The sequence below is a fragment of the Leucobacter chromiiresistens genome, from assembly GCF_900102345.1.
Taxonomy (GTDB): Bacteria; Actinomycetota; Actinomycetes; order Actinomycetales; family Microbacteriaceae; genus Leucobacter; species Leucobacter chromiiresistens.
The window spans coordinates 1-53,024 of the sequence record NZ_FNKB01000002.1; the positions used below are offsets into that span (position 1 = coordinate 1).

The following is a 53,024-nucleotide window of genomic DNA, read 5'->3' on the forward strand; positions in this document are numbered from 1 at the left end:
GGGGAAGCTCCATAGAAGAACGGTTGCGAAGCCCGGCAAACGCACCTGGCCGACCGGCTCGATTCGGCGGCGAAGGCATTGACCGCGGCTGCAGTGACGGTCACCGTCATAATGTTGCTGCTGCGTCTTGAAGACGTTCTCGTGAATTGAGGGTGCGCGGCACCACCGCCCGTGAGCCGCGCACCCCGGAAGGAATGAGAAAGGGCCGGTCGCTATCGCGCTCCGGCCACTTGCTCAACACTCAAGGTAGGGGGTGACACTAGGGGGCGGTCAAGCCTCCGTGCCACCCGGCGTGTCGCGCATGATTCTGCGGAGCTTCGCCTGGTGTGCAGGCCACGCTTTGAGGTTCTTGCGATACCAGGCGAACAACGTAGTTTCGTGCACGATCCGTCGGCCCTCTGCGTCGAGCTGCATCGGCATCCGTGTCGTCGCCAGCGCTGCAGGGCACGCTTAGAACGGCCGACCTGCTCGGCAGCCTCCCGGTAGGTCAGCCATTCGCTCATGCCTCGAGGTAGTCCTTCCAGGGCCAGGAGTCCCGGCATCCGTCACACCTCATGGTGGGTTCGTCCGCCGATTCTTCGTACGTGGGGTGAATCAGGCGCTCTCCGCAGGTTGGGCACGGTCTGCGCCGGTAGGCGCGGAACTTCGGCTCGGCTCGCGGGTAGCGTCCGCGTACTTCGCGGATGAGGTCGATGAGCGACTCGGGGGCGTCGTTCAAGGTCGCATCATGGGCGATCTGGTGTGTGCACGCGATGAGCCACCGGATGATCTCGGTCGACATCGCGAACGCATCGGACGGGGTGCAGAGCGGCAGCCCTTGCGGTTCGTCGCGTCCCGACCACATGCGGGCGCGGAGCGGGCGTGGGGAGGCGCCGCCGATCTTCTCCGCGACCTCGCGCCCGAAGATGATCAGGGTTGCGTAGAGCAGGTCGGCGTCGTCGGCGGGGTCGACGCGGTATGGAAGCCTGGCCTTCTCGCTCGTGCCCGACACGACGACGGCGCTCGTGTCCTGCGCTGCGAGGGTGTTCTCCGCGAGCTCGCGCATGTGCATGAGCTGGAACGGCACCTGCTCGAGGTGCCACTTGAACGAACCCGACCATGAGCTCTCAGTCTGCATGCGATTTCTCCTCGTATCCGGTGGCGCGGCGAGCGCGCTGCTCGCGACGGCGGGTTCGTTCTTCGCGGCGACGAGCGCGGCGGATCCAGGCGTCGCCGGCGGCCTTCGCCCACGCGGCGGTCGGACGCCAGAGGTCGACGATGCTGCGCGGGTTGTATCGCTCGATCGTGCCGTCCACGACGCGGGCCTCGTAGCCGAACGGGATGTCGCCGAACGGGGTCTGCGCCTCTGCCGCGTGCACGATCACGGCGAGCTCGCGGCTCATCGCCCCTCACCTCGCAGCCACTCGGCGACGAGTTCGGCTATCTGCCGACCGAGGGTGTTGCCGAACGTCGACCACGTCCACTCGCGGGAGTCGATCATGTCGGCCAACTCGGCGAGCTTCGCTTCGTCTACCTCGACCGGAGCGGCGAGAGCGTCAGCGGCTTCGCGCATCGTGTCGGCGCACTCATGCGAGTACCAATCGACCACCTCCGCGCCGTGCCGAAGTCGCGCGGTCAGCTTCTCGCGGTCGCCTGTTACCGTTGCCGCATGATCCTCGGACTCGGCCTCGCAGGCGGGGCATTTCGGTTCAGTCACACCGTCCCGCGCCGTAGCACCGCACTCGGCCTCGCGCTCCTCGGCATCGTGGTGCTCGCCCGCTGGATCGGCGGGACGCCGACGCTGACCCGCCGTGGCAGCTTCCATAGCGGCAGTGCTTGATCGCGCATGCGGTCCGGTACTCGTCGTCGCGCGTGCCCGTCGGCGACCCGCCGAGCTCGCCGTTCGTAGGCCAGTCTTCGCCCGGCTCGAGGCACGCGAGAGCACGTGCAGCCGCCTCAATCTGTTCCTCGGGTACGCCACCCTGCACGGGGGCCTTCTGGTTCGTCATGGTGTCGCCTCTCGGTAGTCTGTGCGCATGGAAAATGCGCAGCTCTTGTTCTTCATCTACATCGCCGCCGGGATCGTCGGCTTCGTGCTGTTCTGGCTGCTGCTGTGGGCTGTCATTCGCGCCGGTGTTCTTTCTGCTCTTCGTGCTCACTCGGATGAGCAGCGGGAGCAGGCCGACTTCGATAGCTGCCGACCTCCGCTCCTTCGGGAGGTCGAGTGATGTTGGGGGAGCCCCATGCGGGCGAGGGCGTCGAGGTCGGTCTCGGTGAGAGGCGCGTAGGTGGTCATCGTGCTGCTCTGACTTCGTCGAGTGCTGCGCCGAGGTCGGTGACGGTGGTGACGTGGCGCTTGAGGGGGTTGATGAAGATGCGGAGGCGGCGCTGACGGTGTGGGTGCCTTCGCCGATGGTGGTGCCGTGGGTGTCGGTGATGTGTACGACGGTGCTGGCGCGGGTGATGCGGTAGCCGCTGGTGGTGACGGTTTCGTCGACGAGTTTCGGGCTGATCTTCGCCATGTCGGGTGCCTTTCTCAGAAGGGGGTGGTGTCGGTGGTGTCGGTGGTTTCGGTGGTGGCGGGTTCGAGGGGTGGGGTGTGCCGGGGAGTGGTCGGCCGCATTCGTGGGCGGGGAGGATTGCGTTGGGTGGGCCGTGGTGGTGTCGGCGGTGCCATTCGGGGTCTCGGCGGGTGAGTGTGGGCGGCCTGCTCGTCGGTGGAGGTTGTAGGTGGGGCGGCCCGATGATGATGCAGGCGGCTTCGATGTCGGCGGGGGATTTTCGACGGGGTCGGCTCGTCGGGTGCCGTGGGTGGGCATGAGGTCGGAGAAGTCCCATTGGGTGGCGAGCACGGGGGCGTGGCATCGGGGGCATTCGGCGGGGAAGGCGTGGTGTTTCATGGCCGGCCTCGAGGGCCGTCAGGGACCGATTTCGCGCTTACTGGCATCGGCTGCGTATAGGTAGGGGCAGAACCCTCTGTTGCCCTGTTACCTATCAATGAGCTGGCGTACTTCGAAATATCGGTCCCTATCGGTCCCTGAGTCGCGTTCTGTCCCGTGATTTCAGCGAAGTTGGCAGGGCCAGTTGCTGATTTTGGTCGGTCCCTTTCGGTCCCTTTCTGTCCCTCGTTGGCCGCGGGCAGGGACCGATCGCAGGGCGCGTTACTCCGGTTGCTCATCGGTCGGCCCAGTGTGTGCCGAACAGGCCGCCCTGCGACTGGTCGTCGGATTCGGCTTCGTGCTCGGCGAGCATGAGTCCGGTGTAGTAGCGGCGACCGTTCGACTTCGCGACGTCGATGTCGAACTTCTGCCGCAGCTGTCGCCCGAACGACTGGCCGGAGAGCTCGCGCTCGTTCTCGTCGCGACACCACTGGTCGTAGACGCGGCGCAGTTCGGAGGTCTGGATGCGGGCGTGTTCGCCGCCGCCGAGGATGCAGCGGTCTTCGATGAAGCGGGCGAGGTGGTCCTCCTCTTGCTGGTAGGTGGCGGTGGCGGCGCGCACGCTGTCGGGTTCGCGGACGCCGTTGGCGACGTAGTCGACGCATCCTTGGATGAGCCAGGCGAGGATGCCGGGGCCTTCTTCGTCGACGAGTCGCTGCTGCAGGTTCTCGATGCGTTCAGATTCGGGGATGATGCGGGTGAAGGGGATGAGGCGTAGGCGGCGCCAGAAGCTGTTGCCGCCGGACTCGACCTTGGGCTGGTTGTTGCCCATGAGCCAGAGCGTGTGCGAGGGGTTGAAGGTGAAGAAGTCCTGCCGCATGAAGCGGGCGGTGATCTTGTCGCCGCCGGTGAGGGCTTTCACTTTGGCTTCGTCGAATCGGGTGCCCTCGTTGATCTCGGCGGCGACGACGAAGCGGCGGCCCTGCAGGGATGCGAGTTCGGTTTCGTGGCGGTCGCGGCCGGCGAGGAGGAACCCGTGGGGTGCTTCGGTGGCGTAGTCGCCGAGGAGGGTGGTGAGCGTTTCGAGGTAGACGGTCTTGCCGTTGCCGCCTGCGCCGTGGAGGAAGGGGAGGATGTGCTCGACGACGGTGCCGGCGAGCGAGAGGCCGGCGAGGCGCTGCACGTACGTGATCATGGGTTCGTCGTCGCCGAAGGTGGTGTGCAGGAACCGGGTCCAGAGCGGGGTGGGTCGTTCGGGGTCGGGTGCGACGCTGGTCTGCTTCGAGTGGTAGAGGTGTGGGGTGGCGGGGGTGACGGCGCCGGTGGTGAGGTCGACGACGCCGCCGGGGGTGTTGAGCTGCCAGGGGTGCGTGTCGAACTCGGCGGCGGCGGTGCGCATGGTGGGGAGTGCGCGGGCGAGGCGGACGACGTTGGGTGAGGGCGCGAGTGCTGAGTGAGCGGACGCGGTGCTTGCGGATCTGGTCGTTATCGGTGGGGAGTCGGTCGGCAATGTCGAGTGCTGCCTGCAGGGCGGGGGCGTCGTCGGGCGCCCATTCCCAGCGGGTGCCGGTCCACTCGGCCCAGCGGCCGGCGTCGGGGATGAAGCGCAGCTGCGAGGTGTAGTCGGCGGCGAGGAGGCGGGCGTTGCCGGCGTCGGTGAGGTCGGCGGAGTCGGAGCCGACGAGCGGTGAGGGTGCGGGCGCGGTGACGGTGTTGCTGTGGTCGATGACGGCGAGCTCGCCGGCGCGCGGTACGGCGGTGAGGTGGCGGGCGGGTGCGAGCGGGCGGGGTGCGCGGTGTCCGTGCCCGTCGGCGGCGAGCTGCTTCGCGGCGGCGGCGTGGTCTCCTCCGTGCTCGAGGAGGGCGTACGCGCCGAACTTCGTGTACGGGGTTTCGGGTTCGAACGCGGTGCTCGACGTGAACACGTAGAGGCGGTCGCGGTCGTCGGCGCGGCCGGTGCTCGCGCTGATGCCGTCCTTCTTGCCGGGCCGGCACCAGTAGCGGAGGTTGCCGCGCTGGTGGATGAGGGTCCACCCGTGGGGGGTGAGGATGTCGGCCCAGTCGGTCTTCTGCTCGAAGTCGTCGCCGGGGGTGATGTCGCCGTCGTGCTGCTGGTAGGTGGACCAGATCGCGGCGACGGGCCCGTTGGGCTGGGTGGGGGTGGTGTCGACGGTTTCGTCGATGGTGCGGATGAGGGCGTGCAGCTGCTCGCGTTCGTCGCTGGTGATGGTGGGGACGGTGGCGGGGCCGCCGGCGAGCCGCATCCAGGCTTTCCCGGAGGGGTGCGCAGTGCCGCCGGTGGGTGCGGCGACGACGAACCCGCCTTCGCCGCGGGTTTCGGCGAGGGTGATGCGGTCGGGGCCGGCGGCGAGCTTCGTGTTGCCGGGCACGTCGGCGTTGGCGAGGCGGTAGAACCAGTGCACGCCGCCGGAGGGTGAGAGTTCGAACCAGCCGGTGGTGATGCGGTCCCAGAGCTCGGTGAGGCCGGTGGCGTCGGCGAGTGCTTTCAGTTCGGGGACGCGGTGCGCGGCGCGGCCTTCGAGCTCAAGCATTTCGAGGGCGCCGGAGATGCGTCCGGTGATGAGGCCGACACCGACGGTGGTGCCTTCGCGCATGAACCAGGCGTCGAGCTGGTCGATGTCGGCGCGCTGCTGCGTGTACTGCTTCCATGCGATGGCAGGTCGTTTCGTGCCGTCGGTGGCGACGGGAACGACCGAGATGCCAGCCTGGAACAGCTCTGCGACGGTGGCGGCGTAGGTCAAGGGGTTACTCCTGGTGTGCGAGGGTGGCGCGCGACGCTGCGATGGTGATGTCGACGCGGGGGTATGCGTGGAGGCTGGATGCGGTGATGCGGGTGCCGCCTCCCTGGGCGGGCATGGTGCGGGTGATCTTCCAGCTGCCGTCCTGGTTCTTGATGTGGACGATGTCGCCGGCGCGGATGAGGCGGCGGGGTGCGAGGTCGCGCATGGTGTTCCCTGTCTGGGGTGGGGCGTGGGCGCCGCCGGTGTGGTCGGCGCCCACGCGGTTCGGGTGGGGTTAGAAGGTGCCGGCGGCGATGTGCTGGACCTGCTCGGCGGTGAGGCCGAGCGCGGTCTGGATCAGCGCGCTCTCGCTGCCGATCGCGAGCAGCTGCTTCGCCTTGTCGTACTGCTCCTGGGTGACGCCGACGGGCAGCGACGGGGCGAACGCGGCGGGCGCCGGCGCGGCCTGCGGTGCGGGCGCAGGTGCTCCCTGCGGTGCGGGGGCGGCCTGCGGTGCCGCGGGTGCGGCTGCGGGCTGGGCGAGGCCGGTCGCGGGCGGCGAGTACTGCGCTTGGTACAGCTTCTTCGGGTTCGCGGGGTTCTGGCTCGCGGGGTCGTTGCCGGTGTACTGCACAGTGAGGGTGCCGCCGACCTGCACGTCCTGCGCGCCGGCGGCGCTGATCGCTGCGAAGATCGCCTTCTTCATCGCGGTCGACGACACATACAGGGTGCGGTCGCCGTCGTCGTTGCCGTCCTCGCGGGGCGCGTTCGTTTCGGTGAGCGGCACGACGACCTGCATCTTCGGGTCGCCGTTGGGCCAGTAGTCGGGTTCCTGCGACCCGAACTTCGTGGCCTGCTTCTCGAAGGGCAGCTGCGCGATCTTCCCCGTGATGCGGGCGCCGATCTCGTTGAACTTGACGCCCTTACCGGTGCTGGTTGCAAACAGTGACATGGTGTTTCCTCGTTTCGTTGTTGCGTTATTGGAAGAGGTTGAGGCGCTGCGGTTGCGGCGTCTGCGGTATCTGCCCGAGGCCGGGCAGAGGTTGGAGGGTGGCGGCCGGCGGCGCGGGCGCCGGGGTCGCCGGTCGGGAGATCACGGGCCCGGTGCCGGCTTCGAACACGCTGCGCCGCTCGGGCTGCGGGCGTTCGCGTGAGCACCACGGGCACCACTCGTCCGCGCACAGCTCCTTCGTGCGCAGCGCGGCCTCGAGGCCGACGATCTGCAGCAGCCCGTACAGCGCGTTGAGCCGATTGAGGGCGTCGAGCGCGAGGTGCGGGTTGTACGGCTCCTGCCACCAGTACGACTTCCCGAGCTCGCCGTCGCGGGGAAGGAACGAGATCGCGACGTGCTTCGCGTCTCCCCATCCGCCGGTCTCGGTGAAGCCCTTCCCGTAGAGGTGGGCCTGCACGCGGTACTGCTGCGATGGGCCGTGGAGGCGGTACTTCGTGAGCTGCTTCGGGCCGATGATCTTGTGGTCGATCACCGTGCCCGTGGGGACGTGGAACAGGTCGCTGTGCCCGGTGATCGGTGTCGCATCGGGGCCGGCGCCGAGCATCCCGACGGTGATCTCCCACTCGGTCACCCAGTCCGTCTTCGCGACGTCGCCGGATGGGTTCGTTGCGTCGAACCAGCGTTCGAGCTGGTCGTGCACGGCGGTCCCGACTGCGGGCTTCCACGCGGGCGGGCGCGGGGGTTCTTCGACGCCGGCGATCTTGTACAGGATGCGGCGGTCGCATTCGATGCCGATCTCGCTGGGCCCGATGCGCTTCTGCAGGGAGCGGGGGTGGGCGGCGATCGCGTTCTCGATCACCCCCTTGTAGAGGGCTTCGACGGGATGCTCGGTCATGGCGGCGGCTACTTGATCGTGACCGACGGGGCGGAGTACGTCTTGAACTCCTCGAGCGCGGTCGGCGCGAACTCCTTCTTCACCTGCGCGGTGTCGAGGCGCGTCGACGTCGTGTACAGCTGCGGGAACTGCTCGGCCGGGTAGGCGGCTTCGAGCTGCTTCGCGTCGAGCGTGCCGCGGCGCGCGATGACGACCTTCGCGTGCTGCGTCTCGTGGGTGCCGTCGCCGAGCTTCTCGATGATCTGCAGGTTGATGGTCTGCTTCTCCTCGGTGGCGCGGGCGATGAGGTCGTCGAGTTCGACGCGGCGGAGTACGAGGTTGTCGACGGTCTGCTCGGTGTGCGGGGAGGTGGTGGTGGTCATGGTGCTCATTCCTTCTCGTTGTGGGTGTCCTGGCCGAGGATGCGGCGCAGGGTGGGGAGCGTCATGGTGACGTTCCACGCTTCGGGGGCGGTTTCGTCGATGCCGGTGAGGCCGGCGGGGGAGACGACGATGCCGAGGTCGGCGTCGTTGTCGCCGCGCTCGAGTTCGGCGAGCTCGAGGCGCGCGTTGTCGTGCCCGTCGGACAGTGCGGGGGTGTCGAACACGGTCGCCGTGATGGTGTCGCCGAGCGGGCTGCGCAGCCCGGTCACGGTGGTGCTCTCCGGCGCGCCTGCAGGGTCGACGCCGAGGAGGTTCCGCACCCACGCCGCGGGGCTGCCGAGCGCGACGCTCACGACGTCCTCCCGGCCGCCGCGACCGGCTCGTCGACGATCTCCGCGTCAACGACGTCACCTTCGATCGCGAGCGACGGCGACGCGGGCACGTCGACGAATTCGTCAGCCGGGTCGGACAGGTCGAGCGTGTCCGGGCGGCGGCCGACGCGCTGCTCGAGCGCTCCCTGCAGCAGGTCGAGCGCCGCATTCTCGTCTTCGCCGGTGACGGGCTCGATGCGGACGACCTTCACCGCGGGGGTGCGCTCGCCGGCCTCGTCCGTTACGCGGAGCGATTCGAGCACGACGATCGCGGTGGTGCGCCCGCCGGAGTAGTAGCGGTCCGCGAGGGTGGACTCGATCGAGGCGAGCCCGTTCTTGTCGTCCTTCGGCAGGGCGGACAGGAGTTTGACGGTCATCGGGTGGTTCCTTCCTGGTCGGTGGTCGGCCACCGGACGGCGGCCGTGGCCTGCACCCGCTGCGGGGTGGAGGAGTCGATGGGGGCGCCGAGGTGTCGGGCGCCGATGCATGCCAGCGCGAACGCGTCGGCGATGTTGTCGTTGGAGAGGTGCAGGTGCGGGTGCTCGGCGGCGAGCGCGGCCACGACCTCGTTCTTGTCGGGGCCCTTCCGGGTGCTCTTCACGGGGAGGTGGCCGGCGGCGTACTTTGCCCGGGTGCGGGGATACGCCTGGGTGACGATGTGCCCGCGGGAGTGCAGCAGTCCCGCCGTCCGCCACCAGAGCCCTGCGCGCTCGTGCGACTTCCCGTTCTGCGAGCCGAGCGAGGGCGCTTCGATCACGATTACGCTGCGCTCGGCGGGCACGTAAGCGGCGATCCCAGCGAGCGCGACCTGCAACCGGTCGAGCGTCTGGTCGAGACGAGCCTTCGCAGTGCCCTTCGTCTCGACGAGGCCGAGGGCGACCTGCCCGGTGTGCAGGCTGATCACCGCGACACCGGAGCCGGTGAGCGAGAGATCGAGGCCGACCGCGTACCGCGGCGCACTACCGGCGCTCATTGCACGATCCCGACTGCTCGAGCGACGCGGCGGACCGCGGCGGCGAGTCGGCGGAGGAGGCGTAGTCCGCTAGCGCGATGACGAGCATGAAGATCACGAAGAGCAAGATCGCGACGCCCTGCACGACCGGGCCGATCACGAACCACGCCGCCGTGAATGGCAGCAGCGCTGACGTGCATGCGAGCAGGCACAGGATGCGCCACGCGACGGTGAGCGGGCCGCTGATCTTGCGCATTCACTTCACACCCGCCTCGGCCCGGCGCGGATCAGCCAGGTCCGCGTAGATGCGTCGCGCTTCGTCTGCGGAGATGGGTGCGTGGGCGAGCATGCCGGCGGTTTCGGCGTTGATGCGCACCGCGTCTGCGCGCTCGTCGCGCGCTTCGGCGAGCATGTTGGCCGCCTCGGCGCGGTGTTCGAGCGCCTTCTCGTACCGGTGAGTAGCGAGCCGCAGGAGCAGCGCGGCGATGAGAAACGCTGCGACGCCGGCGATGACGTTGATGTCCATGAGAGGGGAGTTCCTTCGTTTTCGGGTACGACAAATCGGCCCTCCACCAGGTCGGCGGAGGCGAGAACGGGAGCGGTGCGTTAGTGGCGAGGAGTGGACGCGGTCTCGCGTACCCACTCGTCGACTTCGCCCTGCTCGTAGATGACCGTCTTATTCGACGGCTTGAAGTAGCGGGGGGAGAGGTTGGCCTTGCGGCGTTCGGCGAGGATCGTGGTCGTCATGCCGGGAATGCGCTCACAGACTTGCTCGGGGGACAGCCACACCGGAGAGGGCGATGCTGCCGACTTCCGTATCGGCGTGACTGCGGCGCTCATGCTGCGGGTGCTTCCTGCGCTGCCTTGTTGCTACCGACTGCTTCAACTGGCACGACGTCGAACGCTTCGCTGAGGCCCAGTCCGAACGCTTCGTGAACCCCGGCCATGAAGCCAGCCGAGGGGGTGCTGCCCTTGTCGACTCGACGCAGGGTGACCCGATCAACACCGATCATTCGTGCTTGCACTTCCTCGCTCGGTATGGAGCGAATTTCGCGGATGCGCTTCAGAAGATCTTTTTTGATCTTGATCGTCATCGTCATTGCTGTTCCTCTCTGTTGCGTGAACGCTACGTGGTGAGATAACTATGCACGCAGGACGCAACGAATGCAACACGAAATGAACGCAAATTGCATCATTGTAATTTGGAACGGCGTAATTACGCGGCAGTTCAGCTTGCGCATGATGCAAAGATGCATCATTATGAACGTGTGAATGAGAACGCGTCTGACTACCTGAAGCGAATTACCGGAGAAAAGAGCGTGCGTGCGATCGCCCTGCGCATCGGGGTCGCGCCGACCACGATCGGACGACAGATCGAATCTGAACTGCGCCCTGAACTCCTCGTCCGCATCTGTCGTGAGTACGGCATCCCGGTGCTTCCAGAACTTGTCGCGATCGGCTTCATCACAGAATCGGAGGCGAAGTTCATGACGGGCGCCAATGCGCTCGTGACCGCCACCGATGAACAGTTGGCGAAAGAGATCTTGCGTCGGGTGCAGGACAGCTCTGCGACCTCGACCCTCACCGAGCCGATGGATGTTGATTCGCTCAGCGATCCGCTCCCGGGAAACGCCTCGAATGTCGGTGGTCAAAGTGAAGATGACATTCCCCACCTCGGGAAGGTCGAACTGGACGGATACGCGCTCGCTGCGCATGATGAGGCCGGCGTCGACGAAGAACAAGAACGATCACAGGAAACCCCGTAAGGAGAAGTCATGCAGGATCTGCTCGATGAGGCACAACGGCTCGGCGTCGGAGTTGCGTTCGCGTCGCTCCCCGCTCACCGCCGCGGCGCGTACCTCGACGACCAGCGACTGATTCTCCTGAACGACCGACTCGACCTCGTGCAGCAGCGGGAGTCGTGTGCCCACGAGCTCGGCCACTGCAAGTACGGCGATCGATGCAGCAGCCCCGAAGCGGAGGCGCGCGCCTGGATCTACGCTGCGAAGCTGCTCGTCAATCTCGAGGCGTACCGGAACGCAGAGCTCGAGGATCCCCACCCGCTGGCAATCGCTCAGAAGCTACGCACGACGCGACGGATCGTGCTGCTCTACCAGGAGCACCACCTGCAGCGCGATGCGCTCGCTGCTCCACGCAACATCTTCGGCGAACTCGAGGACGAAGACTACTTCGAGGACTCCCTGCGCCACAGCCTCAAGACCGAGCGACGCATGACATGCGGGCTCGCAGCAGTTTGAATTCGAAAATGAGCCTGAATGACGCATGGATGCGACATTCATCAGAAAGGACGTACAGTTGTCCCATGACCACGACCCCGAGCCACGCAGCAGTGACGGGCTTGAAGCGGGCCGTCAAGACGAGCTTCGCCCCGACTCCGCGGCGCCTGCGGGCCCTCAGCGAAGCGTCGAGGCGGAAGCCATACACGGCACTGGCGTGGCAGAGAACCGGCCGCTACATGAGCACGGCCGCGACGATAGCCAACAAGAAGATCGCTTAGTCGCACTCGTTCAGCAGACTGTTCAGCAGGAGATCACGCAGGTCTTTCTCGAGGCGCAGCCGCAACTCCATTCGCCCGAAGCCCTTGAAGGCTACAAGCGAGTGGATCCATCCATGCCTGGCCGAATTCTCGCAATGGCGGAGCGCGAGCAGAAGGCGCAGATCGATGCCGATCTACTCCCGATCCGCGCCGAAGCATACTCATATCGTTTCGCGGTTACCGTGGTTACTCTGTTGCCGACGTTGCTTGTGGTCCTCGGAATGCTTCTGCTGATCAATGGGAAAGATGCAGCTGGGTATATCGCTGCGGTAACAGGTGTCATCGGGGGCGGTGCACAGGTGATTAGCCAAGTCCGTCCGAGTAGGCAGGGGCGATCGAAAGACGCTGGCGAGTTCACAGCGCGGCACAAGAAGCCCCGGCAGAAATAGCCTCATGGCCACGATCACACCGTACGAAACAGCCTCGGGGCGCAGATACCGAGTGCGCTACCGGAAGCCCGACCGCACCCAGACGGACAAGCGCGGGTTCAAGACGAAGCGCGAGGCCGAGCTCTTCGCTGCAACGGTCGCCGTTTTGAAAGCGACCGGCGACTACGTTGACCCCTCGCTCGGGCGAACGACAGTCGCGGCGATCGGCGACGCGTGGATCGCAGCGCAGCTGCACCTCAAGCCAGCGTCGCGCGTCGCGATGGAAGGGTCTTGGCGCACACATGTGAAGCCGAAGTGGGGGACGCGTCAGATCGCATCGATCACGTTCTCCGAGGTACAGGCATGGGTGGCGGAGCTCTCGACCGGGATTCCCGGCGCGCGTGAAGGGGAGTGGGAGCGGAAGCCGAAATCAGCATCGACCGTCAACCGTGCACACGGGGTGCTCTCATCGATCCTCGACGTCGCCGCGCGCGATCGACTGATCTCGTCGAATGCAGCACGGGGTGTGAAACTGCCCAGGAAAGTGCGTCGCAGCCACGCTTACCTCACGCACGCGCAGGTCGCCCACCTCGCGCGCGAGAGCCGCGCCCACTCGACCCTCGTCAATGCGCTCGCCTACACGGGGCTGCGATGGGGTGAAATCACCGGCCTTCGCGTGATCGACTGTGACTTCATGCGCGGGCGCGTCCGTGTGACTCAGAACGCCGTCACAGTGTCCGGGCAGCTCGTGGTCGGCACTCCGAAGACTCACCGCGCCCGGTCCGTGCCGATCCCGTCATTCCTTCGCGAGGAGTTCGCCGAGCTCGCGGTCGGGAAGGAACTCGACTCACCGCTGTTCGGGACGGGCGCCGCTCACCTTCCAGTGTCGGCTTCGAAGCGTGGATGGTTCGCCGAGGCCGTGAAGCGCTGCCAGGCCGCAGACCCGACTTTCCCGAGGGTCACACCGCACGATCTCCGCCACACTGCGGCGTCGCTGGCAATCGCGAGCGGAGCGAATGTGAAGGCCGTGCAGCGCATGCTCGGGCACGCGTCAGCGGCGATGACCCTCGATGTCTACGCGGACCTATTCGATGACGATCTCGACCTCGTCGCATCGGCACTCGATCAGGCCCGCCGTGCCCACATTTTGCCCACACTCGAGCAACCCGGACCCCCTTCGACACCCCCTCACACTCCCTCAAAAGTGGCGTGATCATGCGGAAGTTGAGTGGCTGATTCGGTCTTTCTCGAATCGATTCCTATCCGGGGCACCATCGCTGAGACGCAGTCGCAGAGTCAGCGCGTTGCGCGCACAGCACTCACTCTTCGGCGTTCGGGTCTTCAGCGCCGGCGCTGCGCCGCGCGGAGTGGGCGACGACGCCGCCCAGGATCCCGAATGTGAGGCCGAGGGAGATCCACAGGCCGACATTGCCGGTCAGCGTGCCGATGATCACGCCGGCGATCAATCCGAACGGTATGCCGTACGCGATGAAGTTGGCGAGCTTCTCATCGTTCTTCGACGATTCGCGGTCGTCATCCTCGTGCTCCGTCATGCGTCGAGCGTATCCCGCAGGGCGGGCCGATTCCACCGCGAGGTTCCCGTGAGCACTCGGAGCGGCTCTGCGGGCTCGCGGTCCGCGCCTCGGTCCGCGCCGCCGTCCGCGCCGCCTTCACCGCCGTCGCACGCTCCCACCCGCGCGAAAGCGAGGGTCTGCGCCGAACGTGAGGGAATCGGAGCGTCAGAAACCCTCGCTCTCACGTGAACCCCTCGCTCTCGCGCGAGGGGGCAGCGCGAAGCCCGGTGCGCAGCCCAGCGCGAAGCTTCGCGCGAGGGGCAGCGCGAAGCCGCGCGCGAAGCTCAGCCCCCCCTCAGAGGCGGGCGTGGAACGGCGCAGCCCCTCCGCGCCGGGGGCGCGAAGGGGCTGCGAATGGGTGCGAGCGGGTCAGGCGGCGACCTGGGCCCGCTTCGCGGAGCGCACCCGGAACCACAGCGCGAGCTCCTTCGCCGCGCGGCCGGTCGTGAGGGCGTCGGGGGACTCCGCGATGTCGGCGAACGAGTCGCGGAAGCCGGGGAGCGCCGCCGACGTCTGGTTCTTCATGGGGTGGTAGCCCATCGTCCACTCGTCGAACTGCCGCTCGAGCGTCAACTCGTCGATGAGGATGCGCACGTTGGTGTGGCGGCCGTCGCGGCGGATGGTCTCCATGAGGGCGTCCACCGACTCCGGGGGGCCTTCGAGGAACTGGATGAACTGGCCGTTCTTGTACAGCAGGATGCCGGTGATGTCGACCGACTCGTTGTGCTGTCGCGCCTGCACCAGGAGCTGATCGAGATCGTCCTGGTAGAAGCGGGTGACCGCCTCGCTCGAGTACACGAGGGAGCGCAGGGTGCCTTCGGGGAGGGGGATGCTTCCCGTGGCGAGATGTGACTCAGGCAATGCTGGCTGCCCCTTCCTCTGATGGCTGCAGGGTTTCGAGTGCGTGCATCGCCTCGGCGAGCGAGGTGAACTCGCCGACCGGTCGCGAGTACATGTCGCAGACGACGTTTCTCGTCTCATGTTCGACGTCGACGTACCCGAGGAATTCTCCGCCTCGACTTCCGACGTAGAAGCCGTGTTCTACTTCCGCCCAAACGATATCGGTGTTCGGGGGACTGATCGTGCTCATGTCTGAGCCTTCCTGCGACGTGTTCGACGGCTCCAAGCTGAGGCCGCGCGCAGCGCCCGAAGCGCCGCAGTCGCCCGACAAGTGTATCGGTCGGCGGCGACAGTGCCCCGATTGCTGCCGAATTGTCAGGCCGCGCCCGGATTCGCCGTCGCATGCGCGATGAGCACTTCGGCCGCGTCGCGCGCGTGCCGCGCAGCCGCTGGATCGTCGCCGATCGCGGCGGTGCTCTGCGCCCCCTCGGCGAGGATCGAGAGCTGCGCGGCGAGCGGTTCGGTGCCCCCCGCGTCGCGCACCAGCTGCGACATGTAGCGCTGGAACGACGCCTTGTGATCCTGCACGATCTCGGCGACGTGGGCGTGCGTGCCGCCGAGCTCGCCGAACGCGTTGATGAAGGCGCAGCCGCGGAACGCGGGATCGCGGAACCAGCCGTCGAGGTAGTCGAACACGGCGAGCATCCGGTCGCGAGTGCTCGGCCCCGCCGCGGCGACCCGCTGCGAGAGGCCCTCCTCCCACTCGCGGTGCCGGCGCGCGAGCACCTCGGCGATCACGGCGTCTTTGGAGGGGAAGAGCGCGTAGAGGCGGCGGAGGGAGACGCCCGCGCTCGAGCGCACCTCGTCCATGCCCACGGCGGAGAAGCCCTTGCGGTAGTAGAGCTCTTCCGCTGCGCTCCCGATGCGCTCCCGTGCCTCGACGTCATCCATGCGCACAGTCTACTTGACAGAGAACGTACGTTCTCGTACAGTGAACCACGAGTGAGAACGATCGTTCTCGCCGGGAGAGGAGCACATCATGGGGTACATCACCGTCGGCACCGAGAACAGCGCGCCCGTCGAGCTCTACTACGAGGATCAGGGGAGCGGGCAGCCCGTCGTCCTCATCCACGGCTATCCGCTGAACGGCCACAGCTGGGAGCGTCAGACTCGCGAGCTCCTCGCCTCCGGGTACCGCGTCATCACCTACGATCGCCGAGGCTTCGGCAACTCGTCGAAGGTGCACGAGGGCTACGACTACGACACCTTCGCGGCCGACCTCAACACCGTGCTCGAGACCCTCGACGTGCGCGACGTCGTGCTCGTCGGCTTCTCGATGGGCACCGGCGAACTCGCGCGCTACGTCGGAACCTACGGGCACGAGCGCGTCGCGAAGCTCGCCTTCCTCGCATCGCTCGAGCCGTTCCTCGTGCAGACCGACGACAACGAGGAGGGCGTGCCGCAGAGCGTCTTCGACGGGATCTCCGAATCGGCGCGTGCGGATCGCTACGCCTGGTACACGCAGTTCTTCTCCGACTTCTACAACCTCGACGACACGCTCGGCTCCCGCATCAGCCAGGAGGCCGTGACCGCGAGCTGGAACGTGGCGACCTCGAGTGCCCCGGTCGCGGCGTACGCCGTCGTGCCCACGTGGATCGAGGACTTCCGCGGAGACGTCGACGCGGTGCGCGAGAGCGGCAAGCCGACCCTCATCCTGCACGGCACCGCCGACAACATCCTCCCCATCGACGCCACCGCGCGCCGCTTCTCGAAGCTCGTGCCAAACGCCGACTACGTCGAGGTCGAGGGAGCGCCCCACGGCCTGCTGTGGACCCACGCCGACGAGGTGAACGAGGCGCTCGCCGCCTTCCTCGCGAAGTAGGCGCGGGCCGCGGCCCCGAATAATCGAGCCGCGGCCCCGAACGGGCCGCACCGCGCCCCAGCGGGGCGGACGGGGTCACTCCCCGCTGAACGGCGGAGAGATCAGCAGATCCGCCCGCTCCGCGAGGAACGACGCGAGGGTCGGCGCACCAGTGAGCGGTGCGCCGGCCCTCCAGCGCACCCGCACCTCTCCGGCGTCGAACCCGACCGGCCCGGAGCCGGAGAGCGCGGATCGCGTCTCGGCCGATGCTTCGTCGAGCGGGATCGGGCGCGCGTCGTAGTTCACGGCCTCGCCGATGGCGTACCCGCCGCGCAGGGCCGCGGCTGCGATCTCCCGACGCTCCTCGCGCGAAGCCGACTGGTAGCCGGGGCGCCCCCGCTCGGCCGCGCGCGTCGCGTGCCCCAGTTCGTGCAGCTCGCCCGAGGCGCTGAGCAGCAGCGAGCCGACGCGCCACACCTCGCCGATGGGCTGCATGACGGCCGGCCGCATCACCAGGAAGCGGCGGCGGGGGGCGACGTACTCGGCGAGGAACTCGCGCGCCACCCCGGCGGCGTCGAGGCGCGCGGCGGTCTCCCGGCACGCGTCGCGCGCCCGGCTCACCGCCGCTGCGAAGCCGGGCGACGCGGCGGCGTCGGGGGCCGGCGACGGATGCGGAGCGGGGGCGGGAGCATCGGGCGTCTCGGGCACCCGCACAGTGTAACTCCGGCGCCAGGCACGCACTAAGCTCGATCTGATGAGCTCCGTGCACGTCGCCAACCGATTCAGCCGTGGAGCGATCGTGCGCGCGATGCTGCTGGTGCTCGTCGGCGCGACCGGCGTGCAGCTCTCGGCCGTCTTCGCGGTCGGCCTCTTCGAGCCGCTCGGCGTGCTCGGCACGAGTTCGCTGCGGCTCGCCATCGCCGCGCTCCTCCTGGTCGCGCTCTTCCGGCCGAAGCTGCGCGGACGGTCGCGCGCCGAATGGCTCGGCATCGTGCTCTACGGCGTCGCCATGGCCGCCATGAACGCGATGCTCTACCTCGCCGTCGACCGGCTGCCGCTCGGGATCGCCACCACGCTCGACTTCCTCGGGCCGTGCGCGGTGGCGCTGTTCGCGTCGCGCCGGGCGCGGGAGGGGCTGCTCGCGGTCGTGGCGCTGCTGGGGGTGGCCCTCATCGCGGGGTTCGGCGGGCCGCTCGATGCGCTCGGCGTCGTCTTCGGGCTGCTCGCGGGCGCCTCGTTCGGCCTGTACACCCTGCTGGCCGCCCGGGTGGGGCACGCGAGCGGCGGGCTGCAGGGCGTCGCGCTGTCGGTGGTCGTCGCCGCGATCCTCACCCTGCCGTTCTCGGTGCCCGCCGTTCCGCTCATCGCCCCTCCGCACCTGCTGCCGCTGATCGCGTCGGCGCTTCTCGGCACCGCTCTGGCGTTCACGGTCGATACGCTTGCGGGCCGGCTCACCTCGGCCCGCGTGCTCGGCGTGTTCTTCGCGTTCGACCCCGTCGTCGGAACGATCGTCGGAGCGGTGCTCCTGAGCCAGGTGCTCTCGCCAGTGGCGCTCGCCGGCGTCGTGCTCGTGGTGCTCGCCGGTGCGGGCATCGTCTGGTCCGCGGGCGGCGGCGGAAGCGGCGGCGGGGCTGACGGCGGCGCGGGCGCGGAGCCGGCGGGGCCGCCCGGATCCGCGCCCTGAGTCGCGCACGCTGATCGGCGTACACTGGTCTGATGAGTGAGAACGCGGGTCGGCAGTCGCTCGAGATCGAGCGGAAGTACGAGGTCGCGGCGGATCTGCCGCTGCCGCCCGACTCCGCCTTCGCCGAGGCGGGGCTCACCGCGGCGTCGCCGATCACCTACGAGCTCTCGGCGGTCTACTTCGACACGAGCGATGCGGATCTCGCGCGTCGGGGCCTCGCGCTGCGGGTGCGGCACGGCGGGTCGGATGCGGGGTGGCATCTGAAGGAGCGCGGCGAGGCGGAGGTGCAGGAGCTCTTCTGGCCGCTGGACGACGCGATGCCCGATGGGGTGCGGGCGGAGTTGCGAGCCCGGATCGGCGGAGCCGCCGACGCGGTCGCGCCGATCGCCGAGCTCAGCACCGAGCGCACCGTCGTCGTGCTCGCGGATGCCGCGGGCGCGGAGCTCGTCGAGCTGGCGGATGATCGAGTGGAGGCGTTCGACCGCGTCACCGGTGTGGCTCGCGCCTGGCGCGAGTGGGAGGCCGAGCTGCTGCCCGGCGCGCCGCGTGCGGCGCTCGACCTCGTGGAGCCGGTGCTGCGGGCCGCGGGGGCCGCGCCGTCGCTGAGCGCGGCGAAGATCGCGCGTGCGACGGGTCGGCTCGTCGACGCGGCGAGGCGCGCGGGCGCGGATGCGGGGCGGATCGCGGCGCTCGAGGCGCTCGACGCCTCGGATCGCGCCGCCGCCGATGCGGCGGCGGCCGAGGGCACCGCTGAGAGCGCCGCCGCGGAGCGGCGCACGGAAGGAGAAGCGAAGTGAGCCGGAGATCGACCCCCCGCGATCGGAGCACGCCTCCGTCGGAGCCGCCGTCGCCGCAGGCTCGGCGGAAGCAGATCATCGTCGGCCTCGTCATGGGGGCGATCATGGGCGTGGTGCTCGGGGCGCTCACCCAGTTCTGGCTGTGGCTGCCCGCCGGCCTCGCGATGGGGCTCGCCACCGGCGCCATCATGAAGCCGCCGAGCGACCAGCGCTGATCGGTCGGCGCTGTCGCTCTTACGTCGAGCGCCGCGCGTCGGGCGGCCTGCTGATTCCGCAGAGATTCCGCCTGAAGGTTTGCGGATTCGGTGGCCGATTCGCGCTGCGGTATTCGATCGCGTGGATTATCGGCGATTCTGGTGGTGTACACGGCAGCACGAATGTGCGAGGATCGTGACGGACATCGAGGACGAGGAATCCATGCACCCCACCATTTTCGAAACCCAGGCTCCCGCAGACGACGTGATCGACGCGTCGCTCGCCGGCACGAGGCTCTCCTGCTTCTGGACCGACGACGTCGCGGCGCAGGCGCCCCACTACCCCGAGCTCAGCGGGGATCAGCAGGTCGACGACGCCGTCGTCGGCGGCGGCTTCTCGGGGCTCTGGACGGCGATCAAGCTGAAGACGGAGCACCCCGACCGCCGCGTCGTGCTCGTCGAAGCCGTGCGCATCGGCTGGGCGGCGTCGGGCCGCAACGGCGGGTTCTGCGAGGCCAGCATCTCGCACGGCGAGCCGAACGCAGAATCGCGGTGGCCCGACGAGACGGGCACGCTGCGCCGCATCGGCTACGAGAACCTCGACGCGATCGAGCGCTTCATCACCGAGCACGGCCTCGACGTCGACTTCGAGCGCAACGGCGCCCTGTCGGTCGCGAACGAGCCGTACCAGGTCGACTGGCTCGGGGAGAGCGAGGACGAGCACGTCGTCACGCTCGACCGCGACGGCGTGCAGCGGCGCATCGCCTCGCCGACCTTCCTCGGCGGCGAGTTCTCGCCGCGGGAGAACGCGAACATCCACCCGGCCAAGCTGGCGCTCGAGCTGGCGCGCCACGCCGCCGAGATCGGCGTCGAGATCTACGAGGGCTCGCCCGTGCAGAAGCTCGACGGCTCTGCCGAGGAGCCGATCCGCCTCACCATCGCGAACGGCAGCACGCTCGTCGCGGAGCGCGTGGCGCTCTGCACGAACGTGTTCCCCTCGCTCCTCAAACGCTACCGCTTCCACACCATCCCCGTGTACGACTACGTGCTGATGACGGAGCCCCTCACCGACGAGCAGCTCGCGTCGATCGGCTGGGAGGGTCGCGAAGGCCTCTCCGACCTCGCGAACCAGTTCCACTACTCGCGGCTCACGAAAGACAACCGCATCCTCTGGGGCGGCTACGACGCGGTGTACCACGCCGGCGGCCGCATCAAGCGCGAGTACGAGGATCGCATGGAGAGCCACCGCAAGCTGGCGAGCCACTTCTTCACGACCTTCCCGCAGCTCGCGGGCGTCAAGTTCTCGCACCGCTGGGCGGGCGCCATCGACTCGAGCACCCGCTTCTGCGCGTTCTTCGGGCAGGCGCACGGCGGCCGCGTGCAGTACGTCTCGGGCTTCACCGGTCTCGGCGTAGGCGCCACGCACTTCGCCGCCGACGTGATGGTGGATCGGTTCGAGGGCCGCGTGACGGAGCGCACCGAGCTCGAGATGGTGCGGCAGATGCCGCTGCCGTTCCCGCCCGAGCCTGCCGCCTCCATCGGTGTGAACCTCTTCCGCTGGTCGTTCGACCGCGCAGACCGCAACGAGGGCAAGCGCAACCTGTTCCTCAAGACGATGGACGCCGTCGGCTTCGGGTTCGACTCGTGAGCGGTCTGCTGCCCGACGGCCGAAACGTCGCCGTGCGCGGCACCGGGATCGACGTCGAGCTCGAAGCCGTCGACCCCGCCGACACCGTCTCCGGGAGCCCGGAGCAGGGCATCGCGGAGCTCGGGGGCATCGCCGGGGCCGAGCTCGGCATCTGGGAGCTCCGGGGCGGCACGGTCACCGACACCGAGGTCGACGAGCTCTTCATCGTGCTCAGCGGCTCCGCGTCGATCGAGCTGCTCGACGTACCGGGCGACCCCGGGGCGGCGGGCAGCGTCGTAGAGGTCGCCGCCGGCGACGTGATGCGACTAATCGCGGGCACTCGCACCCGGTGGACGGTGGGCGACCACATCCGCAAGGTGTACGTCGCCGAGGCCGAGGGCGACTGACCCGGAGGCCGCAGACGCCCGGAGGCCGCAGACGCCGGGAGGCCGCAGACGACTGACCCGGTCGCCGCGCACGTCGGGTCCGCGGGCGCCCGCCGAGCACTAAGATATGAGCTTGGCTGTGCGCTCGAAGGGGTGGCTGCGCGGCACATCGCGATCCGGAACCCCCGAGGAGCACCGATGGCACTGACCTGGAAGCAGCACGGCGACGGAACGCGCGTCGCGCCGGAGGCCATCGTGCTGCCCGAGGAGCGGCTGAGCTGGCTGCGCACCATCGGCTTCGGCGCTCAGCACGTCGTCGCCATGTTCGGCGCGACCTTCCTCGTTCCGCTGCTCACCGGGTTCAGCCCGACCGCGACGCTGTTCTTCTCGGGGCTCGGCACCCTGCTCTTCCTGCTGATCACGGGCAACCGTCTGCCGAGCTACCTCGGATCCTCCTTCGCCTTCATCGCCCCCATCCTCGCGGCGACCGCGAGCGGCGACCCCGAGAACCCCGACCTCGGCCGCGCATCGTTCGGCATCCTCGCGATCGGCGTGCTCATGGCCATCGTCGGCCTCATCGTGCACCGCTTCGGCTCGGGCTGGATCAACGCGCTGATGCCGCCCGTGGTCATGGGCGCGATCGTCGCCCTCATCGGCTTCAACCTCGCGCCTGCGGTGAAGAACAACTGGAACGCGACGGAGCTCTCGGGGTGGGTCGCGCTCATCACGATCACCGCCGTGCTGCTCATCACCGTGCTCTTCCGCGGTCTGCTCGGGCGGCTCTCGATCGTGCTCGGCATGGCGGTCGGCTACGTCTCGGCGGCGCTCATGGGCGAGGTCGACCTCTCGAAGGTCGGCGACGCCCCCTGGCTCGGCCTGCCCGCCTTCCACGCCGTCGGCAACCCGTTCGCAGACCCGACGCTGTGGGGCCTGCTCCCCGCCTTCCTCCCCGTCGTGCTCGTGCTGATCGCCGAGAACGTCGGCCACGTGAAGAGCGTCGGCCTCATGGTGCAGCGCGACCTCGATCCGCTCACGGGCCGCGCGCTCCTCGCCGACGGCGTCTCGACCGTGCTCGCGGGCTTCGGGGGCGGATCGGGCACGACCACCTACGGCGAGAACATCGGCGTGATGGCCGCCACGCGCGTCTACTCGACCGCCGCCTACTGGGTCGCCGGCGTCTTCGCCGTGGTGCTCAGCTTCTCGCCGAAGGTCGGCGAGCTGATCTTCTCGGTGCCCTCCGGCGTGCTCGCCGGGGTGACGGTCGCTTTGTACGGCCTCATCGGGCTCATCGGCGTCAAGATCTGGATCGACAACGGGGTCGACTTCTCGAAGCCGATCAACCAGTTCTCGGCGGCCGTGCCGCTCATCGTCGGCATCGCCGACTTCACGCTGCAGATCGGGTCGGTGCTCTTCAACGGCATCGCGCTCGGCACGATCGCGGCCGTCGCCGTCTACCACGTCATGCGGGGCCTCGCGAAGCTGCGGGGCGGCGAGATGCAGGTGGCCGACCCCGTCGTCACGGGGGCATCGCGCGACTGAGCGGGGCGACGCGCCGCGAAACTCCGGGAAATCAGCGCTGATTCCCGGGAGTTCTGCGTAGGGTGGCGGTGTGTGGAGTGTAGATCGGTTACGGCGACCCGAAAAGGGCCGCGGCGCGGAGAGCGCCGAGTCGTCTTCCACGCGCGCGAACGGCGTGGAGGCGGAAGCGGGCGCGGAGGCCCCGGCGGCCGCTCAGCAGCCCCTGAACGAGGGGGCGCTCGCCAAGGCGCCCGCGCAGGCGCCCCGCGATGAACCCGACCTGGCGGCCGAATTGAGCGGGCCCGTGTCGCTGGTCGACGCGTACGCCGACGAGCACGCCGATTGGCGACGCGAACTCGCGAGCATCGGGGGGCGCAACCCGCTGCTGCACTTCGACGACCGCCCGGCGAACCGCATCGAGCTCTCCACGACCCACCCGGGCGGTCTGCCGCAGTTCATCACCGGCAACAAGATCCTCCTCTCCGCGCTCATCCGCGACGACCTCGCTCTGAGGCACGCCCGAGCGGCGGCCGGCCGCGTGACCGACAAGGCCATCGAGATGCGCACCGTGCGCGGGCTCGAGACCGTCAACCTGGGCGTCGGCATCGCGAAGTGGGAGTACGAGGGCGAGGAGTTCTGCGCCCCCGTGCTGCTGCGCCCCCTCGCCATCCGCCGCTACGGCCGCGACTTCGAGCTCAAGCTCAAGCAGTTCCCGGTCGTCAACTCCGAGCTGATCCGTGCAATGCGCGAGCAGTTCGGCATCAGCGTCGACGCGCGAACGCTCATCGAGCTGTCGCAGTCGGAGGGCGTGTTCAAGCCGCAGCCCGTGATCGATCGGCTGCGGCAGATGGCCGCGGGCGTTCCGGGGTTCGTCGTGCAGCCCCGCCTCGTGGTCTCGTCGTTCCACAACGTGGCGCAGTCGATGGTGGCCGATGCGAAGGAGCTCGCGTCTCCCGTGCTCGCGGCCGTCTGCGGCAACGAGCCCGCGAAGCGGCAGCTCGCGGCGGCGTACCGTCCGGTCACCGCCACCCCGCCCGACGAGCGCTCGCCCGACACGGACCGGACGCTCTACGACGCCGACGCCGAGCAGGACGACGTGCTCGCGCAGATCGACGCCGGCCATTCGCTGGTCGTGCACACGCTGCCCGGCACGGGCGGCACGCAGACCGTCGTCAACGCGATCGGCAACCTCGTGCGCGCCGGCAAGCGCGTGCTCGTGGTCTCGCCGCGCCGAGCCACGCTCGACGGCATCGCGCACCGGCTGACGCGCGTGGGGCTCGCGGGCATGGCGGTGAGCCCCCGCCGCCTCCGCCGCAACCTGGTCGAGTCGATCAGCCGCAACGAGAACGCCCGCACGGAGCGGCTGCGCGACGTCGATGAGGCGCTCGTGCGGCTGCGCGGCGTGCTGCTCGACTACCAGGCGGCGCTCTCGGCCCCCGACGAGCGATTCGGCGTCTCGCCGCTCGACGCGCTGCGCAAGCTCACCGCGCTCTCGCTCGAGGAGCGCCCGCCGAGCACCACGGTGCGGCTCGACGACCAGGCGCTCGGGCAGCTCACGCTCGACCGCACCTCGGTCGCCGAGGCGCTGACCGAGGTCGCCCGACTCGGCCAGTTCCAGTACGGGCCCGAGGATTCGCCGTGGTACGGCGTCAGCTTCGCGACGACGGAGGAGGCGCGCTCCGCGTACGGCACCGCGGTCGACCTCGCCGAGTCGCAGCTGCCGCGCCTGATCTCGATGTCGAACGAGCTCGTGGGGCAGACCTCGATGCGCCCCTATGAGACCATCGCCGAGCTCGGCGTGTACCTGCGCCTGCTCATGGGTATTCGCGAGACGCTCGACCGTTTCACGCCCGAGGTGTACGACCGCTCGCTCACGGAGGTCATCGCCGCGCACGCTCCCCGGGGCGACGACGAGATGTCGGCCGCCAACAAGCGCCGGCTGCGCAAGCTCGCCCGCGAATACGTGCGCCCCGGTGTGCACATCTCAGACATGTACTCCCGCCTGGTGCAGATTCAGCAGCAGCGCGTGCTCTGGCAGCGGTACACCACGGTCGTGGGCGCCCGGCCCGAGGTGCCGCTCGGCATCTCGGACGTGGTCGTCGCGTTCCAGTCGGCGTACCAGGATCTCGATGCGCTCGACCGCGTGCTCGGCACGACGGCCGATGCGGATCGCCTGAAGACGCAGACCCTGTCGCGTCTCGCCAGCCGCATCTCCGATCTCGCCCGCGAGTCGGAGGTGCTGCAGAACATCCAGGAGCGCACGGCGATCGTCGAGCGCATGCGCTCGGCGCACCTCGAGCCCCTGCTCGACGACCTCTCGGCGCGCCACGTGCCGGCCGAAGACGTCGCCGACGAGCTGGAGCTCGCCTGGTGGCAGTCGGTGCTCGAGCGCATGCTGCAGAGCAACGAGGCGCTGCTGAGCGCGAACACGAGCGTGATCGAGCGGCTTGAGGCCGACTTCCGTCTCGTCGATGACGCGCACGCCGGCGCCAACGGCGCCCTGCTGGCCGCGTCGCTCTCAGACGCGTGGCGCATCGCGGTGCTCGACTACAAGCAGGAGGCGCTCGCCATGCGCGAGGCGCTGCGCAGCGGGTACGTGTCGCCGCAGTCGCTCGCGCAGCGGGCTCCGAACCTGCTCGGGGTGCTGGCCCCGGTGTGGGCCATGTCGCCCTACGAGGTCGCGATGCTGCCCGACACGATGCGCTTCGACGCGGTGCTCGTCGTCGACGCGGGAGCGACGACGCTCGCCGAGAACCTCGGCGCGATCCGGCGCGCAGAGCAGGTCGTCGCGTTCGGCGACACCATGACGCAGACGCCGTCGCACTTCGACATCGCCGTGGGCGCGTCCGACGAGGATCGCGAGACGGTCGACGCCGACGCGCTGCACCGCAGCTCGGCGTTCGCGCAGCTCGGCGACGTGCTGCCGACGCTGACGCTGACGCGCAGCTACCGGGCGGGCGGCGAGGATCTGACCAATCTCGTGAACACCCGCTTCTACGGCGGGGCGATCCAGTCGCTGCCGTGGGCCGGCAGCTTCCTTCACCACTCCAGCCTGACGTACGAGTTCGTGCGCGGCGGCCAGGGGCTGCCCGACCAGCAGACCGGTGCGGTGGAGAGCACGGACGCCGAGGTGGAGCGCGTCGTGCAGCTCGTGCTGCAGCACGCGAGCGACCGGTCGAGCGAGTCGCTCATGGTGATCACCGCGAGCGAGCGCCATGCGGTGCGCGTGTACCAGGCGGTGCTGCAGGCGTTCTCCAAGTTTCCGCAGTACCGCGACTTCCTGCTCGGCGAGCGGGCCGAGCCGTTCGCGGTGCTCACGCTCGAGCAGGCGACGGCGCAGAGCCGCGACCGCGTCATCTTCTCGATCGGGTTCGGCCGCACCCCGCACGGCCGGGTGCTCTCGAACTTCGGCGGCCTCGGCCGCCCGGGAGGGGAGCGCCTGCTCGCCGTCGCCATGACGCGCGCGCGGCGGGCGATGACGATCGTGAGCTGCTTCAAGCCGGAGGATCTCGATCGCGCGCGCATCAAGCACGGCGTCGTCGAACTCGCCGAGCTGCTGGCGTTCGAGCACCCGGAGCCCACGACGCCGTCGCTGCCCGCGGAGCGCGATCCGATGCTCGGCGAGCTCGCCGACCGACTCGAAGCGCTCGGCCTGACGGTCGCGATGGACTACCGCGGGGCGATTCCGCTCGCCGCGTCGCTCGAGGATCGCGCGATCGCGATCGACCTCGATCTCGGGGCGTCCGGCGAGTACCGCGGCGACAGCCTGCGCGACACGCTGCGACTGCGGCCCGCCGTGCTGCGCCGTCTGGGCTGGCACTACCACCGGGTGCAGAGCTTCGACCTCTTCGCCGATCCCGATGAGGTGGCGCTCCGCATCGCGCGCATCGTCGGGTACGACGCGGGGGAGGGCGCGGCCGCATCGGGCCGCGCATGAGCGCGCACGACGAGGATCAGCCGCGCCGTCGTCGGCCCCGGCGTGCGACGCGGCCGGCGGTGCCGGGCGCTGACGAGCACCCCTCGCGGCACCCGCTGACGGGGCGCGCCGCCGAGGATCGGCCGGAGGGCTGGGGCGGGCGGGCGACCGCGCCGGGAACCGCTTCCGCGCACGACGAGGCGCTCGAACGCGACCGGCCTCCCCACTGGGGGTAGGCGCTGGGGCGAGCGTGCCGGGGGCGGGTGCTGCGGAGGGCGCCGCGGAGAGTGCCGAGGAGAGGCCCGGTCAGCTCGCGGACGAGCCGGACGACGAGCTCGATCCGGAGCTCGAGGAGCCGGATCCCGAGGAGCCCGAGCCCGAGCCCGACGAGCCGGAGCCCGACTTCGACGCCGATCCGGATCCCGATCCGCCCGACGACCGCGAGTCGGTGCGGTAGAAGCCCGACCCGTTGAAGGTGACCCCCAGCGAGCCGAAGACCTTGCGCAGCGTGCCGCCGCATTCGGGGCACTCGGTCAGCGAGGCGTCGGAGAACGCCTGGTAGATGTCGAAGGCGTGGCCGCAGTCGGAGCAACGGTAAGCGTACGTAGGCACAAGCATCAATGATACCCGGTCGTGCCGGGCGGCTGCGCGGGCAGGGCGATCGGGCTATCGCTCGCCGCCGACGGCGAAGCGGAGCACGCGCGAGGCGGTGACGGCGCCCGTCACCGGAACGTCGTGCGCATCGCGCGGCAGCGAGGCGTACACGTCCTCGTCATCGACCACGGCGTAGACCGGGGGCCTCCGATCGAGCGATCCGAGCATCCGGTCGTAGTAGCCGAGCCCCCAGCCGAGCCGGGTGCCCGACGCATCGACCGCGCACGCGGGCACGATGAGCAGGTCGACCTCGGCCGCGGCGCCGGTCTCGAGCCGGGGGCCGCTCGGCTCCGGGATCCCGTGGAGGCCCGCGACGCGCGCGCCCGTGTCGACCGCCCACGCGATGCGGTGCCCGGGCAGCGAGACGGGCAGCAGTACGCGCACCCCCGACTCGCGCGCCCACCGCAGAAAGCCGTTCACGTCGGGTTCGCCGACGAGCGGCGCGTAGGCGGTCACCGACCGCGCGCCGGAGGCCGAGACGAGGTCGATGAGCTGCTCCGCGAACCCAGCGCTGCGCCGCGCGCGCTCCGCCGCCGACCGGCCCAGTCGGCGGGCCCGCACCGCCGATCTCACCGCGATCTTCTCCGAGCGGGCGTCCCGAGCCATAGCACCCAGCATAGGTGCGACGCGAGCCCATCCGCATGACTTTGCTGCCTCAGGCGCAAAGGATAGGCTGACGTTATGACTGAGAAGCACGCGACCCAGAGCCGTTCGGTGACGAAGGCCGTTGTGCCGGCCGCGGGGCTCGGCACCCGCTTCCTCCCGGCGACGAAGGCGATGCCCAAGGAGATGCTCCCCATCGTCGACAAGCCCGCGATCCAGTACGTGGTCGAGGAGGCCGCGTCGGCCGGGCTCGGCGACGTGCTGATCATCACGGGCCGCAACAAGGACAACCTGCTCAACCACTTCGACAGCGTTCCCGAGCTCGAGTACTCGCTCGAGCGCAAGGGCGACGAGGGCAAGCTCGACAAGGTGCGCGAGTCGAGCGAGGTCGCCGAGGTCCACTTCCTGCGCCAGGGCCAGCCGCTCGGGCTCGGGCACGCGGTCGGCCGGGCGCGCTGCCACGTCGGCGACGAGTCGTTCGCGGTGCTGCTCGGCGACGACCTCATCGATCCCCGCGACCCGCTGCTCGACCGCATGATCGCCGAGCACGATGCGCGTGGCGCCACCGTCATCGCGCTCATGGAGGTGCCCCGCGAGTCGGTGCACCTGTACGGCTGCGCGTCGGTCGAGGAGACCGACGACCCCGACGTCGTGCGCATCACCGGCCTCGTCGAGAAGCCGTCGGCCGAGGAGGCGCCCTCGAACCTCGCCATCATCGGCCGCTACGTGCTGCGGCCCGAGATCTTCGACGTGATCGACGAGCTTCCGCCCGGGCGCGGCGGGGAGATCCAGCTCACCGACGGCCTCAACCACCTGGCCGAGGGCAAGGGGGAGGGCCCGGTCTACGGCGTCATCTTCCGCGGGCGCCGGTACGACACGGGCGACCGCGCCGACTGGATCAAGGCGAACGTGCTGCTCGGCGTCGACCACGACGAGCTGGGCGAAGAGATCTCCGACTGGATCGTCGACTTCGCGGATCGCCTCCGCGAGCAGCGCTCCGAGGGCTGACCCCGGTGCCGCTCGGCCGCGAGATCGACGATCCGGGAACGCTCTCGGCCGGTCGGGTGGCCGTGCGGATCATCCGGTGGTCCGACGCCGAGCCGCTGCGCTCGCTGCTGACCGAGAACCGCTCCTGGCTGCAGCGCTGGGAGGCGACGCACCCCTCGGGCCGCAGCGTGGTGCCCGGATCGGTGTCGATGCGGCCGATGGTGCGCACCCTGCGCAAGCAGCTGCGCGCGGGGAGCGGTATGCCCTTCGTCGTGCTCTACGACGGGGCCGTGGTCGGCCAGCTCAGCGTCTCCGAGATCAGCGGAGGCGCCCTGCAGTCGTCGCAGATCGGCTACTGGGTCTCCGAGCACGTCGCGGGCCGGGGCGTCACCACGACCGCCGCGGCGCTCGTCATCGACCACCTCTTCGGGGCGCTCGGGCTGCACCGCGTCGAGGTGTGCATCAGGCCCGAGAACGACGCCTCGCTCCGCGTCGTGGCGAAGCTCGGGCTGCGGCACGAGGGATCGCGCACCGCGTACATCCACATCGATGGCGCCTGGCGCGACCACGAGGTCTTCGTCGCGCTGCGCGGTGAGACCGCGGCGGGGTACGTGGCGCAGCTGGCGCATCGGTGACGGCATCAGGGCCGGCGGCGCGGCGTACGCCTGCCCTCCCTTGCCGACGCCGGCCCGCCCCGAGACCATTTGATCGTGATCGCGGCGCGCCGGGGATGGCGCCCCTCGCGCACGCCGTACAGTGATCCCCATGACTGGCGGCGTACTGGGCGGAGGCGTGATCTTCGTGATCGCCGCACTGCTGTGGGGCGCCGTGCTCGTTCCGAACTGGGCGAGGCGCCGCGAGTTCCGCGCCGCGGAGAAGAACGCGCTCCGGCTGCAGCGCACCCTGCGTCTCCTCGCAGAGACCACGGAGGTGCCGCAGGAGGTGCGGCTCGAGGCGACGGCTCGCGAGGCGCTCGCGCACGAGCGGCTGCTGCGGAGCGCCCAGAAGCGTCAGGATGCCGAGCGTCGAGCCGCGCTCGCAGAAGCGGAGGCAGAACAGGTGCGTGCGGAGATTCGCGCTCGACAGATGCAGCGCAAGCAGGCGGCGGTCGAGCGCTCGGCGAAACTGCGCAGGCCGGTGGCGCGGCGCGTGCGCGCGACCGCGGCGCTCGGTGCGCTGCTCGGGCTCGTGGGGCTGCTCGTCGGGGCGGGCTTCGCGATCGGGGGGAGCGGGGCCTCGCTGCTGATCGGCGCCGCACTGCTCTTCGCCGCCTCGAGCGGCGCGCTCGTGCTGCTCGCCCCCGGCCGCGCCCGCGTGCGCGCGGTGCCGGCCGAGCAGGTCACCTCCGCCATCGCGACCGCGGTCGTCGAGTCGGCGCCGCAGCACGTCGCGGCACCCGACACGGCTTCGGAGGCGGCCGCAGCCGCGGCGCACGCGGAGGCGCAGCGCGCCGCCGCCGAGCGCATCGAGCTCGCCCGCGCCCGAGCCCGGGCGCGCGCCGAACGGCCGGCCCCGCAGGAGAACCAGACCGACTCGATGCTGCTCCGCGAGGTGCGCAAGCAGCTCGCGCAGGCCGCCGAGGCGGCCCCCGACCCGCGAGCGGCGGCGGCGTCGGCCGCAGCCGAGGAGCAGGCGCGCCAGCAGGCTCAGGCGGCGGATGAGGCTCGGGTGCGCGAGCAGGCCCGTCAGCGCGAGCTTCGCGCTCAGCAGCAGGAGGCGAGCAACCGGCTCCGCAGCATGGGCGTGGTCGGCGACACCGCCGCGGGAATGCCCGATCTCGACGCCGTGCTGCGGCGGCGGCGCAACGCCGGCTGAGCCCCGCAGCGATCCGCTGACGTCTCAGCGGTCCGCTGCACGCTCCCGGCGTATTCCGCGACGGGCGAGCGCTGCGTACAGCGCCGCGGACACGATCACGCCCACCGGAGCCGAGAGGTCGACGAAGCCGAGCGCGACGGCGATGAGGCCCGTCCACACGTCGGTCGATACGCAGAGCGCTGCCGCGATGCCGCCCGCGACCACCGCGATGAGCCCCGCCGCGCCGAAACCTCCGCGGAACCAGTAGGCAGCGCCGGGCCGCTCGTCGAAGAGGGCGAGGCCGTCGTAGCGGTTGCGGCGCAGCACGACATCGGTGGCGTACACCGCCATCGTCGGCGCCGAGATCACGATGAGGAACTGCAGCATCAGGTTCACCGCGCCGAGCAGACTGGTCGAGAGCACGAGCACGATCGTGAAGCCGGTGCCGAGGGCGCCGATGAGGATCGCTGAGGGGATGCGCCGGATCGGCACCCCGATCGACTGGAACGCCATGCTCGCGGTGTACGTGGTCATGCCGTTGAGGGCGATCGTGTTGACGATGACGCCGAGCACGAACACCGGTCCGAGCCAGCCGGGCAGGAGCTCGAGGAGCACGTACTCGATGCCCTGCTCGGCCGCAGCCGGAGTCACGATGGTGCCGAGGAGCGCGCCGACGGAGACGAGGACGATACTGGGCAGCGCGCCGCCGAGACCGGTCGCCGCGATGATGCTGCGCGCAGGCGTGTCGCGCGGCAGGTAGCGCGCGAGGTCGGCGCTGTTCGAGTACGAGAGCGGGGTCGATGCGAGGATCGCGAACCCGATCGAGAGGCTCGACCAGAGCGGTGCGCCCGAGAGGGGTTCGGGCTGCACGAAGGCGAGGTCGATCCGCGGCAGGATGCACACCGTCACCGCGATGAAGACGAGGGCGAGCCCGGTGGTGACCCAGGTGTACGCGCGGAGGATCAGCCCGTGGCCGAACACGGCGATGAGCACCGTGCAGGCGGAGACGGCGATCGACACGAGGATGAGTGCGGTCAGCCGATCCGGGAACCCCCATCGCATGAGCAGCTCCGCCCCCATGAACGACGAGGCGACCCAGTTCAGGGCGAGGAACACTCCCGAGATGAACCAGCCGTACACCGCGATCACGATCCTGTTGCCGCGAACGCCGTAGATCGCGCGCTGGATCACGGAGCCGGAGGTGCCCGCCGCCGGGCCGCTGATCGCCACGACTCCCGGAAGCGCCCAGAGCAGCTGCGCGGCCACGATCATGAGGATGGCCTGCCAGACCTCGAGGCCCAGCAGCAGCGTGAGCGACGCTCCGATGGTGAAGCTCAGCACGCTCACGTTCGGGGCGGCCCAGACGGCGAACAAGCTGCGCGCGCGGCCGTTCCGTTCAGTCTCGGGCACCAGGTCGATGCCGCGGGTCTCGGGGCGCGAGGCCCGGTCGGCGGATTGCAGCGGGGGTGATTTCGGCATTGAAATCCTCTTTCGGTCGGGAGATTCCGTCCACTATTGAAACACACTTCAATAGCGCGGGGAATCGGCATCTCGTAGACTGCGGAGCATGGGGGCACGCGCGGGCACGTCGAGAAGCCGTGAGACGCCCGCCCGGCGGCGCGAGCAGATCCTCGACCACGCCGCCCGCATCGCGATCGCGCACGGCCTCGAATCGGTCACCCTGCGCGCGGTCGCCGAGCCCCTCGGCGTGCAGCCGAGCCTCGTGCACCACTACTTCTCGTCTTCGGAGGCGCTCGTCATCGCAGCGTTCGAGCGGGCGATCGCGAGCGAGCGGAGCGGTCTCTTCGACTCGGCCGGCTCGCCCACCCGGCGTCTCGCCACGATGATCCGCCGGGTCGAGAGCGGCGACGCGATCCACCTCGCCAGGTTCTGGCTCAACGCGCGCAACCTCTCGCGATTCCGCCCCGAACTCGCGCGATCCGTCGCCGAGCAGGAGCGGCTCGACCGCGACGCACTGGTGGCGATCCTCCGCGAGGGCGTCGCGAGCGGCGAATTCGCGTGCCCCGATCCGCTCGTCGCCTGCATCCGGATCTTCATCGCCATCGACGGCGTCGGCGCCTACGCGAACGACCTCGAGGACTTCGCCCACCCCGCCTTCCGCCACTTCGTCACCGACGTCGCCGCGTGGGCCGTCGGCGTCGCGCCCGAGGGCCTGCGCCGGGAGGTCGACGCCATGGCGTGAGCGCGGGGGCGGCGGCTGACTGGGGCCGCAACGCAAAAGGTCTCGACTCCCGTGGAGTCGAGACCTTGCTCGGTGGATCTGAGGGGAATCGAACCCCTGACCTTCTCATTGCGAACGAGACGCGCTACCAACTGCGCCACAGACCCTGACAGCGTCTGAGTCTAGCAGGCGAACCGCGCCCGACGAAAATCGAGCACCCGCGCGCCGCTACACTGTGCTGGTGGCTCCCGCGATCTGGCTCTCCCTGCTCGCGGCCACCGTGGTCATCTGCATCACCCCTGGAGCGGGCGCCATCAACACCATGTCGAACGCGCTCGCGGTCGGCTGGCGTCGATCCATCTGGGGCGTGCTCGGTCAGGAGCTCGCGCTGCTCGCCCACATCGTGATCGTCGCGGCGGGCGTCGGCGTGCTGGTCGCGAACACCCCCGCGCTGTTCAACGCGATCCGCTACATCGGTGCGGCGTACCTCGTCTACCTCGGCGTGCGTCTCATCTTCACGAAACCGCAGCCCCCGGCCGCCGACGCCGAAGGCGCCCGCCGCGCCACCACCCGGTCCGCGATGCTCCGCCGCGGATTCTGGGTGAACCTGCTCAACCCGAAGGCCATCGTGTTCTTCCTGGCCTTCATCCCGCAGTTCATCAACGTCGACGCCCCGATCCTGCCGCAGTACCTGATCCTCATCGCCACCGCCGTCGGCGTCGACGTGATCGTGATGTGGGGCTTCTTCGCGGTCGCCGCGCGCCCCTTCCGGCGCTACACCGCGACGGCTCGCGGGCAGCGGGTGCTCAACTCGGTGTTCGGGGCGCTCTTCGTGGGCGTCGCGGCGCTCCTGCTCTTCATCCACTGACCCCCGACCAGGGGCCCGCCGGCGATGAGCCGCGGTGCCGCGATCCGGTAAGCTGATCGGGTTGGCCCCTATAGCTCAGCGGTAGAGCTACGGACTTTTAATCCGCAGGTCGTAGGTTCGATCCCTACTGGGGGCACCGATGCATGCGGTGCACGATCGCGCGCGGCTCCGCACGCGGAGTGCGCACCGGATCAGCCGAAGCCGCCGTGCACACGGGTCTCTGAGGCGGGTGCGGCAGACTGGCCAGGGCGAGCCGCGAGGGCGACGCCGAGCAGTCTGAGCATGGAGGTCTGACCGGTGCTGCGTTTCCTCTCCGTCGTTTCCGCCGTCGTAATCGCCCTGTCGCTGTCGGCATGCGCGATCAGCGCTCCGACGCCGAACTCGGCCGGTGCGCCAGACGTTGCAGATGCGCCAGATGCGGCAGCGGTCATCGAGCAGTTCGGCCTGCCCGGCGACGACGTGGTCGAAGTGATCGATCGGCTCGACGAGCTGCCCCTCGACGGGCGCCCGAGCGAACTCCTGGCGTCGGTGCGATCCGATCAGCTCGTGCTCGCGAGCGGCGGGCGCGATGCGAGCCTTCCGATGCCCGCGGACCTGACCTACGTCTCGCTCGCGCCCTACGTGACCGAGACGCACGAGTGCTTCTTCCACAGCCTGACGACGTGCCTCGGAGAGATGGGCGACGAGCGGATCGACGTGACGATCTCAGACGCGGCGACCGGGGAGGTCGTGGTGAACGAGACTGCGACCACCTACGCGAACGGCTTCATCGGGTACTGGCTTCCGCGCGATCGCGAACACGTCGTCACGGTGCGGCAGGGCGGTCTCGCGGGGGAGACGCGCTTCAGCACGGCCGCTGTCGGGCCGACGTGCATCACCGATCTCCGCCTGACCTGACGATCGTCGGCGCCAGCGCGGCGGCGCGTTAGCGCGGCGGCACGCCAGCGCGGCGGCGCCGATGCGTCAACACGGCAGCGCGGCAGCACGAAGGCCCGGCACTCCTCACGGGGTGCCGGGCCTTCGCGGTACTGCGACGTCTAGTTGTCGAAGACATCCTTCGCAGAATCCTTGGCGTTCGCGCCAGCCTGCTTCATGTCTCCCTTGGCCTGATCGAGCTTACCCTCGGCGACCTTGCTGTCGTCACCGGTCACCCGGCCGGCGGCCTCCTTGGCGTTGCCCTTCAGCTTGTCTCCTGCTGCCGAAATCTTGTCCGATGCACTCATGCAATCCTCCTTCGATGTTGGGGCCGATTCCCGAAAGATCGGGAACACGATCTACAGTGCCATCTTCGGCCGGCCGGGCCGAGGGGGTTGCGCATCCGCTGCGGAGTGTGAATCATCGAGAGCCTCCAGAATACGCCCGCGGTCCGCGGGTTCGCTGTGCGCGGGCCGGCGAGCGGCGGCGTAGACTCGCGTGGTCCGCGATCCGCGCTCGCGATCCCGCAGCCCTCCGCCACCCGACTGCCCGCTACCCGACCGCCCGCCATCCGACCGCCGCGACCGCAGCAGCACCCCGCACCACCCCATCACCCACACCGAGCCACCGCGAAAGAGGCCGATGTCACGCGACCACCTGCGCCCCATACTGCAGCCCAGCTTCACCTTCGACTGGATCATCGGCTCGGACGAGCCCGAAGCCGCCCGCCGCCTCGCTCAAGAGACGTCGTGGGCGCTCCTCGACCGGGTGCGCAGCGTCGCCGATCCCGACGTGGTCGAGCGCGTCGTCGGGCTCGCCTCGGGAACAGGGCTCGACGACATCGCCGAGCTCTGGGCGGGGGAGAGCGCGCACTCGCTCGCCGGTGCGCTCTGGCGTCTGTACCTGCTGCGCCGCGTGGTCGATTCGGATCCCGAAGGATCAGCCGACCTCTTCAGGCGCGGCGCGGCCGCTGCATCGACCATCGACCCGGTCGTGGCCGGCGCGGCCGAGCCCGTCACCCCCGGCTCGATCGCGGAGCTCTGCGACACGATCCTGCGCGGCGTCTTCACGGGGGATCTCGGTGGAGCGCTGGATCGCGCGGCGAGCTACTGCCGCATCATGTCGCTCGGCGCCGCCGACCTCGCCGACGCGCGCGACCTGCACGACGACGCGCATGCCGCCGAGCTGACGACGCGCTCACTGCGCTACTCGACCTTCGCGAGCGACCTGCACGCCGGCGCGCGACGGTGGCGCGACGGCACGCTGTCGTAGGCGTTCGCCGTCCGCTGACGGCGCGCCGATGCGGCGTCGCCGGCCTGCGCTACACTGGATTTCGCCGGGCCGCAGTAACCCCGGGCTCCAATTTTCGCCGCTTCGAGCGGCCTTCCGCCGAGAGGCGTTTCTGCGGCTCGGTCTTTTCATGTGCGGCGCTTCTGGAGCCGGGCGCTCGCGTCGCACGCCGTTCTCGTTCTCGAAACGCACCCGTCTTAAGCTCGGATGCATGAGATCTCAGTACGCGCACGCAGACGGCATCAACTTCTCCACGCGCAAGTGGGTGCGACCGGAAGACATGAACGCGAACGGCTCGCTCTTCGGCGGCAGCCTGCTGCGCTGGATCGATGAAGAGGCGGCCATCTACGCCATCATCCAGCTCGGCAACCCGCACGTGGTGACGAAGCTCATCTCCGAGATCAACTTCGAGGCGTCGGCGCGCCAGGGCGACCTCATCGAGATGGGACTCGTCGCCACGGAGTTCGGCCGCACGTCGCTCACCATGCGCGCGGTGGTGCGCAACATGATCACGCGGAAGACGATCCTCTCGATCGAACGCATCGTCTTCGTGAACATCGGCCCCGACGGGGTTCCGGTGCCGCACGGCTACACCGAGATCACGTACGACCGCGACCGGATGCCGCACGCCGACGAGATGCCGAACCGCGACGAGGCGTGATTGCGCCGGCCGGGCGCCGCCCGCCGCCCGCTGTCGCATCCCGCCGAGCCCGAGGGTTTCATCTCATCGCGAGGGATTCCCACCGTAATAAGTCGGCAGTCTCAGGCGAAACCCTCGGGCTCGGCGACACAGCGGCTCGGCGACACAGTGGCTCAGCCGAAGCGGCTCAGCCGAAACGCCCGGAGACGTAATCCTCGGTCGCCTGCACGGAGGGGGTCGAGAAGATGGTGGAGGTGTCGTCGTACTCGATGAGCTTGCCGGGCTTGCCGGTGCCCGCGATGTTGAAGAACGCGGTGCGGTCGGAGACGCGCGAGGCCTGCTGCATGTTGTGGGTCACGATGACGATCGTGTACTCCTGCTTCAGCTGGTCGATGAGATCCTCGATCGCGAGCGTCGAGATCGGGTCGAGCGCTGAGCAGGGCTCGTCCATGAGGAGCACCTCGGGCGACACGGCGATGGCGCGCGCGATGCAGAGGCGCTGCTGCTGGCCGCCCGACAGGCCGGAGCCGGGCTTGTCGAGGCGATCCTTCACCTCGTTCCAGAGGTTGGCGCCGGTCAGCGACTTCTCGACGAGGGCGTCGGCGTCTCCCTTCGACATGCGGCGGTCGTTGAGGCGCACGCCGGCGAGCACGTTGTCGCGGATCGACATCGTGGGGAACGGGTTGGGGCGCTGGAAGACCATGCCCACCTGCCGGCGCACGAGCACGGGATCGACGCCCGCGCCGTAGAGATCCTCGCCGTCGAGCAGCACCTCGCCCTCGACGCGCGCGCCGGGGATGACCTCGTGCATGCGGTTCAGCGTCCGCAGGAAGGTCGACTTGCCGCAGCCCGACGGGCCGATGAACGCGGTGACGCTGCGGGGCTCGATGTTGATCGAGACGCCCTCGACCGCGAGGAACTTCGAGTAGTAGACGTTGAGGTCTTTGACCTCGATGCGCTTCGACATGGTGGTTCTTTCGTTGGGAGTATGCGGGGGAGGGGAGCGGCTCAGCGGCCGGTCTTGGGGGCGAACCAGCGGGCGATGAGGCGGCCGAACAGGTTGAGCGCCATGACGATGAGGATCAGGGCGAGCGCGGCGGCCCAGGCGCGGTCGACGAACGCCTGAGCCGGATTGCCCTGGTTCATGAACTGCGTGTACACGTAGACCGGCAGCGACTGCATGCGGTCGGAGAAGAGGCTGTAGTTCATCGACGCGGTGAAGCCGGCGGTGATGAGGAGCGGCGCCGTCTCGCCGATGACGCGGGCGATCGACAGCATGATGCCGGTGGTGATGCCCGCGATCGAGGTGGGCAGCACGACCTTGGTGATGGTGCGCCACTTGGGCACGCCGAGCGCGTACGAGGCTTCGCGCAGCTCGTTGGGCACGAGGCGCAGCATCTCCTCGCTGGAGCGCACGACGACGGGGATCATCAGCACCGAGAGCGCGACGGCGCCGACGATGCCCATGCGCACGCCCGGCCCGAGGAAGAGCGCGAAGGCGGCGTAGGCGAAGAGGCCGGCGACGATGGAGGGGATGCCGGTCATCACGTCGACGAGGAAGGTGATGGTCTTCGCGACTCGGCCGCGCCCGTACTCGACGAGGTAGATCGACGTCATGAGGCCGAGCGGCACGGAGATGATGGTGGCGGCGAGCGTGATGAGCAGCGTGCCGACCATGGCGTGCAGGGCGCCGCCGCCCTCTCCGGTGACGTTGCGCATCGAGGAGTTGAAGAACTCGGCGTCGAAGCGCGCCAGACCGTTCGAGACGACGGTGATCGCGACCGACACGAGCGGCACCATGGCGAGCAGGAAGGCGCCGGTCACGATCGCGGTGATGAAGCGATCCATGGCCTGGCGCGAGCCCTCGACCGCGGCCGACATGATCGTGATCACGATGACGTAGGCGATCGCGGCGATGAGCACGGAGCCGACGATGGAGAGCTCGTCGCCGGAGGAGGCGGCCAGCAGGCCGAAGAGTGCGAACGACGCGGCGAGGCAGCCGGCGAGCACGAACCACGGCGTGGGGCGCGTCAGCCGGTTGCCGGCGAGCGAGGATCCCGCGCGAACGGGGCGGACGGTGATGGCCACGGAGGTGGTCCCCTCTTGTTTCGATTCGGTCTGCTGGAGCATCAGTTCGCCGCCGAGAACTCGGCGCGGCGGCTGACGATCCAGCGGGCGAGCGCGTTGACCAGGAAGGTGACGACGAACAGGATGAGGCCGGTCGCGATGAGCACGTTGACGTTCTCGCCGTAGGCCTCGGGGAAGGAGAGGGCGATGTTCGCCGCGATCGTCGAGGGGTTCTCGGAGGTGAGCAGCTTGAAGGTCACGAGGCCGGTGGCCGAGAGCACCATGGCGACGGCCATCGTCTCGCCGAGGGCGCGCCCGAGGCCGAGCATGGCGGCCGAGATGATGCCGGGGCGGCCGAAGGGCAGCACGGCCATGCGGATCATCTCCCAGCGGGTCGCGCCGAGCGCGAGCGCCGCCTCCTCGTGGAGCACGGGGGCCTGCAGGAAGATCTCGCGGCAGATCGCCGTCATGATCGGCAGGATCATGACGGCGAGCACGAGCGCGGCGGTCAGGATGGTGCGGCCGGTGCCGCTGACGGTGCCGCTGAAGAGCGGGATCCAGCCGAGGTAGGTGTTGAGCCACTCGAAGACGGGCCGCGCGGCGGGGGCGAGCACGCCGATGCCCCAGAGGCCGAAGACGACGCTCGGCACGGCGGCGAGCAGGTCGACGATGTAGCCGAGCACCTGCGCGAGCTGGCGCGGGGCGTAGTGGGAGATGAAGAGGGCGATGCCGATCGCGAGGGGCAGTGCGATGAGCAGCGCGAGGGCGGCCGCCCAGATGGTGCCGAACACGAGGGGGCCCACGTACGACCAGAAGTTGCTGGTGAGCAGCGACGCGCTCTCGTCGGTGGCGACGAACGCCGGGATGCTCTGCACGATGAGGAAGATCGCGACGGCCGCGAGCGTGACGAGGATCATGCTGCCCGCGAAGACCGCGGAGCGCGAGAAGACGCGGTCGCCGAGGCTGAGCACCGGCTTGGCGGGGGCGGAAGTGACGGTCACTGAGTCTCCGAGGTCTGGGAGGGGTTCTGGTGGGATCGCCGGGAGGCGATCAGCGGCGGGTGGGGGCGCGGTGCGACCGCGCCCCCACCCGCCTGCACGATCAGCTGATCGAGTCGATCGCGGTCTGCACCTGGCCGCGGAGATCCTCGGAGATCGGGGCGTTGCCCGCGGACTCCTGAGCCGCGGTCTGGCCCTCCTCGCTGACGATGTAGCTGAAGTACGACTTCACGAGCTCGGCGTTGGCGGCGTCCTCGTACTCGGCGCAGCCGATGAGGTAGCTCACGAGCACGATCGGGTAGACGCCCTCCTCGGTCGAGGTGCGGTCGAGGGTGATCGCGAGGTCGCCCTCGGTGCGGCCCTCCTCCATCGACGACGCGTCGACGATCGCGGCTGCCGCCTCGGGGGAGTACGGCACGTATTCGTCGCCGACCTTGATGTCGACGGTGCCGAGATCGCCGGCCTGGGAGGCGTCGGCGTAGCCGATCGTGCCGGTGCCGTTGGAGACGGCGCTGACGACGCCCGAGGTGCCCTGGGCGCCCTCGCCGCCGAACTCGGTCGGCCAGGTCTCGATCGACCCGACGGTCCAGTCGTCGGCGGCCGCGGCTGCGAGGTACTCGGTGAAGTTGCCCGTGGTGCCCGAGTCGTCGGAGCGGTGCACGGCGGTGATGTTGCTCTCGGGGAGCTCGACGTCGGGGTTCTGGTCGGCGATGGCCGGATCGTTCCAGCTGGTGATCTCGCCCGAGAAGATCTTCGCGACGGTCGGTGCGTCGAGCTTCAGCGAGTCGACGCCCTCGATGTTGAAGATGACGGCGATGGGGGAGATGTAGGCGGGGAACTCGACGATGTCGCCGGTGGCGCAGCCGTCGAAGGGCCCGGCCGAGATCTCATCCGTCTTGAACGCGCGGTCGGAGCCCGCGAAGGCGCTCGCGCCCTGCTGGAAGGTCTCGCGGCCCGCGCCGGAGCCGGAGGGCTCGTAGTTCACCGTGACGTCGGGGTTGGCGGTCTGGAAGCCGGCGACCCAGACCTCCTGCGCCGAGCCCTGCGAGGAGGCGCCGGCGCCGACGAGTTCGCCCGAGAGGCTCGAGGTGGCACCCGAGTCTTCGCTTCCGGAGGCGCTGCCCCCTTCATTGGCGGCGCAGGAGGTCAGCGTGAGTGCAGCAATACCGCCGATAGCGGCGATCTTGGCGAATGCGGAGAGCTTCACTTGAGATTGATCCAATCTGGAAACGGATGGGGTGATGGCCTCGAACGACCACAGCACCACGCTAAGCATCCTGCATGACGCGGGGTCTGCCAGAGGGTGAACAACAGGTGAACTCGCGCGGTCCGCCGCGTGCGCGGATCAGTGCTTCAGCGGATACGTCTCGACGGAGAGGATGCCGGCCTCGGGGTGGCGCCGCGACAGGTGGAACACTGAGAAACCGGCGGTGGGCAGCGTCGCCGCCTCCTCCAGGTAGGCTCCGAGCTCGCTTCCGGTCGCGAGGGCGAGCTCGCGGGCGAGGTCGGGGAGCACGGGCCGGTGGCTGCAGAGCAGCGCGTCCTTGCCCCGCGCGACGACGGCGGCGACGAGCGCGCGCAGGCCGTCGAGCTCGCCCGCGTCCCAGGCGTCCTGGCTGATGGCGTCGGTCTGGCGCACCGGCTTGCGCCGCCGCTGCGCGTACGGTGCGATGGTGTCGACGCAGCGCGTGGCCGTCGACGTGTGAAGACGGCGCGGCCCGAAGGCGTCGAGGATGGGCACGAGCGCTGCGGCCTGCGCCCGGCCGAAGTCGGTGAGCGGGCGCAGATGATCGGGCTCGTGGCTCTGCGCGCGGGGGAGCGCCTTGCCGTGCCGCAGCAGGGTGACGGCGAAGCTGTCGATGAGGTCGCGGGCCGCGAGCTTCAGGAAGACGTCGAAGAGCTCCCGATCCGCGGCGTACGTGAGCTGGTCGCGCACTTCGTCGACGGGCACCCACGCGATGGCGTCGACCTCGGCGTTCGCCTGGAACGCGAGCTCGCGCACGGTGCGCTGCGGCACGTGCGCCGCCCAGTACTGCACCGTCTTGCGGCGGTTGCCGCTGAGGTCGTAATGGATGGTGCCGAGGTGCTGGTCGAGCCGCACCTTCAGCCCGGTCTCCTCGCGGGTCTCGCGCACGGCCGCCTGCGGCAGGCTCTCGCCCGGATCGAGCTTGCCCTTCGGGAACGAGACGTCGCGGCGCTTCGGTCGGTGGATGACGAGCACGAGCACCCGCTCGCTCCCGTCGCTGCGGGTCTCTCGAGTCCAGCAGACGGTGCCCGCCGCGAATACCTCCTCCGTCACCGGGCTCTCCGCGCACGGCGCGCTTCGGTGCGATCCTGCATGACGAGATCCTGCAGGTCGGGCAGCGGCTCCCCGGCCTCGTTCGTCACCGTGCGGTGCCAGCTGCCGTCGGGCAGCATGCGCCACGAGGAGACGTCGTCGCTGAACGCGTAGTCGAAGAACCGCGAGATGCGCTCGAGATGCTCCCGCTCGTCGAGGCGCACGAGCACCTCGATGCGGCGGTCGAGATTGCGGTGCATGAGGTCTGCGCTGCCGATGAACACCTCGCGCTCGCCGCCGTTCTCGAACGAGTAGATGCGCGAGTGCTCGAGGTAGCGGCCGAGCACGGAGCGCACGCGGATGGTGTCGGAGAGCCCCGGAACCTCCGCGCGGATCGAGCAGATGCCGCGCATCCACACGTCGATCGGCACGCCGGCCTGGCTCGCGCGGTACAGGGCGTCGATGATGGCCTCGTCGACCATCGAGTTGCCCTTGAGGCGGATGCCGCTCGGGCGGCCGGCGCGCGCGTGCTCCGCCTCCCGCTCGATGCGTTCGAGCAGCCCGCTGCGCAGCTGCAGAGGGGCGACGAGGAGCCGGTCGTAATCGGTCTCGATGGCGTACCCGGAGAGCACGTTGAAGAGCTTCGTCACATCGCGGCCGACCTCGGGCGAGGAGGTGAAGAGGCCGAAGTCCTCGTAGATGCGACTGGTCTTCGGGTTGTAGTTGCCGGTGCCGATGTGGCAGTAGTGCGCGAGTCGGCCGCCCTCTTCGCGGATCACGTGCACGAGCTTGCAGTGCGTCTTGAGCCCGACGAGCCCGTAGACGACGTGCACGCCGGCCTGCTCGAGCTTGCGGGCCCACGTGATGTTCGCCTCCTCGTCGAAGCGCGCCTTGACCTCGACGAGCGCGAGCACCTGCTTGCCCGCTTCGGCCGCCTTGATGAGGGAAGCGACGATGGGGCTGTCGCCCGAGGTGCGGTAGAGGGTCTGCTTGATCGCGAGCACGTCGGGGTCGGTGGCCGCCTGCTCGACGAACGCCTGCACGCTGGTCGCGAACGACTCGTAGGGGTGGTGCACGAGCACCTCGCGGCGGGCGATCGCCGAGAACGTGTCGAGCTTGTCGCTCGGCGTGTTCACGCGGAACTGCGGGTGCGTCACCGGGATGTGCGGCTTGAACTTCAGGTCGGGCCGGGCCACGCGGGTCAGCGCGAACAGCCCGCTGAGGTCGAGCGGCGCCGGGAGCGTGTAGACCTGCTGCTCGTCGATGTCGAACTCGCGCACGAGCAGGTCGAGCGTCGCCTCGTCCATGTCGTCGGAGATCTCGAGGCGGATGGGCGGGCCGAAGCGGCGCCGCAGCAGCTCCTTCTCGAGCGCCTGGATCAGGTTCTCGGTCTCGTCCTCCTCGATCTCGACGTCCTCGTTGCGCGTGACGCGGAAGACGTGGTGGTCGATGACCTCCATGCCGGGGAACAGGCCGTCGAGCTGATTCGCGATGAGCTCCTCGAGCGGGATGAACCGCACGTCGTCGACGCTCTCGCGGCCGTCGACGCGCACGTAGCGCGGGATCATCTGCGGCACCTTGAGTCGGGCGAACTCGATCTTGTCGGTGTTCGGGTTGCGCACCCGGATCGACAGGTTCAGCGCGCGCCCCGAGATGTAGGGGAACGGGTGCGCCGGGTCCACGGCGAGCGGCATGAGCACGGGGTAGATGCGCTGCTCGTAGTAGTCGGTGAGGATCTCGCGATCCGCGTCGTCGAGCTGCTCCCACTCGACGATCTTGATGCCGGCCTCTGCGAGCGCGGGCTGCACCTGGCCGCGGAAGCACTCGGCGTGGCGCAGCTGCAGCTCGTACGCCCTGCGGTTGATGTTGGCGAGCACGTCGGTCGGTGCGCGCCCCACGTTGGTCGGCACGGCGAGGCCGGTGACGATGCGGCGGCGCAGCCCGGCGACGCGCACCATGAAGAACTCATCGAGGTTCGCGGCGAAGATCGCGAGGAAGTTCGCGCGCTCGAGCACGGGCGTCGACGCGTCCTCCGCGAGCTCGAGCACCCGCTGGTTGAAGTCGAGCCAGCTCAGCTCTCGGTCGATGTACCGATCTGCGGGAAGCCCGGACAGCACATCGGTGTGGTCGCGCGGTTCATCGTTCATGGGTCCATTGTGGCACCGGGCACCGACTCCGGGGCCCTTCTCCATTGGCGGCTGCGTGAATCGATGGTGAACCCCGCGCGCTCGTACATGCGCACCGCGCGCTCGTTCTCCCCGTCGACGTAGAGCGTGACACGGCTGGGCCGGTGCTGCGCCATGCGGATCAGGGTGGCGTCGAGCAGCAGCGCGCCGAGCCCCCGCCCCGCGTATTCGGGGCGCATGCCGACCGCGTAGAGCTCGGTCTCGACCTCGGGCCCGCGCAGCGTCTTCACCCAGGTCGATCCCGCCGCCTCGCCGGTCTCGTCGATGAGCAGCAGCAGATCGTCGGGGTCGAACCACTCCTCGGCGCGCATGAGGGCGAAGTCGGCCTCGGTGACGCGCCCCTGCTCGGGGTGGGCGGCGAACGCCGCCGCATTCGCCCGCACCCAGCGCGCCGCGTCGTCGGGCCGCTCGGGGTCGAAGGCGCGCAGCTCGAAGCCCGCGGGAACGTCGAGCGCGTGCAGCTGCGCGTCGCGCGGCGGCAGCCGTGCCGGATCGAGCGCCATCCGGTGGAGCGACCGCACGGGGGCGAAGCCCGCTCGCGCGAGCAGCGCCTCGGCCGCCGGGTTCTCGCCGTGCGCCCAGGCGAGCGCCGAACCGTCGGTGCGCGCGAGCAGCTCGGCGAGCGCGGCGGAGCCGTACCCCCGCCCGCGGGCGTCCGGGCGCACGACGAGGTCGATCTCGCCCTGGCCGGCGATGCCGACCGCCACCGCGGCGTCGTCGGCCCCGGTGCGGAACAGGAGGAGAGCGCGCTCGCCCTGCACGGCGGCCAGCATCGCCTGATCGGAGACGGGGGGTCTGCCGTCGTGCTCCTCGGCCGCCGCGATCACGCGACGGGCGAGCTCGAAGTCGGACGGGCGGGCTGCGGCGTGCGACTCGAGATGCGTCATTCCGGCTCTTCCTCCTCGATGCGAGCCCGCGCGAAGCCGTACCCGACCCCGCGGACCGTGCTGATCAGGCCCTCGTGTTCGCCCAGCTTCGCACGCAGACGCCGCACGTGCACGTCGACCGTGCGCGTGCCGCCGAAGTAGTCGGTGCCCCACACCTCGCTGAGCAGCTGCTCGCGGGTGAAGACGCGGCCGGGGTTGCCGGCGAGGAAGTGGAGCAGCTCGAACTCCTTGTAGGTGAGGTCGAGCGGGCGGCCGAAGAGGCGGGCGGTGAAGTTCGACTCGTCGATGATCACGCCGGCCGCCTGCACGGCCGCGGGCTGCGGCGCGGCCTGCGGGCGTTCGAGCAGCCGGAGTCGCAGTTCGATCTCGACGGGGCTCGCGGTCGGCAGGAGCAGCTCCTGCACGCCCCAGTCGGGGGTCAGCGCCGTGAGCGCGACCTCGGGCAGGATGACGACGCGCGGGGTCTCGCTGCCGTCCACCATGCTGAGGCATGCGGCCCGCGCGCGTCGCGCATCGAGGGTGCCGTCGATGAGCACGGCGTCGAAGCGATCGGCCATGGTCTCGGGCACGCGGAGCGAGAGGGGCGAGGTGCGCACGTCGTGCGGCAGCAGATCGAGCCCGGGAAGCGAATCGGCAGGATCCCGGTCTGAGAGGCAGAGCAGCTGCATCGTCGTCACTCCCTCGTCTCGTGGCCTGCACCAAATAGTACTGCGCGGCCTGTTTCGCCCCCGTTTCGCGCGTGTTTCACGGCGGTCGCAGCGCGCGGCGCGTGTGGAAGAATGGCCTGATGACCGAGACGACCCCTGAAGCCGCGGAGACGCCGGAGGCGCACTCCTGGCATGTGCCGCGCCTGATCGCGGCGTGGGCGGCGGCGGCCGTCATGGGCGTGCTCGTCACGCTGCTCACCGCGGACGACGACCGCTTCTCGTGGCTCGTGCTCGCGGTGGGGGTCTCGACGCTCATCACGTTCGCGCTGCAGCTGGGCACGGCGCAGCGCGAGGGGTTCATCACCCGGGTCTCGTTCAGCGTCGCGGGCTCGGTCGTCATCATCGCGATCATCGACGTCATCGGGCTGATCGTCTAGCCGAGACGCGGCGTCGCGGGCGATGTAGACTGGCCCCATGCTTCTCGCACTCGAACTCTTCTACCTCGGTCTCCTCGGCCTCGCCTCGCTCTCGATCGCGTGGGTGTCGGGCACGGTCATCTACAAGCTCTACAAGGGTCAGCGCTGAGCGTTCGCGAGATCGGGGCCGGGGGCGTCGAGCATCCCGCGAACCCGTTCGCCGCGCTCCCGGGTCGCATCGCCGACCCCGAGGCCGGCGTCGCGTCGCACTACGGCGAGCCGCTGAGCGAGCAGCGCGCCCTCGAAGCGGGTGCGGCGGTGGTCGATCTGTCGCACCACGGCATCGTCGTGGTGTCGGGGCCGGATCGCCTGAGCTGGCTGCACTCGATGACGAGTCAGCACCTCCTCGCCCTGCGACCCGGCGAGAGCACGGAGACGCTGCTGCTCGACGCCAACGGACGGATCGAGCACGCGGCCCGCGTCGTCGACGACGGCGAGCGCACCTGTCTGCTGGTGGACGCCGGATCGGCGGAGCCGCTCGCGGCCTTCCTCACCCGCATGCGCTTCGCGCTGCGGGTCGAGGTCGAAGATCGCAGCGGCACGCACGCGGCGGTGCTGGCGTTCGACGGCCCGGCCGCCGACGCGGTGCGCGCGCTCGGGCCCGAGGCCGAATGGCGCGACCCCTGGGCCGAGGTCGCCCGCGGCGGCGTGCAGTACGCGCGCACCGAGACGGAGCATGCGGGGGCGCAGTGGTCGGCCGTGCAGTTCGTCTTCGCGCGCGAGCGCCTGGACGATGTGGTCGGGCTCGTGCGCTCCGGGGCCGTGCGCGCCGCCGGGCTGCTCGCACTCGACGCCCTCGAGGTGCGCGCGTGGCGCCCGTCGCAGGCGGGCGATGTCGACGAGCGCTCCATTCCGCACGAGCTCGACTGGATGCGCACCGCGGTGCACCTCACGAAGGGGTGCTACCGGGGGCAGGAGACCGTCGCGAAGGTGCACAACCTCGGCCACCCGCCGCGCCGGCTCGCGCTGCTGCACCTCGACGGCACGGGCGGGGAGCTGCCGGTGGCCGGCGCACTCGTCTTCGCCGGTGCGGGATCGGCGACGGAGCCGGGCGCGCGGCCCGTCGGGCGCATCACGCGCGCCGCCCTGCACCACGAGTGGGGCGGCATCGCGCTCGCGCTGCTCAAGCGCTCGGTGCCCGAGGACGCGCCGCTCGAGGTGCGCGGCGGCGCCGAGGGGAACGATCCGCAGGCGGAGCCCGGCGAGCCGATCGCGGCCGTGCAGGAGGTGATCGTGCCCGCCACCGCGGGTGCGGCCCGCGCCGTGCCGCGGTTGAATCGGATCTGAGCGGCGCCGGGCGGCGCTCGGCGGCACGGCGGGCGATGCCCGTCTCCCCATAGACTGGGGCGCATGACGAATACGTTGATCCTGCTCCGTCACGGGCAGAGCGAGTGGAACCAGAAGAACCTGTTCACCGGGTGGGTCGATGTGCGCCTCACCGACCAGGGGCGCACCGAGGCGGCTCGCGGCGGCGAACTGCTCGCCGAGGCCGGCCTGCTTCCCGACGTGCTGCACACCTCGCTGCTGAGCCGCGCGATCCAGACCGCGCACCTCGCGCTCGACAGCGCCGACCGCCTCTGGATTCCCGTGCGCCGATCGTGGCGGCTCAACGAGCGCCACTACGGAGCGCTGCAGGGTCTCGACAAGGCGGAGACGCTCGCGAAGTACGGCGAGGAGCAGTTCATGGAGTGGCGCCGGTCGTTCGACACTCCGCCGCCCGCGCTCGACGACGCGAGCGAGTGGTCGCAGGCGAATGACCCCCGGTACGCCGACATCGACGGCGAGCGCCCGCGGACGGAGTGCCTCAAAGACGTGATCGAGCGCATGCTGCCCTATTGGGAGCAGAGCATCCTGCCCGACCTCAACGCCGGCAACACGGTGCTCGTGACGGCGCACGGCAACTCCCTGCGCGCGCTCGTGAAGCACCTCGACGGGATCTCCGACACCGACATCGCGGGCGTGAACATTCCGACCGGCATGCCGCTCGTCTACGAGATCGCGGCTGACGGCACGCCGACGGGACCGGGCCGGTACCTCGATCCCGAGGCCGCCGCCGCAGGGGCCGCCGCCGTCGCCGCGCAGGGCAAGGGCGCCTGAGCCGAGCGCCCGCACAGCAATGAGTCAGGGCCCCTCCGGTGGAGGGGCCCTGACTCATTGCGACGAAGCGGCGAACGATGCGCGGAGCGTCAATCCTCGTCGTCGTCGTCAGCGTTGTACTTGCTGGCGTACTCCGCCCACGGGTCTTCTTCGCGCACTCGCGACGCCTCTGCTGCTGACAGTTCCTGTTGCAACGCAGAATAGTTCGTGTCGGGGCTGAAGTACTTCAGCTCCCTGGCGACCTTGGTGTGCTTTGCCTTCTGACGGCCGCGCCCCATGCGTGACCCCCTTACACAGTCGGGCCCCGCGAGTTCACCCCCGAGGCAGATACCAGTTCATAGACGTATGGTGCAGATTCTAGCATGATGAACCCGCCCCACGGATGCAGCGCGTTAGCATGTGGGCATGCCATCCATGCGCGCTCGTCCCACTCGAATCGTGCTCGTCGCGCTCCTCGTCGTCGCCGCCCTCGCGCTCATCGCGGCGGTCGCCGTCGCCGCTCCCATCCTGCTGCACCGCAGCGCCGGAGGGTCGGGTCAGGAGGTGCCGTCGAGCACCGTGTCGGAGACCTCCGCGCGCGGCGCCGACGGCCGGGTCAGAACGCTGACGGCGAGCGACGAGGACGGACCCGCCGACCTCGGGTCGATCGAGCCGGGGCAGCAGATCCGCATCGACGGAACGGGGTTCGATGCCGGGATCGGCATATACGTCGCGGTCTGCGCCGTCCCTGAAACGGCGGGTGAGAAGCCGGGCCCCTGCCTCGGCGGGATCCCGGAGGGCGCCGAGTCGGGAGACGTCGACACCAGTCGGCTGACGAGCGCGTGGGTGACCGACGACTGGGCGTGGCGCGGCTTCGCCACGCACCGGTACACCGACGCCGACGCGGGCAGCTTCTCCGTTGCGCTCACCATGCCCGACCCGAGCGGTGAGGGCCTCGACTGCCGGCAGGCGCGATGCGCGATCGCCACCCGCGCCGACCACACCGCGAGCGCCGACCGCGTGCAGGACATGCTGCTCCCCATCGTCTACCGGTGACGCGCACCGCGCGGGCGCGAGTCGTCGCGCGCGACGCTCAGTGGGCGACGCCCGCGAGCGGAGCCACCACCCACGTGGCGATCGCGTAGATCGTCAAACCGGCGAGCGAGCCGACGACCGTCCCGTTGATGCGGATGAACTGCAGATCCTTGCCCACCTGCAGCTCGATCTTCTCCGCGGCCTCGCGCGCATCCCACCGCTGCACCGTCTCCGAGATGACGTTCGCGAGATCGTGACGGTAGGTGCGCACGAGCCGTTCGACCACCTCCATCACCCAGACGTCGATCTTGTACTGCAGCGTGGCATCGCCCTGCAGCTTGCCGCCGAAATCCTGTGCGGCGCGCACCATGCGCACGCGGAGATCGCTCTCCGGATCCTCGAGCATCTCGACGAGCGCCGCCCGGGCGGTCTGCCACGTGCTCTGGGCGAGCGCGCGGATGCGCGGGCTGTCGAATACGCCGTGCTTGAACGCCTCCAGCTGCCCCTGCAGCCGCTCCTGGGTCTGCAGGTCGCCCGCGAGATCGGCGAGGAACTTGCTCACCGCGACGCGGAAGGGGTGATCGCGCTCGGCGGCCACACTCTGCACGAAGCGCACGGCCTCCGCGTGCAGCCGGTGATCGACGAACCGGTCGACGATGCCCGGCACCCAAGACGGCAGGCGCGACGACACCACCCGGTCGAACGCGTCGGGGTGCTCGACCAGCCACCCCTCGAGGCGCTCCGCCGCGATGTCGAGCAGCGCCTCATGATGGCCGCCCGAGACGAACGACTCGGCGGCTCGCCCGAGCAGCGGGCTCCACTCGGGGTCGATCACGTGGCGCCGCACGAGCACCTCCACGAGCTCCTGGACGTCGTCGTCGTCGAGCACGGCCAGCGTGCCGAGGGCCGCCGACGCCGCCATCGCGCTCACCCGCTCGGCGTTGCGGCGATCCGACAGCCACTCGCCGGCCCGCCGCGCGCCGCTGATCTCGGCGAGCTTGCCGTGCACCACGTCGTCGGCGAGGAAGTTCTCCTCGACGAACGAGCCCAGCCCCTCGCCGATGTCGTCCTTCTTCTGCGAGATGAGATTGGTGTGCGGAATCTTGAGGCCCAGGGGGTGCCGGAACAGGGCGGTGACCGCGAACCAGTCGGCCAGCGCCCCCACCATGCCGCCCTCGCTCGCGGCGCGCACGAAGCCCCAGCCCGGGTAGCGCGCCTGCAAGATGAACGACACCACGAACACCACGGCCATCGCGATGAGCAGACCGACCGCGATCGCCTGCATGCGCCTGAGCTCGTCGAGGCGCTGGAAGTCTGCGGGGGAGACGGCACCGAGCGTTCGGCGGGTGCGGGGCTGCGGCATTCCAGTATTATCCCCTCTGCACCGCAGCCGAGGCCAGCGGACGACCGCGTCGCCGAAGCGGCCGCATGGGATAATCGAGCCCATGCACCTCCTTACGGCGCTGAGCCTGAAGAACCGCGCGCTGATCGCGCTCGTCACGATCGTCGCGGCCGTGTTCGGGGTGATCGGCGTCGGCTCGCTGAAACAGGAGCTCATGCCGTCCGTGCAGTTCCCCACGATCGCGGTCGTGACGAGCTACCCCGGCGCCTCGCCCGAGGTGGTGAACAACGACGTCTCGACGCCGATCGAGACCGCGCTGCGCGGAGTGCCGCAGCTCGAATCGTCGTCGGCGACCTCGAGCACGGGAACCTCGACGGTGCTCGCCGAGTTCACCTACGGCGTCGACCTCGCCGCGACCGAGCAGAAGGTCGAACGGGCGATCAGCCGCATCTCGCAGACCCTGCCCGAGGCGGCGGACACCCAGGTGCTCTCGGGAACGATCGACGACTTCCCGGTGATCCAGATCGCGGTGACGCCCGCGGAGGGCGAGGACCTGCAGTCGACGGCCGACCTCGTCGAGCGCGTCGCCGTGCCCGAACTCTCCGACATCGACGGCGTGCGCGACGCGCAGCTGAGCGGAGCGCGGCCCGAACGCATCACGATCCAGCCGAATCTCGATGCGCTCGCCGAGCGCGGGCTCAGCCCGCAGACCATCACCGATACGCTCCAGCAGAGCGGGGTGCTGATCGCCGCGGGCTCGATCACCGAGGGGGATCGCACACTCGCCGTGCAGGCCGGAACGGAGCTGCAGTCGGCCGAGGAGATCGCGGCGCTGCCGATCGCGTTGAGCGCCGAGCAGCTCGCGCCCCCGCAGGAGCAGCCCGAGATCCCGGGCCAGTTCGAGATCGAGCCGCCGGAGCCCGCCGCCCCCGCGACCATCGGAGAGGTCGCCGAGGTGCGCCTCGAGCCCGGCCCCGAGCAGAGCATCTCGCGAGTGGACGGCGCACCGGCGCTCACCATCGGCGTCACGAAGACCTCCGCGGCGAACACCGTCGACGTGTCGCACGCGGTGCAGGATCAGCTCGACGAGCTGCAGGATCAGCTCGGCGGCGCGCAGCTGACCGTGATCTTCGACCAGGCGCCGTACGTGGAGCAGTCGATCGAGACCCTCACCACGGAGGGGCTGCTCGGCCTCGTCTTCGCGGTGCTCGTGATCCTCGTCTTCCTCATGTCGATCCGGGCCACGCTCGTGACCGCGATCTCGATCCCCACCTCGGTGCTGCTCGCCTTCGTCGGGCTGAACTTCGCCGACTACACGCTCAACCTGCTGACGCTCGGCGCGCTCACCATCTCCATCGGCCGCGTCGTCGACGACTCGATCGTCGTCATCGAGAACATCAAGCGCCACCTCGCCGACGGCGGCGACCGGGCCGCCGTGATCATCCGCGCGGTGCGCGAGGTCGCCGGCGCCATCACCGCCTCGACCGTGACCACCGTCGCCGTGTTCCTGCCGATGGCCTTCGTCGCCGGCATGGTCGGGGAGCTGTTCCGCCCCTTCGCCTTCACCGTGACGATCGCGCTCGTCGCGTCGCTGCTCGTCTCGCTCACCATCGTGCCCGTGCTCGCCTACTGGTTCCTGCGCACCGGTCCCTCGCGTCGCCGCCGGGGCTTCGTGACCGCCGGAAGCGGAACGGAGGGCGAGGCCGCCGAGGCCTCGTCGCGCAGCTCCGCCGAGGAGATCGACGAGCACCCCACGGCGCTCCAGCGCGGCTACCGGCCCGTCATCGAGTGGACGCTGCGCCGGCCCGCGATCACGCTGCTCATCGCCGTCGTCGTGTTCAGCGGCACCGTCGCGGCGAGCCCCCTCATGAAGACGAGCTTCCTCGGATCCGACGAGCAGAACTCCGTCGGGCTCGTGCAGAGCCTCGCCCCCGGCACGAGCCTCGACGCGCAGCTGGCGCAGGCCGAGAGCGTCGAGCAGGCGCTGAACGACGTGCCGGCGATCGAGAGCGTGCAGGTGACGATCGGCAGCGCGGGCGGCGCCGCCGCGCTCTTCGGGGGCGGCGGCGACGGCACGGTGAACTACTCGATCACCACCGACCCCGACGCCGATCAGGCGCAGGCGCAGGACGACATCCGCGACGCCGTCGACCAGCTGGAGGGCGCCGGGGAGTTCTCCATCGGGCAGTCGGGCGGCGGGGTGACCTCGTCGAGCGCGATCGAGGTCGACGTCACGGCTCCCGATCAGGAGACGCTCGCGCAGGCGAGCGACGCCGTGGTCGCCGCGCTGCAGGACGAGCCGAGTCTGCAGCAGGTCGAGAGCGATCTCGGGCAGTCGCGCGAGTTCCTGCGCATCGCCGTCGACCGTGGGCGCGCCGCCGAACTCGGCCTCAGCGAGGCCGGCGTCGCGGGGCAGGTCACGCAGCAGATGCAGCCCGCGCAGATCGGGCAGATCTCGATGGACGCCACGACGGTCTCGGTGTACCTCGCGAACGCCACCGCCCCGACCGACCAGGCCGGTGTCGCGGCGCTGCCGATCCAGACCGCGACGGGCTCGCAGCCGCTGAGCAGCCTCGCCGCCGTCGAGGTCGCCGACGGGCCGGTGACGGTGCGCACGGCCGACGGGGTGCGATCCGTCACCGTCTC

64 protein-coding genes and 2 tRNA genes (1 of these 66 running past the window's edge) are annotated in these 53,024 nt (G+C 69.8%); 31 read left to right on the forward strand and 35 right to left on the reverse strand.

Annotation, left to right across the window (positions count from 1 at the left end; genetic code table 11):
- Positions 1–499: 499 nt before the first annotated feature.
- From BLT44_RS12905 to BLT44_RS15675, 3 genes are read right to left on the reverse strand one after another with little or no spacing between them, the layout of a single operon-like run.
- On the reverse strand, positions 500–1,117 hold the full coding sequence (locus BLT44_RS12905) for a hypothetical protein (protein WP_010156222.1): 618 nt from the start codon (positions 1,115–1,117) through the stop codon (positions 500–502).
- Positions 1,107–1,382: a hypothetical protein gene (locus tag BLT44_RS12910; RefSeq protein ID WP_010156223.1), complete on the reverse strand. Its 276-nt coding sequence runs from the start codon at positions 1,380–1,382 to the stop codon at positions 1,107–1,109. Before BLT44_RS12910 ends, BLT44_RS12905 begins: the two co-directional genes overlap by 11 nt.
- Positions 1,379–1,552, reverse strand: a complete 174-nt coding sequence (locus BLT44_RS15675) for a hypothetical protein (RefSeq protein ID WP_176783306.1) — start codon at positions 1,550–1,552, stop codon at positions 1,379–1,381. The genes BLT44_RS12910 and BLT44_RS15675 overlap by 4 nt, the downstream gene beginning before the upstream one ends.
- Positions 1,553–1,648: 96 nt before the next feature.
- Between BLT44_RS15675 and BLT44_RS15680 the strand changes: the two genes are divergently transcribed.
- From BLT44_RS15680 to BLT44_RS16085, 3 genes are all read left to right on the forward strand, one after another.
- Positions 1,649–1,819: a hypothetical protein gene (locus tag BLT44_RS15680; protein WP_176783307.1), complete on the forward strand. Its 171-nt coding sequence runs from the start codon at positions 1,649–1,651 to the stop codon at positions 1,817–1,819.
- Positions 1,820–2,015: 196 nt separating this feature from the next.
- Positions 2,016–2,207 carry a hypothetical protein gene (locus tag BLT44_RS15380; RefSeq protein ID WP_143026150.1) on the forward strand — a complete coding sequence of 64 codons (192 nt, stop codon included), beginning with the start codon at positions 2,016–2,018 and terminating at the stop codon, positions 2,205–2,207.
- A gap of 121 nt (positions 2,208–2,328) precedes the next feature.
- Entirely contained in the window at positions 2,329–2,451 is a 123-nt protein-coding gene (locus tag BLT44_RS16085) for a hypothetical protein (protein WP_280513604.1), read from the forward strand.
- Positions 2,452–3,153: 702 nt separating this feature from the next.
- Here BLT44_RS16085 and BLT44_RS15980 read toward each other — a convergent pair.
- Positions 3,154–4,257 carry a DNA primase family protein gene (locus tag BLT44_RS15980; RefSeq protein WP_244887488.1) on the reverse strand — a complete coding sequence of 368 codons (1,104 nt, stop codon included), beginning with the start codon at positions 4,255–4,257 and terminating at the stop codon, positions 3,154–3,156.
- Between the two features lie 319 nt (positions 4,258–4,576).
- On the opposite strand from BLT44_RS15980, the gene BLT44_RS15985 reads away from it, so the two are divergent.
- Entirely contained in the window at positions 4,577–5,296 is a 720-nt protein-coding gene (locus tag BLT44_RS15985; protein ID WP_244887489.1) for a hypothetical protein, read from the forward strand.
- A 328-nt stretch (positions 5,297–5,624) separates the two neighbouring features.
- Here BLT44_RS15985 and BLT44_RS12925 read toward each other — a convergent pair whose 3' ends face one another.
- The 11 genes from BLT44_RS12925 to BLT44_RS15390 all read right to left on the reverse strand — a co-directional run bounded on the left by BLT44_RS12925 (position 5,625) and on the right by BLT44_RS15390 (position 10,231).
- Positions 5,625–5,825 (reverse strand): hypothetical protein, encoded by a 201-nt coding sequence (locus BLT44_RS12925; protein ID WP_010156227.1) that lies wholly within the window; start codon positions 5,823–5,825, stop codon positions 5,625–5,627.
- Between the two features lie 69 nt (positions 5,826–5,894).
- Positions 5,895–6,551, reverse strand: a complete 657-nt coding sequence (locus BLT44_RS15685; RefSeq protein WP_074689797.1) for a hypothetical protein — start codon at positions 6,549–6,551, stop codon at positions 5,895–5,897.
- Positions 6,552–6,576: 25 nt separating this feature from the next.
- The gene (locus BLT44_RS12935; RefSeq protein WP_010156229.1) at positions 6,577–7,446 is read right to left on the reverse strand and encodes a hypothetical protein; all 870 of its coding nucleotides are present in this window, start codon (positions 7,444–7,446) and stop codon (positions 6,577–6,579) included.
- Positions 7,447–7,454: 8 nt separating this feature from the next.
- Entirely contained in the window at positions 7,455–7,808 is a 354-nt protein-coding gene (locus tag BLT44_RS12940) for a hypothetical protein (RefSeq protein WP_010156230.1), read from the reverse strand.
- Between the two features lie 5 nt (positions 7,809–7,813).
- On the reverse strand, positions 7,814–8,161 hold the full coding sequence (locus BLT44_RS12945) for a hypothetical protein (protein ID WP_010156232.1): 348 nt from the start codon (positions 8,159–8,161) through the stop codon (positions 7,814–7,816).
- Positions 8,158–8,556 (reverse strand): hypothetical protein, encoded by a 399-nt coding sequence (locus BLT44_RS12950; protein ID WP_010156233.1) that lies wholly within the window; start codon positions 8,554–8,556, stop codon positions 8,158–8,160. The genes BLT44_RS12945 and BLT44_RS12950 overlap by 4 nt, the downstream gene beginning before the upstream one ends.
- Complete coding sequence (locus BLT44_RS12955) at positions 8,553–9,152, reverse strand: hypothetical protein (RefSeq protein ID WP_010156234.1); 600 nt, start codon at positions 9,150–9,152, stop codon at positions 8,553–8,555. The genes BLT44_RS12950 and BLT44_RS12955 overlap by 4 nt, the downstream gene beginning before the upstream one ends.
- Positions 9,139–9,387: a hypothetical protein gene (locus BLT44_RS12960; protein WP_010156235.1), complete on the reverse strand. Its 249-nt coding sequence runs from the start codon at positions 9,385–9,387 to the stop codon at positions 9,139–9,141. The genes BLT44_RS12955 and BLT44_RS12960 overlap by 14 nt, the downstream gene beginning before the upstream one ends.
- Positions 9,388–9,657, reverse strand: coding sequence for a hypothetical protein (locus tag BLT44_RS12965; protein ID WP_010156236.1), 270 nt, complete (start codon positions 9,655–9,657; stop codon positions 9,388–9,390).
- 80 nt (positions 9,658–9,737) lie between these two features.
- Positions 9,738–9,878, reverse strand: a complete 141-nt coding sequence (locus tag BLT44_RS15690) for a hypothetical protein (protein WP_155819049.1) — start codon at positions 9,876–9,878, stop codon at positions 9,738–9,740.
- Between the two features lie 89 nt (positions 9,879–9,967).
- Positions 9,968–10,231, reverse strand: coding sequence for a transcriptional regulator (locus BLT44_RS15390; RefSeq protein WP_143025930.1), 264 nt, complete (start codon positions 10,229–10,231; stop codon positions 9,968–9,970).
- Positions 10,232–10,381: 150 nt separating this feature from the next.
- Here BLT44_RS15390 and BLT44_RS12975 point away from each other — a divergent pair, with 150 nt between their 5' ends.
- From BLT44_RS12975 to BLT44_RS12990, 4 genes are read left to right on the forward strand one after another with little or no spacing between them, the layout of a single operon-like run.
- Positions 10,382–10,897 (forward strand): hypothetical protein, encoded by a 516-nt coding sequence (locus tag BLT44_RS12975; protein ID WP_143025929.1) that lies wholly within the window; start codon positions 10,382–10,384, stop codon positions 10,895–10,897.
- A gap of 9 nt (positions 10,898–10,906) precedes the next feature.
- A complete protein-coding gene (locus BLT44_RS12980; RefSeq protein WP_010156238.1) occupies positions 10,907–11,389 on the forward strand; it encodes an ImmA/IrrE family metallo-endopeptidase in 483 nt (160 codons plus the stop codon).
- A gap of 25 nt (positions 11,390–11,414) precedes the next feature.
- Positions 11,415–12,077, forward strand: a complete 663-nt coding sequence (locus BLT44_RS15395; protein WP_074689791.1) for a DUF2335 domain-containing protein — start codon at positions 11,415–11,417, stop codon at positions 12,075–12,077.
- Between the two features lie 4 nt (positions 12,078–12,081).
- A complete protein-coding gene (locus tag BLT44_RS12990) occupies positions 12,082–13,269 on the forward strand; it encodes a site-specific integrase (protein WP_010156240.1) in 1,188 nt (395 codons plus the stop codon).
- Positions 13,270–13,375: 106 nt separating this feature from the next.
- Here the strand turns inward: BLT44_RS12990 and BLT44_RS12995 are convergent, their stop codons facing one another.
- From BLT44_RS12995 to BLT44_RS13010, 4 genes are all read right to left on the reverse strand, one after another.
- Positions 13,376–13,609 carry a glycine zipper domain-containing protein gene (locus tag BLT44_RS12995; protein ID WP_010156241.1) on the reverse strand — a complete coding sequence of 78 codons (234 nt, stop codon included), beginning with the start codon at positions 13,607–13,609 and terminating at the stop codon, positions 13,376–13,378.
- Positions 13,610–13,999: 390 nt separating this feature from the next.
- Positions 14,000–14,491, reverse strand: coding sequence for a BLUF domain-containing protein (locus BLT44_RS13000; protein WP_231291531.1), 492 nt, complete (start codon positions 14,489–14,491; stop codon positions 14,000–14,002).
- The gene (locus BLT44_RS15400; protein ID WP_010156243.1) at positions 14,484–14,720 is read right to left on the reverse strand and encodes a hypothetical protein; all 237 of its coding nucleotides are present in this window, start codon (positions 14,718–14,720) and stop codon (positions 14,484–14,486) included. The genes BLT44_RS13000 and BLT44_RS15400 overlap by 8 nt, the downstream gene beginning before the upstream one ends.
- Before the next feature lie 125 nt (positions 14,721–14,845).
- The gene (locus BLT44_RS13010) at positions 14,846–15,421 is read right to left on the reverse strand and encodes a TetR/AcrR family transcriptional regulator (RefSeq protein ID WP_010156244.1); all 576 of its coding nucleotides are present in this window, start codon (positions 15,419–15,421) and stop codon (positions 14,846–14,848) included.
- A gap of 88 nt (positions 15,422–15,509) precedes the next feature.
- Here BLT44_RS13010 and BLT44_RS13015 point away from each other — a divergent pair, with 88 nt between their 5' ends.
- Positions 15,510–16,352 (forward strand): alpha/beta fold hydrolase, encoded by an 843-nt coding sequence (locus BLT44_RS13015; RefSeq protein WP_010156245.1) that lies wholly within the window; start codon positions 15,510–15,512, stop codon positions 16,350–16,352.
- Positions 16,353–16,427: 75 nt separating this feature from the next.
- On the opposite strand, the gene BLT44_RS13020 is transcribed toward BLT44_RS13015, so the two are convergent.
- Entirely contained in the window at positions 16,428–17,039 is a 612-nt protein-coding gene (locus tag BLT44_RS13020; protein WP_244887490.1) for a hypothetical protein, read from the reverse strand.
- Between the two features lie 46 nt (positions 17,040–17,085).
- Between BLT44_RS13020 and BLT44_RS13025 the strand changes: the two genes are divergently transcribed.
- The 8 genes from BLT44_RS13025 to BLT44_RS15405 all read left to right on the forward strand — a co-directional run bounded on the left by BLT44_RS13025 (position 17,086) and on the right by BLT44_RS15405 (position 26,689).
- Positions 17,086–18,015, forward strand: coding sequence for an EamA family transporter (locus tag BLT44_RS13025; RefSeq protein WP_176783308.1), 930 nt, complete (start codon positions 17,086–17,088; stop codon positions 18,013–18,015).
- Between the two features lie 32 nt (positions 18,016–18,047).
- A complete protein-coding gene (locus BLT44_RS13030; protein ID WP_074690394.1) occupies positions 18,048–18,812 on the forward strand; it encodes a CYTH domain-containing protein in 765 nt (254 codons plus the stop codon).
- The gene (locus BLT44_RS13035) at positions 18,809–19,027 is read left to right on the forward strand and encodes a hypothetical protein (protein ID WP_010156249.1); all 219 of its coding nucleotides are present in this window, start codon (positions 18,809–18,811) and stop codon (positions 19,025–19,027) included. The genes BLT44_RS13030 and BLT44_RS13035 overlap by 4 nt, the downstream gene beginning before the upstream one ends.
- A gap of 202 nt (positions 19,028–19,229) precedes the next feature.
- Positions 19,230–20,654 (forward strand): NAD(P)/FAD-dependent oxidoreductase, encoded by a 1,425-nt coding sequence (locus BLT44_RS13040; RefSeq protein ID WP_029608212.1) that lies wholly within the window; start codon positions 19,230–19,232, stop codon positions 20,652–20,654.
- Complete coding sequence (locus tag BLT44_RS13045) at positions 20,651–21,040, forward strand: cupin domain-containing protein (protein ID WP_010156251.1); 390 nt, start codon at positions 20,651–20,653, stop codon at positions 21,038–21,040. The genes BLT44_RS13040 and BLT44_RS13045 overlap by 4 nt, the downstream gene beginning before the upstream one ends.
- A gap of 177 nt (positions 21,041–21,217) precedes the next feature.
- The gene (locus BLT44_RS13050) at positions 21,218–22,558 is read left to right on the forward strand and encodes a uracil-xanthine permease family protein (protein WP_010156253.1); all 1,341 of its coding nucleotides are present in this window, start codon (positions 21,218–21,220) and stop codon (positions 22,556–22,558) included.
- A gap of 154 nt (positions 22,559–22,712) precedes the next feature.
- On the forward strand, positions 22,713–26,474 hold the full coding sequence (locus tag BLT44_RS13055) for an ATPase AAA (RefSeq protein WP_010156254.1): 3,762 nt from the start codon (positions 22,713–22,715) through the stop codon (positions 26,472–26,474).
- On the forward strand, positions 26,471–26,689 hold the full coding sequence (locus tag BLT44_RS15405; protein WP_143026151.1) for a hypothetical protein: 219 nt from the start codon (positions 26,471–26,473) through the stop codon (positions 26,687–26,689). The genes BLT44_RS13055 and BLT44_RS15405 overlap by 4 nt, the downstream gene beginning before the upstream one ends.
- 70 nt (positions 26,690–26,759) lie before the next feature.
- Here BLT44_RS15405 and BLT44_RS13060 read toward each other — a convergent pair whose 3' ends face one another.
- Positions 26,760–27,065, reverse strand: a complete 306-nt coding sequence (locus BLT44_RS13060; RefSeq protein ID WP_010156255.1) for an FmdB family zinc ribbon protein — start codon at positions 27,063–27,065, stop codon at positions 26,760–26,762.
- A 54-nt stretch (positions 27,066–27,119) separates the two neighbouring features.
- Complete coding sequence (locus BLT44_RS13065; RefSeq protein WP_010156256.1) at positions 27,120–27,713, reverse strand: 5-formyltetrahydrofolate cyclo-ligase; 594 nt, start codon at positions 27,711–27,713, stop codon at positions 27,120–27,122.
- Between the two features lie 75 nt (positions 27,714–27,788).
- Between BLT44_RS13065 and galU the strand changes: the two genes are divergently transcribed.
- The 3 genes from galU to BLT44_RS13080 all read left to right on the forward strand — a co-directional run bounded on the left by galU (position 27,789) and on the right by BLT44_RS13080 (position 30,512).
- The gene (gene galU, locus BLT44_RS13070; RefSeq protein ID WP_010156257.1) at positions 27,789–28,718 is read left to right on the forward strand and encodes a UTP--glucose-1-phosphate uridylyltransferase GalU; all 930 of its coding nucleotides are present in this window, start codon (positions 27,789–27,791) and stop codon (positions 28,716–28,718) included.
- A gap of 5 nt (positions 28,719–28,723) precedes the next feature.
- Entirely contained in the window at positions 28,724–29,332 is a 609-nt protein-coding gene (locus BLT44_RS13075; RefSeq protein ID WP_010156258.1) for a GNAT family N-acetyltransferase, read from the forward strand.
- A 130-nt stretch (positions 29,333–29,462) separates the two neighbouring features.
- Positions 29,463–30,512: a hypothetical protein gene (locus BLT44_RS13080; RefSeq protein ID WP_143026153.1), complete on the forward strand. Its 1,050-nt coding sequence runs from the start codon at positions 29,463–29,465 to the stop codon at positions 30,510–30,512.
- A gap of 24 nt (positions 30,513–30,536) precedes the next feature.
- Here the strand turns inward: BLT44_RS13080 and BLT44_RS13085 are convergent, their stop codons facing one another.
- Positions 30,537–31,970, reverse strand: coding sequence for a purine-cytosine permease family protein (locus tag BLT44_RS13085; RefSeq protein ID WP_010156261.1), 1,434 nt, complete (start codon positions 31,968–31,970; stop codon positions 30,537–30,539).
- Positions 31,971–32,058: 88 nt separating this feature from the next.
- On the opposite strand from BLT44_RS13085, the gene BLT44_RS13090 reads away from it, so the two are divergent.
- Positions 32,059–32,694, forward strand: coding sequence for a TetR/AcrR family transcriptional regulator (locus BLT44_RS13090; RefSeq protein ID WP_010156262.1), 636 nt, complete (start codon positions 32,059–32,061; stop codon positions 32,692–32,694).
- A gap of 73 nt (positions 32,695–32,767) precedes the next feature.
- Here the strand turns inward: BLT44_RS13090 and BLT44_RS13095 are convergent.
- Positions 32,768–32,840 (reverse strand) — tRNA-Ala (locus BLT44_RS13095).
- A gap of 74 nt (positions 32,841–32,914) precedes the next feature.
- Between BLT44_RS13095 and BLT44_RS13100 the strand changes: the two genes are divergently transcribed.
- From BLT44_RS13100 to BLT44_RS13110, 3 genes are all read left to right on the forward strand, one after another.
- Entirely contained in the window at positions 32,915–33,541 is a 627-nt protein-coding gene (locus tag BLT44_RS13100; protein WP_029608216.1) for a LysE family transporter, read from the forward strand.
- Positions 33,542–33,605: 64 nt separating this feature from the next.
- Positions 33,606–33,677 (forward strand) — tRNA-Lys (locus tag BLT44_RS13105).
- A 161-nt stretch (positions 33,678–33,838) separates the two neighbouring features.
- Complete coding sequence (locus BLT44_RS13110; protein ID WP_010156264.1) at positions 33,839–34,438, forward strand: CueP family metal-binding protein; 600 nt, start codon at positions 33,839–33,841, stop codon at positions 34,436–34,438.
- Positions 34,439–34,578: 140 nt separating this feature from the next.
- Here the strand turns inward: BLT44_RS13110 and BLT44_RS13115 are convergent, their stop codons facing one another.
- Positions 34,579–34,764: a CsbD family protein gene (locus BLT44_RS13115; protein ID WP_010156265.1), complete on the reverse strand. Its 186-nt coding sequence runs from the start codon at positions 34,762–34,764 to the stop codon at positions 34,579–34,581.
- Between the two features lie 334 nt (positions 34,765–35,098).
- Here BLT44_RS13115 and BLT44_RS13120 point away from each other — a divergent pair, with 334 nt between their 5' ends.
- A complete protein-coding gene (locus BLT44_RS13120) occupies positions 35,099–35,728 on the forward strand; it encodes a hypothetical protein (protein WP_010156266.1) in 630 nt (209 codons plus the stop codon).
- Positions 35,729–35,957: 229 nt separating this feature from the next.
- Complete coding sequence (locus tag BLT44_RS13125) at positions 35,958–36,407, forward strand: acyl-CoA thioesterase (protein ID WP_010156267.1); 450 nt, start codon at positions 35,958–35,960, stop codon at positions 36,405–36,407.
- 166 nt (positions 36,408–36,573) lie between these two features.
- On the opposite strand, the gene pstB is transcribed toward BLT44_RS13125, so the two are convergent.
- From pstB to BLT44_RS13165, 8 genes are all read right to left on the reverse strand, one after another.
- Entirely contained in the window at positions 36,574–37,353 is a 780-nt protein-coding gene (gene pstB / locus BLT44_RS13130) for a phosphate ABC transporter ATP-binding protein PstB (RefSeq protein WP_010156268.1), read from the reverse strand.
- A gap of 41 nt (positions 37,354–37,394) precedes the next feature.
- The gene (gene pstA / locus BLT44_RS13135) at positions 37,395–38,516 is read right to left on the reverse strand and encodes a phosphate ABC transporter permease PstA (protein ID WP_010156269.1); all 1,122 of its coding nucleotides are present in this window, start codon (positions 38,514–38,516) and stop codon (positions 37,395–37,397) included.
- On the reverse strand, positions 38,516–39,454 hold the full coding sequence (gene pstC, locus BLT44_RS13140; protein WP_010156270.1) for a phosphate ABC transporter permease subunit PstC: 939 nt from the start codon (positions 39,452–39,454) through the stop codon (positions 38,516–38,518). The genes pstA and pstC overlap by 1 nt, the downstream gene beginning before the upstream one ends.
- Positions 39,455–39,554: 100 nt before the next feature.
- On the reverse strand, positions 39,555–40,658 hold the full coding sequence (pstS, locus tag BLT44_RS13145) for a phosphate ABC transporter substrate-binding protein PstS (RefSeq protein WP_010156271.1): 1,104 nt from the start codon (positions 40,656–40,658) through the stop codon (positions 39,555–39,557).
- A gap of 138 nt (positions 40,659–40,796) precedes the next feature.
- The gene (locus BLT44_RS13150; protein ID WP_010156273.1) at positions 40,797–41,750 is read right to left on the reverse strand and encodes an NUDIX hydrolase; all 954 of its coding nucleotides are present in this window, start codon (positions 41,748–41,750) and stop codon (positions 40,797–40,799) included.
- Positions 41,747–43,876: an RNA degradosome polyphosphate kinase gene (locus tag BLT44_RS13155; protein WP_010156274.1), complete on the reverse strand. Its 2,130-nt coding sequence runs from the start codon at positions 43,874–43,876 to the stop codon at positions 41,747–41,749. Before BLT44_RS13155 ends, BLT44_RS13150 begins: the two co-directional genes overlap by 4 nt.
- On the reverse strand, positions 43,873–44,802 hold the full coding sequence (gene mshD / locus BLT44_RS13160) for a mycothiol synthase (RefSeq protein WP_010156275.1): 930 nt from the start codon (positions 44,800–44,802) through the stop codon (positions 43,873–43,875). The genes BLT44_RS13155 and mshD overlap by 4 nt, the downstream gene beginning before the upstream one ends.
- Positions 44,799–45,470, reverse strand: a complete 672-nt coding sequence (locus BLT44_RS13165) for a winged helix-turn-helix transcriptional regulator (RefSeq protein ID WP_010156276.1) — start codon at positions 45,468–45,470, stop codon at positions 44,799–44,801. The genes mshD and BLT44_RS13165 overlap by 4 nt, the downstream gene beginning before the upstream one ends.
- A 119-nt stretch (positions 45,471–45,589) precedes the next feature.
- Here BLT44_RS13165 and BLT44_RS13170 point away from each other — a divergent pair, with 119 nt between their 5' ends.
- From BLT44_RS13170 to BLT44_RS13180, 3 genes are all read left to right on the forward strand, one after another.
- On the forward strand, positions 45,590–45,886 hold the full coding sequence (locus tag BLT44_RS13170) for a hypothetical protein (protein ID WP_010156277.1): 297 nt from the start codon (positions 45,590–45,592) through the stop codon (positions 45,884–45,886).
- Between the two features lie 159 nt (positions 45,887–46,045).
- Positions 46,046–47,212 (forward strand): CAF17-like 4Fe-4S cluster assembly/insertion protein YgfZ, encoded by a 1,167-nt coding sequence (gene ygfZ, locus BLT44_RS13175; protein ID WP_029608219.1) that lies wholly within the window; start codon positions 46,046–46,048, stop codon positions 47,210–47,212.
- Positions 47,213–47,275: 63 nt separating this feature from the next.
- On the forward strand, positions 47,276–48,022 hold the full coding sequence (locus tag BLT44_RS13180; RefSeq protein WP_010156281.1) for a phosphoglyceromutase: 747 nt from the start codon (positions 47,276–47,278) through the stop codon (positions 48,020–48,022).
- An 89-nt stretch (positions 48,023–48,111) separates the two neighbouring features.
- Here the strand turns inward: BLT44_RS13180 and BLT44_RS13185 are convergent, their stop codons facing one another.
- Positions 48,112–48,300 (reverse strand): DUF3073 domain-containing protein, encoded by a 189-nt coding sequence (locus BLT44_RS13185; RefSeq protein ID WP_010156282.1) that lies wholly within the window; start codon positions 48,298–48,300, stop codon positions 48,112–48,114.
- Positions 48,301–48,427: 127 nt separating this feature from the next.
- Here BLT44_RS13185 and BLT44_RS13190 point away from each other — a divergent pair, with 127 nt between their 5' ends.
- Positions 48,428–49,057, forward strand: coding sequence for a hypothetical protein (locus tag BLT44_RS13190; RefSeq protein ID WP_010156283.1), 630 nt, complete (start codon positions 48,428–48,430; stop codon positions 49,055–49,057).
- 37 nt (positions 49,058–49,094) lie between these two features.
- On the opposite strand, the gene BLT44_RS13195 is transcribed toward BLT44_RS13190, so the two are convergent.
- Entirely contained in the window at positions 49,095–50,399 is a 1,305-nt protein-coding gene (locus BLT44_RS13195) for a DUF445 domain-containing protein (RefSeq protein WP_010156284.1), read from the reverse strand.
- Between the two features lie 82 nt (positions 50,400–50,481).
- On the opposite strand from BLT44_RS13195, the gene BLT44_RS13200 reads away from it, so the two are divergent.
- Positions 50,482–53,024: the 5' portion of an efflux RND transporter permease subunit gene (locus tag BLT44_RS13200; RefSeq protein WP_074690397.1), read on the forward strand. The gene runs 1,999 nt beyond the window's last position; 2,543 of the gene's 4,542 nt are visible here — the first part of the coding sequence; the start codon lies at positions 50,482–50,484; its stop codon lies off the right edge, out of view.

What these genes read in the sequence shown, in the direction of transcription:
- BLT44_RS12905 (WP_010156222.1), bottom strand. Translation starts at nt 1,117, where the DNA reads ATGCAGACTGAGAGCTCATGGTCGGGTTCGTTCAAGTGGCACCTCGAG.
- BLT44_RS12910 (WP_010156223.1), bottom strand. Translation starts at nt 1,382, where the DNA reads ATGAGCCGCGAGCTCGCCGTGATCGTGCACGCGGCAGAGGCGCAGACC.
- BLT44_RS15675 (WP_176783306.1), bottom strand. Translation starts at nt 1,552, where the DNA reads ATGCGCGAAGCCGCTGACGCTCTCGCCGCTCCGGTCGAGGTAGACGAA.
- BLT44_RS15680 (WP_176783307.1), top strand. Translation starts at nt 1,649, where the DNA reads ATGATCCTCGGACTCGGCCTCGCAGGCGGGGCATTTCGGTTCAGTCAC.
- BLT44_RS15380 (WP_143026150.1), top strand. Translation starts at nt 2,016, where the DNA reads ATGGAAAATGCGCAGCTCTTGTTCTTCATCTACATCGCCGCCGGGATC.
- BLT44_RS15980 (WP_244887488.1), bottom strand. Translation starts at nt 4,257, where the DNA reads ATGCGCACCGCCGCCGCCGAGTTCGACACGCACCCCTGGCAGCTCAAC.
- BLT44_RS12925 (WP_010156227.1), bottom strand. Translation starts at nt 5,825, where the DNA reads ATGCGCGACCTCGCACCCCGCCGCCTCATCCGCGCCGGCGACATCGTC.
- BLT44_RS15685 (WP_074689797.1), bottom strand. Translation starts at nt 6,551, where the DNA reads ATGTCACTGTTTGCAACCAGCACCGGTAAGGGCGTCAAGTTCAACGAG.
- BLT44_RS12935 (WP_010156229.1), bottom strand. Translation starts at nt 7,446, where the DNA reads ATGACCGAGCATCCCGTCGAAGCCCTCTACAAGGGGGTGATCGAGAAC.
- BLT44_RS12940 (WP_010156230.1), bottom strand. Translation starts at nt 7,808, where the DNA reads ATGACCACCACCACCTCCCCGCACACCGAGCAGACCGTCGACAACCTC.
- BLT44_RS12950 (WP_010156233.1), bottom strand. Translation starts at nt 8,556, where the DNA reads ATGACCGTCAAACTCCTGTCCGCCCTGCCGAAGGACGACAAGAACGGG.
- BLT44_RS12955 (WP_010156234.1), bottom strand. Translation starts at nt 9,152, where the DNA reads ATGAGCGCCGGTAGTGCGCCGCGGTACGCGGTCGGCCTCGATCTCTCG.
- BLT44_RS12960 (WP_010156235.1), bottom strand. Translation starts at nt 9,387, where the DNA reads ATGCGCAAGATCAGCGGCCCGCTCACCGTCGCGTGGCGCATCCTGTGC.
- BLT44_RS12965 (WP_010156236.1), bottom strand. Translation starts at nt 9,657, where the DNA reads ATGGACATCAACGTCATCGCCGGCGTCGCAGCGTTTCTCATCGCCGCG.
- BLT44_RS15690 (WP_155819049.1), bottom strand. Translation starts at nt 9,878, where the DNA reads ATGACGACCACGATCCTCGCCGAACGCCGCAAGGCCAACCTCTCCCCC.
- BLT44_RS15390 (WP_143025930.1), bottom strand. Translation starts at nt 10,231, where the DNA reads ATGACGATGACGATCAAGATCAAAAAAGATCTTCTGAAGCGCATCCGC.
- BLT44_RS12975 (WP_143025929.1), top strand. Translation starts at nt 10,382, where the DNA reads ATGCATCATTATGAACGTGTGAATGAGAACGCGTCTGACTACCTGAAG.
- BLT44_RS12980 (WP_010156238.1), top strand. Translation starts at nt 10,907, where the DNA reads ATGCAGGATCTGCTCGATGAGGCACAACGGCTCGGCGTCGGAGTTGCG.
- BLT44_RS15395 (WP_074689791.1), top strand. Translation starts at nt 11,415, where the DNA reads ATGGATGCGACATTCATCAGAAAGGACGTACAGTTGTCCCATGACCAC.
- BLT44_RS12990 (WP_010156240.1), top strand. Translation starts at nt 12,082, where the DNA reads ATGGCCACGATCACACCGTACGAAACAGCCTCGGGGCGCAGATACCGA.
- BLT44_RS12995 (WP_010156241.1), bottom strand. Translation starts at nt 13,609, where the DNA reads ATGACGGAGCACGAGGATGACGACCGCGAATCGTCGAAGAACGATGAG.
- BLT44_RS15400 (WP_010156243.1), bottom strand. Translation starts at nt 14,720, where the DNA reads ATGAGCACGATCAGTCCCCCGAACACCGATATCGTTTGGGCGGAAGTA.
- BLT44_RS13010 (WP_010156244.1), bottom strand. Translation starts at nt 15,421, where the DNA reads ATGGATGACGTCGAGGCACGGGAGCGCATCGGGAGCGCAGCGGAAGAG.
- BLT44_RS13015 (WP_010156245.1), top strand. Translation starts at nt 15,510, where the DNA reads ATGGGGTACATCACCGTCGGCACCGAGAACAGCGCGCCCGTCGAGCTC.
- BLT44_RS13025 (WP_176783308.1), top strand. Translation starts at nt 17,086, where the DNA reads ATGAGCTCCGTGCACGTCGCCAACCGATTCAGCCGTGGAGCGATCGTG.
- BLT44_RS13030 (WP_074690394.1), top strand. Translation starts at nt 18,048, where the DNA reads ATGAGTGAGAACGCGGGTCGGCAGTCGCTCGAGATCGAGCGGAAGTAC.
- BLT44_RS13040 (WP_029608212.1), top strand. Translation starts at nt 19,230, where the DNA reads ATGCACCCCACCATTTTCGAAACCCAGGCTCCCGCAGACGACGTGATC.
- BLT44_RS13050 (WP_010156253.1), top strand. Translation starts at nt 21,218, where the DNA reads ATGGCACTGACCTGGAAGCAGCACGGCGACGGAACGCGCGTCGCGCCG.
- BLT44_RS15405 (WP_143026151.1), top strand. Translation starts at nt 26,471, where the DNA reads ATGAGCGCGCACGACGAGGATCAGCCGCGCCGTCGTCGGCCCCGGCGT.
- BLT44_RS13065 (WP_010156256.1), bottom strand. Translation starts at nt 27,713, where the DNA reads ATGGCTCGGGACGCCCGCTCGGAGAAGATCGCGGTGAGATCGGCGGTG.
- galU (WP_010156257.1), top strand. Translation starts at nt 27,789, where the DNA reads ATGACTGAGAAGCACGCGACCCAGAGCCGTTCGGTGACGAAGGCCGTT.
- BLT44_RS13080 (WP_143026153.1), top strand. Translation starts at nt 29,463, where the DNA reads ATGACTGGCGGCGTACTGGGCGGAGGCGTGATCTTCGTGATCGCCGCA.
- BLT44_RS13085 (WP_010156261.1), bottom strand. Translation starts at nt 31,970, where the DNA reads ATGCCGAAATCACCCCCGCTGCAATCCGCCGACCGGGCCTCGCGCCCC.
- BLT44_RS13090 (WP_010156262.1), top strand. Translation starts at nt 32,059, where the DNA reads ATGGGGGCACGCGCGGGCACGTCGAGAAGCCGTGAGACGCCCGCCCGG.
- BLT44_RS13115 (WP_010156265.1), bottom strand. Translation starts at nt 34,764, where the DNA reads ATGAGTGCATCGGACAAGATTTCGGCAGCAGGAGACAAGCTGAAGGGC.
- BLT44_RS13120 (WP_010156266.1), top strand. Translation starts at nt 35,099, where the DNA reads ATGTCACGCGACCACCTGCGCCCCATACTGCAGCCCAGCTTCACCTTC.
- BLT44_RS13125 (WP_010156267.1), top strand. Translation starts at nt 35,958, where the DNA reads ATGAGATCTCAGTACGCGCACGCAGACGGCATCAACTTCTCCACGCGC.
- pstB (WP_010156268.1), bottom strand. Translation starts at nt 37,353, where the DNA reads ATGTCGAAGCGCATCGAGGTCAAAGACCTCAACGTCTACTACTCGAAG.
- pstA (WP_010156269.1), bottom strand. Translation starts at nt 38,516, where the DNA reads ATGCTCCAGCAGACCGAATCGAAACAAGAGGGGACCACCTCCGTGGCC.
- BLT44_RS13155 (WP_010156274.1), bottom strand. Translation starts at nt 43,876, where the DNA reads ATGAACGATGAACCGCGCGACCACACCGATGTGCTGTCCGGGCTTCCC.
- mshD (WP_010156275.1), bottom strand. Translation starts at nt 44,802, where the DNA reads ATGACGCATCTCGAGTCGCACGCCGCAGCCCGCCCGTCCGACTTCGAG.
- BLT44_RS13165 (WP_010156276.1), bottom strand. Translation starts at nt 45,470, where the DNA reads ATGCAGCTGCTCTGCCTCTCAGACCGGGATCCTGCCGATTCGCTTCCC.
- BLT44_RS13170 (WP_010156277.1), top strand. Translation starts at nt 45,590, where the DNA reads ATGACCGAGACGACCCCTGAAGCCGCGGAGACGCCGGAGGCGCACTCC.
- BLT44_RS13180 (WP_010156281.1), top strand. Translation starts at nt 47,276, where the DNA reads ATGACGAATACGTTGATCCTGCTCCGTCACGGGCAGAGCGAGTGGAAC.
- BLT44_RS13185 (WP_010156282.1), bottom strand. Translation starts at nt 48,300, where the DNA reads ATGGGGCGCGGCCGTCAGAAGGCAAAGCACACCAAGGTCGCCAGGGAG.
- BLT44_RS13190 (WP_010156283.1), top strand. Translation starts at nt 48,428, where the DNA reads ATGCCATCCATGCGCGCTCGTCCCACTCGAATCGTGCTCGTCGCGCTC.
- BLT44_RS13195 (WP_010156284.1), bottom strand. Translation starts at nt 50,399, where the DNA reads ATGCCGCAGCCCCGCACCCGCCGAACGCTCGGTGCCGTCTCCCCCGCA.